Source organism: Acetobacterium sp., assembly GCF_030652775.1.
Lineage (GTDB): Bacteria > Bacillota > Clostridia > Eubacteriales > Eubacteriaceae > Acetobacterium.
Genome location: NZ_JAUSPS010000037.1, coordinates 1 through 57671 on the forward strand (window position 1 = coordinate 1; position 57671 = coordinate 57671).

Here is a 57671-nt window from a genome sequence, read left to right on the forward strand (position 1 = left end):
GGCGAGCGCAAAATATTTATCAACAGTATCCCCAGTCAGAGACTGAATGAAGAAGACCATTTGATCGTTGAAACACGATACGCACAGCATTTTAAACGGGTGGTCATTGAGGTGACCGAGGAAGAGAGTCGGAATGCCGAGAATCTTGCTAAAAAAATCAACTTTATCCGCAATAATGGGATCCAGATTGCCTTGGATGATTTTGGCAGCGGTTACTCCAACGAGATTCGCATTTTATCGCTGTTGCCGGATATTATCAAGATTGATATGGAAATGATTCAGGGCATCCACAACAACGTGGACAAACAAAATCTGGTCAGCAATCTGGTTCATTTCTGTCATAACAAGGGTGTCAAGGTGGTGGCTGAAGGAATTGAAGTACAAATGGATCTGGCCACCGTGATTGAGATGGGCGTTGACTATGCCCAGGGCTTTTATCTGGGGCGGCCGGCGTTTGAGTTTTCAATAATCGATCCACAGTTGCGAAAAGAAATTCGGGATTTGCAAAAATGATTCAACCTGGTGTTGCTGGTTGGTGAATCAGGGAAACGATCAAAAAGGATGATTAGAAAGGAGTCAAAAAATGAACACTGCAGTTATTTATTATTCACTGGAAGGAAATATGGATTTAGTCGCCCGTAAAATTGGCGAAAATGAAGCCGTTGATCTATTCAGGCTGATTCCCCAAAAGGAATACCCGACGGGAAAAATCAGCAAATATTTCTGGGGCGGGAAGAGTGTGACCTTTGGCGAACGGCCTAAACTGACAAACCCGACCATCGACCTGGATCACTACGAGGTTCTGGTCATTGGCACACCTATTTGGGCCGGAACCTGGACACCACCGCTTAATACCTTTTTTCACGATTACACCATCACTGGGAAAAAGATTATTCTGACCGCAACCCACCTGGGCGGTGGAGCCGACAAATGTTTTGAAAAAATGAAAACTAGTCTCAATGGAAATACGATTATCGGCACGTTTCAGTTTAAGGAACCGCTCCAGCAGATGGATGAACATATCGATGAAAAAATAGAAAAAATCCGAACCCTTATTGAAGCATAAAGAAAAACTTCCTTATCCAAAGTATTGCGGATAAGGAAGTTTTCTTTGCGAAAAGAGCAAGAATGAAAATCAGGCTTCTCTAATTTTACTGTGCAGGGGCGCTTTGGTAACCGCCAGCCATAATCCGCCGGAAAGCAGTCCGAGAATGATGTTGAGCCCACCAATGACAGGAATCAGATGATCCATATTGAAGGAAATAATAATCATCCCAAAGCTTCCCATGATGGTGGCAAAAGAGCCCATCAGCGAAGAGGCCGAACCGGCATCCTCGGCTTGCTGATCCAGCATCAGGTAGGCACTGGGCGGCCGCGAACAGCTCTGGGCAAGGGTAGCTGGGAATAAGGTCAGGGCAAAGATAAAGGGATTGCTCTGGCCCAAAAGAACAATGGCCAGACCGCTTAAAATGGTGATGCCAAAACAAAGATTTATAATCGAAAAGCGCTTAAAATGGTTGGACAATTTGATATAAATCAAGGGGCCTAGCAGCATCGCCAGGGCGTTAAAGGCAAAAAAGTAACTGTAAATCTGGCTGCTTGTCCCAAAATCATTCTGATAAATATAGGATGATGAGGAAATAAAGGCCAGGCCGGAGATGCTAGAAAGGGAAAAGATAAGCAGCAGGGAAGTAAAACCCGGATTTTTAAGGACGACTCCAAGCCGCCCCAAAGTATGGAGAATGTTTCCGGAACCCCGGTGTTCTAAGGTTTCCTGGAAAACGATGGAACCCGTCAGGATGATCACCCCCAATAGGCCCTGGATGATAAAAACGCCCCGCCAGGAGGTGAAGGTCAGAAGCAGTGCCCCAATTACCGGCGCAACCGCTGGAACGATAATGACCATAGATTGAACCAGCGCCAGGGTTTTTTCTCGCTTTCTTTCCAGATAGACATCTTTAACAATGGCGGTAGCCACCGCACTGGCAGAACCGCCGCCGATGGCTTGCAGGATCCGGAAGAAGATCAGCTGATAAATACTGCCTGAAGCGGCGCAAAGCAGGCTGGCGGCGGCATAGCAGGTGATGCCAATCAGCAAAATCGGCCGGCGGCCATACTTATCACTGAGCGGTCCCCAAATCAGAATACCAGCACTGAAAAAGATGAAAAATAAGATCAGGGTCAGATTCGTCAGATATTCAGGGACATTGAAATAAGTGGTCATAGTAGGTAGCGCCGGCAGATAAAGATCGGTAGACAGCGGGGCAAAAGCACTTAAAAAAACTAAAAAAATGAGCAATCCGCGATCGCCCAGGTATTTTTGTTTAGCGGTGCTATTGTTTGAAGCAGTCTTTATAGGATTCATTTTTTCTCGCATTCTTATAAATTTTAAGTTGGGTATTACATATTAACCCTATTTAATATTATAATGTATCTGGATTATATTTCAAGTAATTATACCAAATGAGTCAAGATAAAAATCGGATTGGATAATGAAGCCTAAATATCAAAGTAAGGAGAACTAGAAATGAATATTAAAATGAAGTATGTTTTATCAACAATACTTGTTACAGTGATTGCAATTGTGGTTTATATTATCTTGCATGAAGTGGGACATTGTCTTGTGGCGATGGCATGTGGAGCAAGAATTACCAAGTTCAGCATTATAAGTGCCAGTATGGCTTATGAAGGTGGTGTTTTTAACCGCTTTCAGTTTGCCTTGTTTAACGCTGTAGGGGCACTATTCCCAATTATCGTTAGTTTTTTTCTATTGTGTTTTTATCGACGAAACCAGCAAGGGATGGTCTATCATCAATTCTATTTCATGTTCTCGTTGATCAGTATTGCTTCTCTGTTTGCGTGGATTCTGGTGCCAATATGCAGTTTTTTTACTGAAGTTCCCCAAGGGGATGATGTTACCAAATTTATGCTGGAAACAGGGCTTTCACCGCTGATTGTTATCTTCGGGGCACTAATGATTATTGTGCCGATGATTTTTCTCATGGGGAAAAAAGGTGTGCTTGGGGTGCTCATTAATATCGGCAAAGAAGTAGCATGAATCACGCAGTAGCTGTAATTAAGAATGTTGCGTGTGAGGATTAGTAAACTGGCGGTAAGCATTTATGATGTCACGACAGATCAAAAATTACTATCATTGATAAACTGTCAACATTGACATGGTCCTGCAATTAATCTATAGTATCAAGTATATGTCTATAATTCATTGACTGTAACAGGAGAAGAAAATGGAAGACCCATGCCATAAAATAAAAAAAAGAAATGCGCGAGTAGTATTCGCATTAGTGACACTATTTGTATTGACAGTTTTATTTTTAGCCAATGCAAACAGCAAAGAAGATCTAAAAATTGTCGGGGAAAATGCAATAACCCTTTCGGAAAATTGGACCATTCGCGTTGGTGCATTCGAGGAACAAGGGACAAGTTTACCGGTTGATCTCAACATAGAACCGGGAACTGAATATGAGGCAACGACAGTTCTCCCAAATATTGATAGTAAAATGAATTATTTGTTACTGCGAGCATCGATGCAGGATATGGTCGTTTACTTAGATGGACAGGAAATCCATCGAGTCGAAAAACCAGAAACCCTGGGAATTGCAAGTCCTCTCGCGAGCACTTGGGTAATGTTCAAACTACCACGGGATTTTCAGGAAAAAACCTTGAAAATTATATTAAAAAGCGATGTCACGGCCTTTTCCGGTCATGTTAATAAGGTGATGCTAGGAGAAAGTTCGAGTCTTGTTAATTATGTTTTTGAACAGGGTTTTGGTGGTTTTATTGTTTTTCTTGTCTTGTTCGTGATGGGATTGCTTTTGATTCTGTTTGCGATTTTTGCCAAAAGCTTCCCAGATAATCGCTTCTTATATCTGGGATTGCTGGTACTATCTACCAGTATCTGGATTTTATCTGAGGCCAGACTCCTTCAATTTTTCATAGGAAATCGATATATAATTGGCGGGATCAGTTATTTGATGGTACCGCTGATGGGGAGCTTTTTTTCCTTGTATGTCAAAGAAACAATTTTTCTTGAACAATGGAATAAACGGTTGATGCAGATGATGGCGGGGCTGTATCTGTTTTTGCTAATTGCCACAATGATTCTTCAGGTGCTGGGAATAAGTGAGTTTATTGAGACAATGAACATTATGATGATGGTGATCTTTCTTAATATCATTATATTATCGGCGCTGATGTTTGAGGAACTGGTAAAAAAGAGTAATCAGGATGCAAAACAGTTCTTTAAGTATGTGAGTGTACTATCGGTCAGTGTAATCATGGAAGGAATTGTATTTTACACTAATCAGTTTGATTATACATCGTTTTTTATACGAATCGGCAGCCTCATCTTTTTTAGCTTGCTGCTGGCAGATTCCTATCTTTATTTTAAACGGAGTCTTCAAAGCCAGAAGGAACGGGATCTCTATGAAGCGCTTGCCTACCAGGATGTTTTAACTGGAGGGAATAACCGGGCAGCATTTGAACGCGATTTTGAGATGCTCAGAAATAAAGAAGTGCAATTCAGACTTGTGTTATTGGATTTAAATGAACTGAAATATATCAATGATAATTACGGACATGGCTCAGGTGATGAGGCCATTAAGACGCTTTATGTCATGATGCATGATGCGTTTATGCCGGAAGGGATGTGTTACCGAATTGGTGGCGATGAATTTGCCATCTTGATGGGAAATACCGAGGAAACAGCCATTAAAATCAGGATTCTCCAGATGATAAAATATCTTAAATGTGCCGAAAACCAGGTAGAATATCCCCTTGAGGTGGCAATCGGAACAGACGTATACGATGCGAAGACATGGCCAAATCTAACCAAGTTTTATCATCATGTCGATCAACAAATGTATGCAGATAAGCTCGAAATAAAACAAATACGTAAAACAAAGCTTACCATAGCGGTAAAATAAAACCAGTTGAAGCGGTCTGTTGCTATTCCTGTGTTAGCCTGAAGGCCAAGATCAAGAGATCTTGACCCATTCAGGCTTGTTTTGTTTCGAGGCGACAATCATTCATATAATGGAGGATTTTTGCCACGCCAAAGGTCAGGCCGGTGATGATCAGATAGATGCCAACTAAACCGGAATTTAATTGATCATAGAGCTGGCCAAAGAGAATTTGGCCAATTGGCATAAATGCTGTGGATAAAGCAGTGGTCAGAGCCATCGTTTTGCCCATTAGGTTTTGGGGGATCTGGAGCTGAATAAAGGTCAACGATTGGATATTAACATTGGCAACAAAAAACATCAGAATAAATCCGGAAAAGGTAAACCAGCCATATGCGATCAGATGGGTTTGGTCACTGCCCAATACCCAGGGAGTCAGACATAAACCCATCCCCAGAATACCAACGGCCATGAAGATAAAGAGCCGATGCAGCTTTTCAAAAGGATTATACTTGGCAACGGTTGTCGAGAAGATGGCCCCGACAATCATACCAATTCCCAATATGCCTTCAGAGATGCCGTAGAGCTGGTCGGATACGCCCAGAATAATCTTTTCGACATAGGGAACACCCACCGTATAGAGTGGCGTCATAAAAAGATTGAGGCCGGCGGCAATAAACAGGATATATAAAACAAAGGGTTTATCTCGAGATAGAAATTTAAGCGTGGCTTCAATATCTTTGGCATAAGTCACAATTGGCGAGGCGGTCATTTCGGCTTTTTCAAAAGGGATGGTTAAGAATAATTCCATCACACCGGATGCTAAAAAGCTGATCAAATTGATAATCAGAATGACCTTAAGCCCGAAGACCCCATATAAAAAACCGGCGGAGATAGGCCCCAGTAACATCGTCAAGGCACTGATCTGACTGATCATACTATTTCCGGCAGTATAATGGTCAGGGGTAATGACGCTGGGGATGCTGGCCCGGACAGTTGGTTCATAAACACTGTTAATAATAGATAAAGTAAAGATTAAGATCCCAATCCATAGAATTTGCTGATCATTGCCATAAATAAAAGCAGCGAACAAAGAAAGGATAATGGTGCAGCAAAAGTCTAGGACAACCATCATTCGTTTTTTGCTCATCCGGTCGGCAAGTGCGCCGCCAATCGGGGCCAGAAAAATGGCCGGAAGAATGGATAGTGAAATAATCAGCGAAAACACCACGGCAGAGCCGGTGAGATCAAGGATGTAAAGTGAAAAGGCGAAGCGCTGCATTGAATTGCCAAACATGCTGATGAATTGTCCAATGCCAATAATAACGAAATTTTTATTCAATAGTTTTTCTGCTTTCATATCAACCTCCAAAAATGAAACATAGTTCACTTTTATAACAAGTATAGATGTTCGCAAAACAATTGTCAACAGAAAAATGAACTAAAGTTCAAATTAAACATGATCTTGCAAAATAACCGATTTCATACTATCCTTAAGAAAGAACGGAACATGTTTATAGAATAGATGGGGTTAGAATAATGGCGAAAGAAAAGAAAATTCAAGAACGAACGATTGTGAATCGCAAAAAAATACTTGACTCCGCAAGACAATTGTTTAATGAGAAGGGCTATTACCATACGAATACCAAAGAAATTGCCAAAGAGGCTGATGTTGCAACCGGCAGTTTTTATAATTATTTCCCGGATAAACTGAGCATTTTTCAGGAGATTATGATCATGCACCTGGAAAGAAATTATGGAGATTTATGTGAATTGACAAAAAAGCTCAATCAACATCCACATCGTGCCAAAGCTATAATTATAAACTATGTCCATAATGGTATGGATCATGCCTATGATAATCGGGTTATGTTTCAGGACTTTGACAGTATTCTTTTAGCGAATCCTCAGTTAGGTGAAATTATCGGAACGTTTTATGACAAAATAATGACCGAAATATATAACTTCTGCAAAGATAGTCCCCATGTAATAAAGCGAACCGCCAACCCCCTGGTAATGTCGCGGATGGCTTATTTTGTAATTCAGGGAACGTCGGAACTCATGTCAAAACAACTGGATGATGGGGATAAAAAAGAATATGAGGAGCAATTGGCACAAATTGTTTATTGGTATCTGTTTGGCAATTAAAAGGGAAAGCGTAGTGTAGCTGAAATAATGAATGCTAGAAAGGTAAAAGGTGTACTTGAATTAATTCGGCCGGAGCTACCATTCACTGCTGGGATAGGTGTGGTTATTGGAACGATCATTGAAGCTGATCGTTTACCCAAAACCTTTCAAAAATAATTCTTGACAGATAGTAAGGTTTATTCTATCATTAAATCATCGACCGACGGTCGATGAGACGGGAGGTGCTCAATGAAAACAGTCAAAGAAGGCGAAGTCCGCAAACAGGAAATCCTGATGGTGGCCCGGGAACTCTTTGTCACCAAGGGCTATGAACAGACCTCGGTGAATGATATTTTAAAAATTGTGGACATTGCCAAAGGTACCTTTTACTATTATTTTGCTTCCAAGGAAGAGGTGCTGGCCGCCATCATTCTGGATATTGTCGAGGAAGGCGCCAAACGGGCTGAGCGAATACTTAAAGACAAATCCGTACCACTGGTCAATCGGATCATGATGGCGATTATGGCCCAGTCACCGGAGTTTGAAGGATCAGAGGAGATCAGAGACGAAATGCACAAGGTCGACAATGCCAAGCTGGAACAGCTATACACCAAAGCCATGCTCAAGCGGATGACCCCACTGTTGGAAACTGCGGTGGCCGAAGGCGTAGCCGCCGATCTTTTTCATCTGGATTATCCCCGGGAAACGATTGAGTCGATTTTACTACTGGGCCATATGTTGTTTGACTGCAATATTATGGACTGGGAAATGGCCGACTATCCGGCAAAGATAAAGGGCTTTCTGGCCAATATGGAAAGAATGCTGGGAACCGGCGCAGGAGAGCTTGAAGACTTTTTACAAATGTTTGCCTAATTAAAACTTGGCGGCATTTGTAAAAATTTTTTACTCGTTTACCGACCGATGGTCGATAAGTGGTGATTGAGGAATGACGCACGAATGAAGAAAAAAATAAAGAAAATAGGAGGAACCCCAATGAAACAACAAAAGACAATTAAAGGAACAACAAAGCAGAACACTGCGATGAAAAAATTTATGATCCTTGTTGCCGGATCATTCATCTCTAGCATCGGTAGTGGCTTGACTGATTTTGGACTGGCGATCTATATTTTAAACCTGACCGGATCGGTGGGAGCCACCGGAATTTTTGCCATTTGCGCTTTTCTGCCAACGATACTACTGGCACCGGCGGGCGGGGTGTTGGCTGATCGCTATGACCGACGGCTGATGATGATTCTGGGTGAGTTGTTTTCCGGACTGGCACTGTTGATCAGCCTGGCCGCCATAATGAGCCCTAACCCATCACTGGTAGTGATCTGCATTGGTGTCGGAATCAGCTCGGTGTTCTCGGCCCTGACAGAACCGGCTTTCAAGGCCACCATCACCGACCTCTTGTCAGCAGAAGACTTTGCCCGGGCTGGCGGTATGGTTCAGCTGGCAGGCAGTGCCAAGCTGCTGATTTCCCCAGTCATTGCCGGTCTGATGTTGCAAGTGACAACGGTTGGCACCCTGATTATGCTGGATATGGCGACTTTTTTCACTACAGTTCTGATCATCGCATATGTCAGAAAAGGTTTGATTGGTAAAAAAAACGCAGTGACCGGTACGAGGTTTCGCAGTGAAATCAGCGAAGGTATCATCGCCATCCGGGGCAAAAGGGGGATCATGACAATGATTATCATCATGACAATTGCCACCTTCTGTCTGGGGTTTGTGCAGATGTTAAGCAAGCCCCTGGTTCTGGCCATTGCCGGTGAACGGGAGCTGGGAATTCTGACTACAGTTATTGCCATGGGAATGATGGTCGGAAGCATCGGTATCAGCATGATCAAGCAACCAAAATCCTATGTTGGTATGCTATCGACTGGTCTGTTTGGCTGTGGGGTTTTTATGGCTCTGATTGGGGTCAGTGAAAATCTGGTTCTGATCGCCGGTTTTGGATTTATGATGTTTGTCTTTATGCCAGCCATCCAGATTGGGGCCGAGGTGCTGATTCGCACCAATCTGGACAATCGCGTTCAGGGCCGGGCCTTTGGTCTGATTAGTCTGATTACCCAGATGGGTTATATACTGGCCTTTATCGCGGCCGGCATTTTAGCAGATATGATCTTTGAACCCTTGATGCAGGGTAATACTGAGCTGGCCATCAGCATCGGTGCAGTAATCGGTGATGGGGTTGGCCGAGGCAATGCCCTGTTGATCGTCATTGCCGGAATTGGCTTGGCCTTGGTCGGGCTGGTGGCAGCCCGCTTAAAAAGTGTCAGAACCCTGGAAGCGAAGGAGGCAGCAGAAGAAACTGTTACTGAATCTTTTGAGCGGAACATGATTGATTTTAATGTTGATTTCACGAACAAAATCGATTATTCTTGAGAAATGGAGGTGATACGCTGTGACGGAAAAAATCAGACTCAGACGATTTCAAACAGAAGACGTACCCATATTCAAGGAGTGGCTTAAAAAAGACCATGTCAAAAAATGGTACACTGAACCAGAAGACTGGATCGCAGAAGTGACGTTGAGAGACAGTACCTTTTCATGGATCACCCACTTCATTGTCGAGTGGGAAGAAAAGCCAATTGGGTTTGGCCAGTTTTATAAATGTCTCGATGCGAAAGAAGAATGCTACGCCAATATCCCTCAGACCGGCACCTACAGCATTGACTATCTCATTGGCGAAACGGACTTTTTAGGCAAAGGGTATGGTAAAAAGACAGTTCAATTGCTGACTGAAATGATTTTCAGGTTTTCAGACTCAAAACGGATTGTTGTTCAGCCGGAACCTGAGAACCGGGGATCCTGCAATGCCTTGTTAGCCAATGGCTATGTTTTTGATGAAGATAATGAGGTTTATCAACAAGAAAAAAATACCTGAATTGCAGATATTTATATACACCCTATTGACTTACCAGTCAATAGGGTGTATTCTTAGCTCATACATTGACTAGCGAGTCAAAGGAGGGTTTTATGTCAATTGATTCTTTTGAAAAAATATCGGACGAAAAACAAGCGGTCATCATCCAGAGTGGAATTACTGAATTCTCGAAAAAATCCTATATGGATGGCAGCACCGATGAGATTACTAAAAACTGTGGGATCTCTAAAGGGCTCCTGTTTCACTATTTTGGCAATAAGAAAAATTTCTATCTTTATTGTCTGGAAGTTGCTTTAAAACGACTGCTTACAGATGTTCCCATGCCGGACCAAACCGATTTTTATGGAATTATCTTTTTTTATGCTGATGAAAAATTTAAATTATGCGAAAAATATCCCAGCGAAATGCGCCTGGTCAATATGGCCGCCCGGGAAATGAGTGCTAAGGTGCTTAATGAAAAGAATGAGCTGATCGTGCGGTATATGATCAGCACCCGAGAAAAATCGCAGCAGATTATGGAAAAAGCCATCACGGCCCTTGAACTGAAAGACATCAACGTAGAAATACTAAAAGACGCGATAATGATATATTTGAGGGCGATCCTAAACAAATATTTGGAACGGTATAAAGAAACCCCGGAATTATTTTTCGAGCGCTCCCCAGAGATTAAAGCAGAAATAAAAGAGTACCTTGATTTCATGTTAAATGGGGTTGTCAAGGAAGGAGCATCATCATGAAACCAATCAGCTTAATGAAGGCGATCTGGCTTTGCTATCGCAATAAAAAAATGAGCGATTCAGAAAAAACCGGAATTAGAGCGGAACGGCTTAACCGTCTGGTGGCATATGCCAAGCAGAATAGCCCTTACTATTGCGAGCACTATCATAACATTGGCGAGAATTTTAATCTGAGTGACTTGCCACCAACGAATAAGGTCGATCTGATGGCGCATTTTGATGAGTGGGTAACCGCAAAAGATATCACCTTGAATGAAATAGAAACTTTTATGATGGATTTGGACAATATCGGTCGAAAAATCAAGGGGAAATATCTGGTGTTTACCACCAGCGGCTCCACGGGCAACCCCTTAGTAGCACTATGCGACCAATCCACCAATAATGTTATGGCTGCAATCAACATGATGCGAAGCTTTGCCAGAAAAGCAGATTTTATGTCCTTTCTGAAAGGGGGCGGAAAAACCATGGGAGTTTTTGCTACCGGCGGTTTTTATTTGGGAAATAGTTCGGTTCGGGCGCGCTTATTATCGATGCCCTGGAAAAAAAGACAGTTTGGCGTGACCAGTGCCCTCTATCCAATTGCCCGGATCGTTGATGACCTGAATGACTTTAAACCGACGATGCTGGGGGGCTATCCGACCATCCTTGAACTGCTGATTGATGAACAGAAAAGTGGGCGGCTGCAGATCGCTCCGGTAATCATTATGACTGGTGGCGAATACCTGAGCGATCAGCTTAGAGATTCTTTAGAAACGGCCTTTGGATGCCCGGTTCAAACCACTTATTCCTGTACGGAAGGCGGCACCATTGCCTGTGAATGTCCGGAAAAGCATTTTCATATCAATGATGATTGGCTCATTGTTGAGCCGGTTGATCACCAGAATCAGCCGGTACCGGATGGGGTGCAGTCGGATAAGATCCTGATTACCAACCTTTATAATTATACCCAGCCTTTCATTCGCTACGAGGTCACTGACCGGGTGGTGATGCATCATGAACCTTGCCCCTGCAACAATCCGTCACCCTGGCTGACCCTTGAGGGACGTACCGATGATATCCTGACCTTTTATGAAGATGGAAAGATCATCAAAATTCCGCCTCTGGCGATTTACGCAACGCTCAAAGAAATCCATGGGATCATCCGGTTTCAGCTGATTGCCCATGGAGAGAATCAGCTTGAATTGAGAATCACACCCGGGAGTGGAGACGAGCCACAGAGCTTATTTGAAGCAGCGCAGAAGAAACTATCGGCTTTTCTGGCCAGCCATGGAGTGACTACTGCCCATATCTCTTTTTCTGATTTGACACCGATGCAGCACCCACAAAGCGGAAAGTTTAAGCATATCATCAATAAACCTGAGTAATTGTAAGGTAGCCCCCTAGCAGGATTGGCTGATAGCGATAACTGGATCAAAATAAGTTTTCGCCAAACATAACTTGACAGGCTAGCGTTCATTAGCTATAATAAGGCTAATGAACGCTAGCTTTTAGTTTTTTTGCGAAAAATTTAAGGAGAATCAATGACAAAACGCAATACCCGGGAAATAATATTAGAGGAAGCCTTGAATCTGTTTTCGGTCAAAGGCTATCGGAGTGTGACGGTTAAAGAAATCGCCGAGGCGGTGGGCATTAAGGATAGTTCACTTTATAAGCATTTTGACAGTAAGCAGGCCATTTATGATACCTTGCTTGAGTGGATGAATCAGAAATTTGAAGAAACCGTGACCTTTTATCGGTTGCCCCAGGGTGAAATGGAAAGTGTTGCCCGGGAATATGGCCGCAATGATCTGGCCTGGCTTAAAAAAGCCTGTGAGGCAGTTTTCCTTTTTTTTCTAAAAGATCCGCAGGCATCAAAGTTCCGTCGGATGTTGACCATTGAACAGTATAAAAATGATGATGCAGCCAAGACCTTGTACAACTGGTTTTTTAACGACGCCATTTTGTTTCAGACCGACTTATTTAGTGAAATGATCCGGCAGGGAACGTTCAGAGCAGGCCCTCCCCAGATCATTGCGTTGCAGTTTTATGCACCATTCTATACCCTTTTATGCCAATATGACCAGCTGCCGGAAAAAGCAGATGAAGCACTGGCTCTTCTGATGGCGCATATCGAACAGTTTGCGTCAATTTATCAAATAAGAAATGAGGAAAATTGATGAATTTAAATAAAATGATGGATCAGGGAATTGCCCAAATTATGACAACAGCGGGACGATTTTATCTAAATAACGCCAAAGGCCGGGCTTTTTTAATGAGCGTTCTGCCGGAGCTGGCCAAAAGCACCGCCCGCAGAAAGAAGCAGGAAAAAGAAGGCCTGCACGTGCCGCCATTTCTGATTGCCAGTATCGCCTCACAATGCAATCTCCATTGCGCCGGATGTTATGCCCGGGCTGGTGGGGGCTGCGGCACAACCAGTGGCAAAACGGATATGGATGCCGGCCAATGGGGGAATGTTTTTGACCAGGCAGCAAGACTTGGTGTCGCCTTTATTCTGCTGGCCGGAGGTGAGCCCTTTTTACGCCGGGATATCCTGGAGCTGGCCGGGGAATACCCAAATGTGATCTTTCCGATTTTTACCAATGGCACGATGCTGGATCAGGAGACCATTGAGTTACTTGACAACCATCGCAATCTGATCCCCATTTTGAGTATTGAAGGCAATGCAGAAGAAACTGATGCCCGCCGCGGGGCGGGTACCCATGAGCAGATTGAAGCGGCCATGGCCGCCTTGAAAAAGCGCAAAATCCTATTCGGGGCAGCCATTACAGTCACCAGGGAAAACATGGCACTGGTGACCAGAAATGACTTTCTTGAAGCCCTGGAGGATAAAGGTTGTGGTGTGAACCTGTATGTGGAATATATCCCGGCTGAACCAGGAACCGACTATCTGGTCCTTACGCAAAGCGAAATCAAGCAACTTCAGGCGATTTGTCTTGAGCTTCGAAAATCATTTCGGCGCATGGTGATCTTGTCATTCCCCGGCGACGAGGAGGAAATGGGCGGATGTCTGGCTTCCGGGCGGGGATTTTTTCATATTAATCCCTATGGCGATGCCGAGCCCTGTCCCTTTTCACCCCATGCAAAACAGAACCTGACCAGTGATTCGGTGGAAGCCGTGCTCCGCTCCCAATATTTTGCCGATCTCCGGGAAATTGCCGCTAATGTCGGAAACCATGGCGGATGTACCTTGTTTGAGGTGAGCGATCAGGTCGAAAAATTGTTGGCGTAAGTTTAGATAATGACTATTTCTGTGAGGAGACCAATAAGGTATATCTAAAAGAAAAGGCGGGAAGTTGATTAGTCTACCGGCCCAAATATGGGAACTGGCACGTTAACAAATCTTTAACATCATAACCGTATAATAGTCCCGTACACTCATATTTAGGAGAAAGAAAAATGATTAATATATTAGTTGTTGAAGATGATATCAAACTTAATTATATCGTCTGTTCATTTTTAAATGATAACGGATACCATGCCATCAGTTGCAAAAACGGAACCGAGGCCTTTGATCGAATTCAGGAAGAACCGGTGAATCTGATTATTTCGGACATCATGATGCCGGAAATGGATGGGTTTGAATTTGCCGCTGAAATCAGAAAGCAGGATAAAGGCATTCCGATTCTGTTTATGACCGCCCGGGATGATATCACTGCCAAACAGAAGGGCTACAGCCTGGGCATTGACGATTATATGGTAAAACCCATCGAGATGGACGAATTGGTTTTGCGGGTGTCAGCCTTATTGCGTCGTGCTAACATCCGCAATGAGCGAAGGTTAGAGGCGGGTTCGCTCGTCTTAAACGAAGAGGAAACCACCGCCTATTTAAACGAAACGGAGCTGCCATTAACGGTAAAAGAATTTAACATTCTGTTTAAGCTGTTATCTTATCCCAAACGCACCTTTACCCGGGCTCAGCTGATGGATGAGTTTTGGGGATATGATACCGAAAGCACACCCCGCACCGTGGATGTTTCGATCACCAAACTACGGGACAAACTTTCGGAATGTGACGATGTGGAAATTGTGACCGTTCGGGGATTGGGCTACAAGGCGGTGATTAAAGGATGAAGTTTCGCTATGAAAATCTGGATGACAAGCGGATCAATGCCAAGCGCCCCTTCTGGAAAGAATTTTTAATTGTCTTTGGGGTGGTATTAATTTGCAGTGCCGGGGAAGTGCTGATTTTTAATCAGCAGATGCTTGATAAGGCTAATCCATGGATCATGGCCCTGGTGGGGATGTCCTATGCGCTGTTTATGGGACTGATTGTCAGTCTTGGGACCCGATTTATTATGTATACCGGATTTCAGAGACCGTTGACGGAAATCGGTCAAGCAGCCCGAAAAGTGGCCGCTGGTGATTTCACCGTCCACGTTCATTCCCAACGAAAGGATCATAAAAAGGATGAACTTGAAGTTCTGATCGACGATTTTAACAAGATGGTCGAGGAACTGGCTACCATTGAAACCTTAAAAAGCGATTTCATCGCTAATGTATCTCACGAGATGAAAACACCGCTGGCGATTATCCAAAGCTATGCCTCAGCACTCAGAAAAGAGGCATTGCCCCAGGAAGAAAAACAGGAATATATTGATACCATTGTCGAGGCCTCAAAAAAACTATCTACCTTAGTAACCAATATTCTAAAATTGAACAAGCTGGAAAATCAGGAAATTATCCAGACCGAAAGCTACGCCCTGGATGAACAGCTGCGCTGTTGTATGCTGGCACTGGAAGATAAATTTGACGAAAAAAACATCGAATTTGACGCCGACCTGGACGAAGTGACCATTACCAGCGATGAAAGTCTGCTGGAAATTGTCTGGAATAATCTGTTGACCAATGCCATCAAGTTTACCCCAAAAGATGGATTAGTAAAAATTCAGTTGCGAAAAGAAGACAAGCAGGCAATTGTCAAGGTCAGAGATAATGGCTGTGGTATGAGAGAAGAAACCTGCCGCCGGATTTTCGACCGCTTCTATCAGGGCGATACCTCCCATTCAGAAGAAGGAAACGGACTGGGACTTGCCCTGGTCAAACGAGTGGTGGATCTGGTGGATGGAACCATAACGGCCGAAAGTGAGCCGGGTAAGGGCACTACATTTACGATAATTTTGAAATTATAGAGAATCAATACACTTATATAAAATTCTGCAATCAACTTTACAAAAGTCCAAACGTTGGGTATAATAATCGTGTATATACACTGAAAAAGGTGATCACATGAAAATAGAAGAACAAAATAAAAAATCGTCAGTTTGCAATTGTCTCAATTTACGGCGGGCCTCACTGGCGATAACCGAAATCTACGACCATTACCTGGCCCCCTGTCACCTCAGTGTCAGTCAATTTTCAATTTTAAAGCACATTTTTGCCATGGAACCGGTGAATGTCAGCGAGTTGGCCGCAGAAATCCGGTTGGATCGGACCACCTTGGTTCGCAATTTAAAGCCCCTTGAACAGCAGGGGTTGATCCATGATATTGCCCAGTCGGGAACGCGGAACCGGCAACTCTGTTTGACGGCTGAGGGCCGAGAAAAAATTGAACAGGCCCATGCTTATTGGCAGCAGGCTCAGGAACAGATTGAAGCGCAGTTGGGACAGGAAGATACGGAAACCCTCCAAGCGCTGTTATTAAAAATTGAGGTCTTAGCGCCTTAATTTTTAAGCGTTATCGTGTAGCTACACTAAAAGAAAGAGAGAAAAGCATAATATGAAAGAGATGATTAGAACAAAAGGTTTGATATGTCAGAGAAAATTTGTGTGGCAATTGCAGTCAAAAGGTGAGCAGCGATGAATAAACAAACGGAAATTGAAAAGGAATTGACCCAACTACCCATTCTGGAATATGTATTCTTTAAACCCGAAGAGATTATTTTTTCCAAAGAGGTTCGGGATCTCTGTCAAGGCAATAGCTGCGGCATGTATCATAGCACCTGGGCCTGTCCCCCGGCAGTGGGCAGTGTCGAAAGCTGCATAGAAAAATGTCAGGCTTATGATAAGGCAATGCTTTTTACCACCGCCACCGAGGTAGCCAGCAGCTTTGATATGAAAGGATGGATGCGCGCCCGGGTCGAGCACGAGGCTCTAACCGATCAGGTGGCAGCTGTTTTCCGGCGCTACGATAAAAATGCTTTGATCCTATCTACCGAAGGATGCACGGTCTGTAAAAAATGCAGCTACCCTGATGCGCCCTGCCGATTTCCGGATCGTATGTATCCGGCCACTGAAGGGTACGGCATTATGGTGATGCAGATGGCACCGGCTTTAAACGTTAAATATAATAATGGCGTCAATACCGTCACCTACTTCAGTATGGTGCTATTTAATGAGAATGTGATACACAATGACCAGCTCATATGATGTCATTTACGAGGCGCTGCTACCAAAACTGGCTAAGTGTGACCTGGCTGAAAGTGCAGCCCGTTTTGGCCTGAATATTAATCCAAATGGAGATATTATCATCAATTTTTTAAAACGTGGTTATCGCATTACCAATGCCGGGGTGATGCCACTTGATGGGAAACCGGTCAATACCAATAATCGCTCCATTCTGATCCATTATGTGTTGTCCCAGGGCACCGGCGATCCGGTTTATTCGTTCAAACCCCTTTTTCGCATGACGACAGTCTTTTCAAGCGGCGACACCGGAAAAGCCAGCATGATGGATGCACCGCTGATTAAAGCTTTTGGAGATGACGTCAATAAATTGGATGGAACGATTATAAAATTAGGCGGAAAATCGGAGCTTTCAAAAGAACCTTACAGCCAATGCTGGCTATTGGAAGTGCTGCCCAAAATACCGGTTAAGATTATCTATCGGGAAGCTGATGAGGATTTTCCCGTTGAGATTCAAACTCAATTTGATGTAACGGCGCTGGAATTTTTGGAATTTGAATGTCTAGCTTTTTTATGTAGCTGCCTTGTCAGAGCATTGACTAAAACTGCTGAATATGGAACTGTGGACGGATGGGAATAACAACTCGCCGTCCAGTTTTTAATTTTACACCGAATTTTCGGTGTTTTTTGTGCAAAAAATTATAGAAATAGTCACTTTAACACGAACTTAACAAAATATTAACGTTGAGGAATAGTTGAAGCGTAATATAAGGCTATCAAAAGAAATTAATAAGAAATTAATAAAAAAGCAAGGCGAAAAGCCTTTGAGTAAGCAAAATATTCATAAGATACGAAGGAGAACATGATGAAAGTACAAGGAAAAAACATTGTCGTAACTGGTGGTGGAAATGGTGTTGGCAGAGAGCTGGTGTTACAGCTGTTGAATAAAGGCGCCATGGTCGTAGCAGTCGATATTAATCCGGAGGCATTGGAAGAAACGGTAACAATTGCCGGGAAAAATCCAAAACTATTTACCGAAGTGGTCGACATTTCAAATAAAGAAGCGGTCTTTGCCTTTGCCAGGAAGGCTATCGAAAAGTATGGAAAGATCGATGGTATCATCAACAATGCCGGGATCATCCAACCCTTTATTCATTTGAATGAACTGGAAATGGATCGCATTGAACGAGTGATGAATATTAATTTCTACGGCACCCTCTATATGGTCAAAGCATTTTTACCGCATCTGTTGAAACGTCCGGAAGCCCATATTGTCAATGTTTCCAGTATGGGAGGCTTTTTACCGGTACCGGGGCAAAGTGTATACGGCGCGTCCAAAGCAGCAGTCAAACTGCTGACCGAAGGATTATCATCAGAATTAAAAGATACTAATGTCAATGTATCGGTCGTTATTCCCGGTGGGATTGCGACTGATATCAAGAAGAATTCCAATATTTCCCACCAGACAGCTAGCGATCGTAATAAAGCGAACAAAGTATTAACGCCTGAAAAAGCAGCGGAATTGATTATCAAGACCATGGAGAAGAAAAAACTGCGATCCTATATTGGCAAAGACTGTAACCTGATGAATATATTCTATAAAATCAGCTCAGGTTTGGCGATGGGGATGATTAATCGGGTGATGGCGGCAAATGCTCATTAAGATCATCAAGCTCTGAATTGGGTTGATTTATGAGTAGACAGCCCTAACGCTTTTGAAAAGATTGCCGATATTTATAGCAGTAGAGTTCATTAAAATAATGGTGTTTATTCAATTTTGATGATAAACTGAAGTGGTTAAAATACGAAGGATTTACAGGAGAAAAAAGATGGATCAGAACAAAAGTCTTTTTAAAAAGAAACTTGCAATCAGCATTTCAATAGTGGTATCCCTTTTTCTCCTGACGGTTTTTTTGCTGATCATTGGCATGTTTATGAATAACATGAAACAACAGGAAATGTTAAAAACAACCGATAAATTCATAAATTTTAAAAGTCAGGTGGAACGCCTGATTTTCACAAATAAAACCCTGGTTCAAGGTTTTGAAGCTTATATCCTGGTCAACCCGGGGCTGGATGAAGAAGAGGCCTATATTTTTCTGGATAATCTCTTATCGAAAAATGAAAACCAGATCAGAAACATTGGGGTATGTCAGGATACGACGATCATTTGGAATTATCCCAAGGAAGGAAATACGGCGGCCATTGGCGTCGACCTGGCCAAGGTTGACAGCCAGAAAGAGCTGGTCCTAAAGGTTAAAAATGAACTTGTCCCGATCTTACAGGGGCCAGTCGAGCTGGTTCAGGGCGGGACTGGTTTTATTATCCGGCTTCCCATCGTTAGAAAGGACACCGGTTATTGGGGACAGATCAGTATCGTGCTGAAAGGCGATAAAATCATGGAGGCCATTAGTGGTTATGCCGAAGATGCCGGATTAAATGTCGCTATCTTCAATGATCAAAACAAAACGGTACCATTTTTTGGTTCGATGAGTGCGGTTGGCAAATCACCATTAACCTTTGCCATCGATCCGGACTTTGTTGATTGGAAGGTAGTAGTATCGCCTAAAGAAGGGTGCGAAAATAATCAGTTCATTTTTTGGTGTGCCACTTTTTTAGCCGTTTTAATTGCCGCCGGAGCCGGTCTGTTAACCTTCAGAGCCCTAAAAACAAATTATCAATTGCGGATTATGTCCAGTCACGATTCCCTTACTGGTCTTTATAATCGCCATTATTTAAATGAATACCAGACCATGGTTTTGGCCTCGGCCAAAAGAAATAATCGACAGGTCGGGTTTATAAGTATGGACTTGAATCATTTCAAGAATATCAATGACACCTATGGGCACAACGTTGGCGATCTGGTCCTCGCTGAAACGGCTCGGGTTTTAATCGAAAGCACTAGAATCGGAGAGGCAGTATTTAGATTGGGCGGCGATGAGTTTCTGATAATCATGCCGGATATAGAAGACCGAACCGCATTGCAACAAGCCCGGGAAAGGCTTGCAAACAGTTTTAAAACTGAATTTCACCTGGCCGATTATCCCGCTAAAATTGCGGTGAGTATTGGTACGGCCATATTTCCCGAGGATGGCAATAATATTGATGCCTTGCTTCAGATTGCCGATGAAGAAATGTATGCGGATAAAAAGGAACAGAAAATGAACCAAGCAGAAAATCAAACGGAGCAACCATCGGGATGACTTGTCAACAGGGACGTATTATGATAATATGAATAGCTCGTACCCCGGTAAAAACCAATAAAAATCAATTATGAATGGAGAATAATAAAATGGAACAATTGCCTAATTGCCCTAAATGCAATTCAGAATATACCTATGAAGATGGAGAACTGCTGATCTGTCCAGAATGTGCCCATGAGTGGACCGTCGACGCAACAAACGAAAACGGCGGCGATGAAAAGATCGTCAAAGATTCAAATGGAAATGTTTTAGCAAGTGGAGATACGGTCATCTTAATTAAGGACCTGAAAGTAAAAGGTAGTTCCCAGGATTTGAAAAAGGGAACCAAGGTAAAAAACATCCGTCTGGTTGATGGCGATCATAATATCGACTGTAAAATTGACGGCTTTGGAGCGATGTCCTTAAAATCGGAGTTTGTTAAAAAGGCATAATGGTCTGAAATCAACAGTAGTTAAACCCGGATAGTTTTCTGAAAATATAAAATCAAAACAAAACTAAATATTAAATAACGATAAGCCCCCTGAATTTCGCGAGTAGAAAATCAGGGGGCTGGTTTTTTAAAAACGACAATTTTCAAAAAATCTCAAAAATTGATTGACTTGGAGTTAACTCCATATGTTAAAGTGGATAGAAGCTAGTAAAGGATAAATAAAACCATAGCGAAAGAAAATCTCAAGTGAACCGAGGTGAATTTCCATGACCATTACCGAAGTAAGTAAAAAATATGATATCTCTCAGGATACCCTGCGGTATTATGAGCGGATCGGATTAATTCCGGCAGTTAATCGGACCAAAGGCGGAATGCGGGACTATACCGAAGAATCTTGCGGCTGGATTGAGCTGGCGAAATGCATGCGTTCGGCTGGAATTCCCATTGAAGCCCTGATTGAATACTGCGCGCTGGCCCAGCAGGGGGACGCGACCATCACGACCAGAAAAGAATTGCTGGTTGAAGAACGGACTAAGCTGCTGGAAAAAATGGAAGATATGAAAAAGACCCTGGATAAGCTCAACTACAAGATTGACATCTACGAAAAAGCTGAAGTGTCCGGGGTTTTATCCTGGAAGAAATAGCATCAGCGTTTAACTGAAGCACACGAGTGCATTCAAAATCTCCGTACCTTAAGCGTATGGAGATTTTTTTAAAAATAAATTAATAAAAAATATTGACTTGGAGTAAAGTCTAGATGGTAGTATAGTAATAGTAGATAAATTATCCATTATAAATTAATTTGACTAAACAGTCGGTCACAGATTGTTTAAATCTAAAATTAGGGAGACTAAAAGATGTTGTATCGAAAATTCGGAAAAACAAATGAAGAGGTTTCGGTTCTGGGGTTTGGTTGCATGCGCTTGCCGGTTATCGATGGGGTTCAAAACCATATCGATGATGGAAAAGCCATTGAGATGTTAAGATACGCCATCGATCATGGCGTGAACTATATCGATACCGCCTATCCTTATCATGGCACCGGTTTTGACAAAGGTGGAGAGAGCGAACTTTTTGTGGCCCGGGCTTTAAAAAATGGCTACCGCGAACGGGTTAAAATCGCGACTAAGCTGCCGTCATGGCTGATTCAGTCACGGGCGGATATGGAACGATTATTGGACGAACAGTTGAAACGACTGGAAACCGATACAATCGATTTTTACCTGCTGCATGGACTCAACCGAGGCTTCTGGCAAAATCTGAAAAATTTGGGAGCTTTTGAATTTCTGGATCAAGCCATCAAAGACGGTAAAATCAAACACGCTGGTTTCTCTTTTCATGATGACTTTGATTTATTTGTCGAAATTGTCGATGCATATGATTGGTCTTTTTGCCAAATCCAATACAACTATCTCGACGAAAACTATCAGGCCGGTAAAAAAGGCCTGGAATATGCGGCCGGCAAAGGAATGGGAATCACCATTATGGAACCAATCAGAGGCGGGTCTCTGGTCGATAAATTACCCACAGAGATTTTAGAGGCCTGGAACCAGGCCCCAATTAAAAGAACACCGGCTCAATGGGCACTGCGGTGGGTTATGAATCATCCTGAGGTTTCTGTGGTGCTCAGTGGTATGACAACGATGGATCAGGTGGTCGATAATATCAATACCGCCAATGAAGGTGCGGCCAATTCCTTAACCAACGAAGAACTGGCGTTAGTGGATTTTGCCAAGAAAACAATAACAGAAAAGATGAAGGTCAACTGTACAAATTGCCGGTATTGTATGCCCTGTCCATCCGGGGTCGATATTCCAGGACATTTTGCCCTTTATAATAATGCTTTTCTATTTGATGCACTACCAAGAGCCAAAGGTCTATACCAAACAATGTTTCCGCAAGATGCCAAAGCCTCGAATTGCGTTGAATGTGGGAAATGTGAAGAACATTGTCCCCAGAATATTGCCATTATTGAGGAATTGAAAAATGTCAGAGCGGCCTTAGAATAAAGTTGATGCTGTAAAATCTCCGTACCTTAAAGGTGCGGAGTTTTTTTTAAGAAAAGAATAAAGGGGATTGACTTGGAGTGAACTCCAGATGGTACAGTAAATAATATCGCTGATTAAATGATAAATGATGAGAGGATTGAAGAGATAAATGAATGTAGATGAATTTTTAGAACACTTAAATCAGAGAGAAGTGGTTAAAGGTGGCTCGGAAGTCCATTTGATGATGCACGACATCTCTCAGGAGGCGCTGAAACTGACAACAGAGCTCAATGGCAGCTATCATCCGCCAGAAGAAATCCGGGAGATTTTTTCCCGACTAACGGGTAAACCAGTAGATGAAACTTTTGGATTGTTTCCGCCATTTGCTACCGATTGTGGTAAAAATATTCACGTCGGAAAAAATGTTTTTATCAATTCGGGCTGCCGTTTTCAGGATCAGGGCGGCATCTTTATTGGGGATGGGGTTCTGATCGGCCACAATGTGGTGTTGGCAACCCTCAACCATGATATCAATCCGCAAAAACGCAGTGATATGTATCCAGCACCCATTCGAATTGGCAATAATGTCTGGATTGGTGCACAGGCCACGGTGCTTCCCGGGGTTACTATTGGTGATGGGGCCATTGTCGCGGCCGGAGCGGTGGTAACCAAAGATGTGCCAGCTAATGTGATTGTCGGCGGAGTCCCGGCCAAGATCATCAAAAAGATTGAAATAAATCAGAAATAAATTGCGAAATATCCTGAATAAAAAGAAGGAGGAAACAGGATGCGCAATATGAAAAAGGTGTATTTGATTTTTGTTTTACTGACCTTATGTTTGGGTTTGGTGGCTTGCGACTGTGGCCAAACCCAGAAAAGCGAGCCGGTGAATCAAGAAAATACAGCGATAGTTAATGATCCGGAAATACCTAAAGAAGTGGTAAATACACCGGTGATGAAAAATTTAAAGATAACAGTAGATGGCCAGGAATTTTTTGCGAATCTTTATGAAAATGAGACAACTTTGAAATTCGTCGAAAAACTGCCGTTAACCATTGACATGAGTGAACTCAATGGTAACGAAAAGCTCTATTATTTTGAGGAGCCTTTACCTGTAGCAGCTGAGCAGATTGGAGAAATCCGGGCGGGTGATCTCATGATGTATGGTGATGATTGTCTTGTTTTATTCTATGAAAATTTTTCAAGCTCTTATCGTTATACCCGAATCGGAGCAATTGAAAATGCTGACGGGTTAGCCGAAGCGGTTGGCAATGGAACGGTGAGAATTTCGTTCAGCTTATCTGGGGTTTAATCATCAGAAAAATAGAAAAGGAGTAAAACATTATGAAAAAACAAGAATTAGAGAAGGTATCCGATTTTGCACTAGGTGAGGAAAACCTGGGATTAGCGCCGTACTTTATCGGAAAAAGTTATTTAAGTCTTTTGAATGATCAGGAGGTGGACATTTACAATGTTACTTTTGAACCGGGTTGCCGTAATAACTGGCATATCCATCATGGGTGTGGGCAGATATTAATTTGTGTTGGTGGCCATGGTTGGTATCAGGAAGCCGGACAAGAAGTTCGAACGCTAGAAAAGTGGAGATATAGTGTACATCGCAGCGGAAGTCAAGCACTGGCATGGTGCGGTAAAGGATGAAGCCTTTGCCCATCTATCATTGACCGTTCCGACGGAAGGTGCCAGCCATGAATGGCTTGAACCGGTGACTGATGAAGCGTATAACAAACTAAAAATCCAGTAAAAACAGAACCATCAATTGTGGTGGCATTCCTGGCCTGAATCATTAAATGAAGTGGCCAAATAAGTAAAAATAGTGATTAAGAAAAATTGGAGGAAAAAATGATTTATCAGAATTTTCAGGATAAAAAACTATCGGCATTGGGTTTTGGGGGCATGCGTCTGCCAACGATTGGCGAAGGCTTTAGTGCCCCGGTCAATGAAGAAGAAACAGCAAAGATGGTGGATGTAGCTATTAAGAATGGTATCAATTATTTTGATACGGCTTACGCCTACCATGGCGGAGCATCCGAAACCGTGTTGGGCAAGGTTCTTAAAAATTATCCCCGGGACAGCTATTATCTGGCCAGCAAATTTCCGGGCTATGAAGTCAGAGAAAGCTGGGATGCGAAAGCCCAGTTTGAGGAGCAACTGGAAAAATGCGGCGTCGATTATTTTGACTTTTATCTAATCCATAACGTCTATGAGCGAAACATCGATGTCTATTTTGACGAACGCTGGGGAATTGTTGAGTACCTGATTGAGCAGAAGAAAAACGGGCGAATTAAACATCTGGGTTTTTCGACCCATGGACTGAAGCCAACCATTGAGCGTTTTATTAAGCGCTACGGCGAGCATATGGAATTTTGTCAGATTCAGTTGAACTATCTGGACTGGAAATTACAGAAAGCCAATGAAATCTATGAGATGCTGGTCGAAAAGAATCTGCCCATTTGGGTGATGGAACCGGTTCGGGGTGGGGCCCTGGCCAATTTTGATGATGAAAAAACGGCCAAGCTTCGCGAACTGCGACCAGACGAAAGTACAGCAGCCTGGGCCTTCCGCTTTCTGCAGGGATTACCCGGTGTGGTAGTGACCCTGTCAGGGATGTCGACGCAGGAACAGGTGGAGGAAAATATCAAAACTTATGAATCGATTAAACCGCTGACAGCGCAGGAACAATCAGTGGTTGCGGAAATTAGAGATAGTATGCTCGCGATGCTGCCCTGTACGGCTTGTAAATATTGCTGTTCCGAGTGTCCCAAAGAATTGGATATTACGACCCTGCTGCATCATTATAATGATCAAAAATTTCAGCCGGGCTTCATCGCACCGATGGCCATTGCTGGAATGGATGAGGAAAAGCGACCGGGTGCCTGCATTGAATGTGGTCAGTGCAAACAGGTCTGTCCGCAGAATATTGATATCCCCACAGCTTTGAAAGATTTCCAGAAGATGCTTGATGAAGGTTCGGCCTGGGGTTGATCTGATTCTTAAAATTGAGCCATTGCAAAAATCGCTGTTTCTGAAAACTTACTTATAGTATAATACCATCAAGAAATCGGTGTGTCCGAAACAGCGTATCACGGTTTGAAAAATAAACAAGATTCCAGAATCATTGATGATTAAGGTTTGGAGCCTTTTTTTATGGGTTTGATTTTGAAAGGAATAAAGAAATGAGTGTTGTATTAAAACAGGGTTTAACCTTCAGAATGGCGGAAGAAAAGGATGTCCGCCTCATTCTTTATTTTATAAAAGAACTGGCCAGCTATGAAAAAATGATTGATCAGGTCGTCGCAACAGAAGCCTTGCTGACAGAATGGCTGTTTGAAAAGAAAACAGCCGAGGTTATTTTTGCAGAGTTCGGAGGAAAGGAAATTGGTTTTGCACTATACTTCCATAATTTTTCAACGTTTCTGGGACAGGCCGGGCTTTATCTGGAAGACTTATATGTTTTACCAGAGTACCGAGGTAATGGTTACGGAAAAGCGATTTTGAAGCATCTTGCCCAAATTGCCGTTGCCCGGGGCTGTGGTCGTCTGGAATGGTGGTGTCTTGATTGGAATCAGCCAAGTATTGATTTTTACCTTTCGCTCGGGGCAAAAGCAATGGATAAATGGACGGTTTACCGGATTACCGGGGAGACGCTATTGGAAATGGCAAGTGAGACATCTAAATAACACAACAAATCCAGCCGAAAATACTATCAAAATAGTTACCATTACCATCTGACACTTCCAGATCTGCAATCAGAAAAAAACCATGGAGTGCGTTTAGCTCCATGGTTTTTGTTTCTTTTTAGACAAAGATCTTAGAAAAAAATTAGTCAGCAGAACTGAAAAATTAGGCTTTCTTTTTTTGCATTTCCAGTTTTTTTAGCTCAAATTTCTTTTTATAGTAACAAGCATAAACCTGGGCGTTCTGTTCCTGCTGTTCGCTGACAGTAAGTAAGCGGCACTTGTTGATTACCATCATCTGCCCTTTAAAAATGAGGTAGATATCTTCCACATCTTTCAGCATTTTGTTGGGGTCTGATAATTGATGGATTGTTTCTTCCGCTAAAATCGAACATTGCTTTTTTATTTCAGAATCTGATAACCGTACGGATAAATCGACCCTATTTTTATTCTTTTGAGGGAGATTCGTTGAAGTGCTTAAAGGTGATGCTGAAGGCGTAGGGGACTCTAAAGGAGCCGGGGATTCTGAGGGCGCTTCTGCAAGGGGGGCTTTTTTTTCCTTTTTTGTTAATTTTGTACGTCCATGATATTCGTCTCTTGTGATTCGCAAGATTGTTACCTCCATTAAGTTTAGGAATAGGTTTGTTAAAAAATTGATGTTTAAAATTCGATTTGATAATTCTTTTATTCTATCACTTTTTATGGGAAATGACTATTAATAAATTTAGTGAGACATTATCTGTTGCATAGGTAATTGCGAAACGCATCGGAAAAAATAGTGAGAATATCAGAAAAAGAAAAAAGGGAAAATTTAAAAAGTTGAAAGTTGATTTAAGCAATCAGGGGTTTGAGACTGCGAATATACTGGTGTTGATGAATCGAATCGGCAAGGATAACGGTTAAGAGCTGAGCAATCCCAGAAAGTAAAAGGTCGGCATGAAGCGTTTGTTCATTCTGAGTCCGTCGATTGGCAACGCAGAAGCTGTCTTTGAACTGATTAATAGACTGTTCAACACAGCCCCGAATTTTGTAAGTCTGTGCCCATTCATTTGTCCCACGAATGGCTCCAGGATAGGCACGCAGGTTCTTTTCCGGGTAAATATAAACCATCCGGCCACAGAGCGAGGTCGTACAGGGATGATCACAATGATGACGGCGATGATACTTCCCATCGGGACATTTTACCGATTTCATTTTTGGACAGACAAATTTAAAGGTGGGTATGCCACACCGAAGATGGGAGGTATTACCTTCCGGCTTCATCGGCAGGGACGGGTCGTTTGGACAACAGGGAATGCCATCCCTGTTGATGGTAAAGTCAGGGTGTTCAAGAGTTGAACGGCGATTCAAAGGAATATAGGCTCGGTTAAAATGCAGGTCGTTGAATAATCCCGAATAAATTGCGATGCTATCAAAGGCAGCATCACCCAGAAAAACATCTGGCTGAATCAGCGGATGTTTGTTGAAAAAATCCGTCAGAACCGGCAGCAGTGCTTTTGAATCGCTTAACGATTTATCTTCATCTGGTGAATCTGACTTTTTTTCAACGACAATGTCCGGATGGGCGTCCAGAAAATCCCGGTTGTAGAAAGTAATGTCACGAACAATCCCCAGCCCATTGGTAATCATGCCAAACTTATAAACATAACAGAAATGGCCATTGATGTAGAGCTGCTTGATTGCGGGATTGGCGGTAGCATGAGAAGGCATCATTTTATAGGCCGCTTTATGTGGATCATAGGAATCCGGCAGCTGATTGGCATTTTTAAAGGCTTTTAATTGAATCATGATGCGATTAAAGTATTTGGGATTATTCTCAGCGACGTAGGTCTCAATTCCGGATGTGTCAAAGATTGACATCGCCGCTTTTTGAGGGTCAATGGCCTGGCAGATCGGTTCAGTGACATCTACAAGATGATCAAAAAACGATTGTAAGTCCAGCAGAAACTCCTGTTTGAAGCGTGTAAATCGGGAAGCATCCGGTACGCGTTTAAACCCGCAGAAATTTCTTATTTCAGCGGAAAATTTCAGAAAGATAAGCAGAAGCGTATCCGATGGAATCGAGAAGATTTTCTGAAGCAGTAAAGCGCGAATCATTGAATGCAGTTCAAACTCCCGGGGACGACCTGTTGGTGAATGATAGTGTCGATAAAAAGAACCGGGAATCAGGATATCCAGATTAAGATTTTCCTCGAGAAGCGAAAGAAACCGATGTTGATCGGTCTCGAAAATATTTTGACAATCGGTGTAAATGTCAGCCAAAGAAAGCTGTTTTTGTGGTAAAATATCCATATATAACTCCTTTCAGGTTGATAGATTGTTGGTTTTGCAACTCAATTTTATCATAATCTGGTGAGGAGTTATATTTTTTTATGCAAGAATAAATCCTGCTTTTATGCGGGGTTTGGCGTTTTGCAAACGCCTATTATCTGTTGCAAAAAGAAAGGGAAAAGTTTACTGATTTTGATTTAAAGGATCAACAGCAATTTTTTTAATCCATTTTCGACTCTTTAATCGATATATACACCAGATTGCTTTGATAATCTGATCAATTTTCAGCAGCATATAGATCCAGAATGCTGGTAGATGCCAGACTAAACCAGCCAATGCGCCAAGCGGAACCGAGGCTACCCATAAGAAAATAATATCTGCCACCATTAAAAACCGGGTGTCCCCGCCGCCGCGAAGAACCCCCTTGGTTAGGATGCTGTTAGCTGATTGAAAGATAACAATAAAACCGATGGCAAACATCAGTTGAGCGGCAATTGCTTGGGTTTCCGGGGTCAGATTGTAGAGACTGATCATCGGTTTGCTGGTGATCCAGATAAGCATGGCACCACAGATGCCAACGGCAATGCCCAGATATAAAAAGGTGACCCCTTGTTGCTGGGCAGTTTCCTCATCACCCCGACCCAGGGTGTGGCCAGTTATGATGGCACTGGCGTTAGCAATCCCCTGGATAAATACCGTGCTGAGTTGCTGAAGAACCAGGGTGATGGCATTGGCCGAGACAAAACTGACACCCAGCCGTCCGATCACCATCGCTACAGCATTATTGCCAAGGGCGAGAAAAACATCACTGATCAGAACCGGAATAGCTATTTCAACGTATTCCTTCGAGATATCCCGACAGCCCATAAAAAGGTGCTTTAGCCGATAATTTATTTTTTTATCAACAAAAAATAAATAACCACAAATAAATGAGAACTCGACAATTCTGGCAATTAGGGTGGATAGGGCAGAACCCTCAATGCCCATCTGCGGGGCTCCGAAATTTCCGAAAATAAACAAATAGTTGAAGAAAATATTGATAATAAATGCAAAAATCGACGAAATTAAGGGAAGCCGCACCTGACCGACGCTTCGCAGCACAATGGTGGATGTCAGCGAAAAACCTAAAAGCAGGTAACAGGGAACTGCCCATTTAAAATAGCGCACGCCTTCCCTGATAATTTCCGGATCAGTTGTATAAATACGCATGATCGCTTCAGGGGCAAAAAAAGTCACCAGCGAAAAGAACAGTGCGAAACCAAGGCAGATACGTAACATAATGGTAATGGATTTTTTTAAGGCATGATGGTTTTTCATTCCCCAGAAACGGGAGGTAAGTACGGAAGCGCCCATGCCAATTCCCATACAGCAGATCTGAAAAACCATAATGAACTGATTGGCCAGAGCGGCACCAGACAAAGGCACCTCGCCCAGAGCGCCCACCATCATCGTATCGGTCATGTTCACGCCGATGGTGATCAGGCTTTGTAAGGTGATCGGTATGGCAATGGCGGCTACCATTTTATAAAAGGATTTATCTTTAATGATATGATTGATTGGCTTACCTCCAAAAACTTTACAGCTTTATTTCTTCGTTAGGTGCTAAGATCAGTCGCCCCTCGGACACAAAGCTTTCGGCCTGTTGCCGATCAAACAAAGCGCCCGGTTTCATATGAATGGGGATGGTATGGACGGCGCCGATGACTGCCGCACAGTCGGAGGCTTCTTTGGGATCCATATTATAGAAGCCATCAATCGGCAGCAAGGCATAGTCAAGTGATTCTTTAGATAAAATATCTTTCATATAGTCGGTGGTGGAAGTATCCCCGGAAGCGTAGATGTTAATGCCATCAAGCTCAATCACATAGCCCACACACTTGTTTTTATCATGGCCGGAATTATAGGCAGGAACGGCCTGGATGGCAATGTCATGAATTGACCGGGTTTCATAAACACCGTTGATCAGGATATTTCCCGGTCGGAGTACCACGCAGCTTTCTTTTTGATGTAGCAGGGATAAGTTGTTATGGTCGGGATGTTCGTGGGTTATCAGGACAATGTCGGCCGGCAGACCATAACCGTCCCCGGCAAATGGATCAATGTATATCACGATCCCCTGATCTGAAACAAGCCGATAACTACCGTGGCCTTGATATAATAATTTTCCCATGGAATGCTCCTTCAACAAATTTTGGTTAATCGATTTTTAAAATTCAAGGTCTCATATAAATGCTGATTTAGCACCATAAATTAATCTGTTAGTTTCAGTTTATCGCCATGAATTGTTTTTGTCAAAGGAATTTAAGAAGAAAGAGCCGGGACATGCGGAGTTGTTAAGGCGAGGGTGAGAAGAACTGACATTACTAAAGCTATGAAGGGAAAAGACTCAAAAAATAAAAGCAACGGTTCTCTAACGAGACCGTTGCTTTCATGAAAGGTTAGAATAGTTTAAGTGTTTGATGATGCTTTGCTTATTTATAATATACATGGGAATACTTAAATGTATCTTGAAATGATTCTTGATTAAGAATTTATTAAGAAATGCTAATATAGGTTTCAATCAATGATAACGGCGAACTGAACGAAACTGATAAAAAGGCTTACAGCATCGTAATATGAAAAAATGGCATTGACGATCAAGCGAAGGATATGACGACATGATATGCTATGGTTAAAAGGAGGTGCTTTCAATGCACGCGTGGGAACAAATACAAAAAACGGTTGATTATATTGAAGAACATCTTGGGGATGAATTGAATATTGAGGCTTTAGCTGAAATCGCAGCCCTGTCGTCATTCTATTATCAACGACTTTTTAGCCGACTGGTGAAAAAACCGGTGAATGAGTATATAAAGCTCAGAAGACTGGCCGGGGCAGCAGAAATGCTGATAAATAGCCAGAAGCGGATTTTGGATATTGCCCTGGATTTTGGTTTTTCAGCACACACCAGTTTTACCCGGGCTTTCAAGCAGGCGTTTGGAATAACGCCGGAAGAATATCGGGGCAATCGAGTGCGCTTGAATAATTTTATAAAACCTCAGTTGCTGCTTAATTATACTCTGATTGATGAAAATGTCCCGCTTATTGCGGATGGGATTGTCATCGAGATCAGCCGATTAAAGTTGGCAGAACCAGAATATTTTATTGGACTGAGCACAGAGGAACGGATCGAAGCAATGCCAGGTGGCGGAAATACCGGTGTTGATGGTCTCGGCATCCTATGGGACACGTTTCATAAGCAAAAATCTGAAATCGCCGGGATTACCACTGATGGTGATGAAATTGGGGTTGCCTTCAGTAGCACTAAAGCAGGGTGCTATAGCTATTTTGCCGGATCTGCAGCCGATGCTGAGAAGACCCCAGATAGTTATGTTTCCTGGAAAATATCTGCAGGTGAATATATTGTTTGTGCTTTTGAAGCAGAGGATTTTGAGCATCTTGTTATGGATGCAGTGTATAAGGCGCATAAATATTTATTTGAAACTTGGCTGCCCCGACATCAATTAAAAACGATGCCCTTTGCGGTGGAGCGCTACGCCAGTCATGATCCGGATACAACAAAGATGGAAGTCTGGGTGATGCCGATAGGAGAAACTGAAAAGTCGATTTAATATGTGATCGTGGAAATTGAGAATAACGAAAGCCTGAAGTAAAATCCCAGGCTTTTTTGCATGTGAAAATAAAACCGCTGATGTTCGAACAAAAAAATATTCACAACTAATTACATAAATCCTCGACAAACAAAGAAAATTATATGCTATAATAGCTTCGTATAACTTTGCTCGGTTTGAGCAATTTTGCTTGCGACTAATCATTATCGAATGATAATCAAAAAAAATAGATAGACCGTTTAGCTGTGCCTTTGGATTCGGGTATTATGGTTGAAAAAAGGAGGCAATGAGAGAGGACATCATGAATAATCAACATTTTGTTAATAAAGCTTTTCGGGTATTTGTCATCAACAGCATCCTTTCCTCAGCCGGGGTGGTGCTGGGAACCTTTGTGGATGCCATCATTCTGGGAAATGCCTTTGGGGCGATTGGTCTGTCGGTACTGGCAGTTTCGATGCCAGTATATGCGGTTTACAACCTGTTCGGTTATGCCTTTGGGGTCGGTGGATCCCTGAAAGTATCGGAGGCCATCGGCGCCGAGGATAAGGATGGGGTCAGGGTCAATTTTACCCAGGCGATGTTTTTTGCGGCGGCAGTCGGATTGATTATTGCAGTATTAGGAATGTTCTTTTTGCCAGAAATTATTGGTCTCACTGGGGGGGCAGGCATTGCCGCCGCCGGGGATTATATGTGGCCGATTGTAATCACCGCCCCGATATTCATTCTGGCGCCGGTGATGTCTTTGCTGATTCGCAGTGACGCCGATCCGTTTCTGTCCACCCTGGGCATCAGCGTTTCGGTGGCCGTAAATCTGGGGCTGGATCTGATCTTTATCTTCGGACTGAACATGGGGGTGTTCGGTGGGGCACTGGCCATGGTTATTGGACAGTTGGGTGCGATTGCCGTTTACGCCTTTCACTTTTTGAAAAAGCATAATCATCTCAAATTGTGTCGTGCTTCACTTAGTCCCAAGGCTGGCTATCAACTTTTTCAGGGGGGCTTCGGGATTGCATCAGCCTTTATTTATCAGGGAATCACCTTGGTCGTTATCAATAATTTACTGAGTGTGACAGTGGGGGTCGGAGGACTGGCCGTTTATAATATCCTTTTTAATGTCTCGCTGTTTGCCTATGCCATATTTGATGGGATTTCATTGGCGCTGGCGCCCCTGGTGGCAACTTTTGCCGGCGAGAAGGACACTGAAGGGGTTTATAATACCATGGCGCTGTCGTTAAAGACAGCGATTTTGCTCAGTGCCTTATGCGTCCTGGTTTTGCTTATCTTCGCCGAACCGATTGCATCGATGTTTGGAGTAGCCGATAATTTGCCACTGGTGGCTCACACCATCCGAATCTTTGCCTTAGGGGTGGTGCAAACCTGCTTTAACTGTGTCATGGCACATTTTTATCAGACCATTAAGCGGCCAACCCTGGCAGGAGTCATTTACTTTATGCGGGGCTTGTTGCTGCTAATCGCCTTTTCGGCCTGGTTTATTCCGGTTTTTGGGGTGTCAGGAACGGCATTAGCGATGGTCGCAGCGGAAACGGTAACCATGGTGATCCTGCTCTTTGCGGCGCTGGTTCTTAAGAAACAGGGCGGGTACCGAAATGTGCTATTGTTTAAGGAACCCATTATTGCCAAGGATAAAATATACGAAACGACTCTTTCTTCTGACATTAAAGAGCTGGAGAAATGCGTGGTTGAGATCGAAGCTTTTTGCGAAAGACTGGATATTGACAGCAAAAATGCTTATTTTATTAATCTGACCATTGAAGAATTGGCGGCCAATATCATTAATTTCGGCTTCAATGATGGGAAACCCCATTATATTCATATAAAAATTGCGCTATTTGACGAGGACATCTACATTCGGCTCAGGGATGACAGCACCAGCTATAATCCCTTTGAAGAATCAGAAAAACCCGATGAAGCGCTGGATTATCTGGGGGTATCGATTGTTCGGAAGAAAGCGAAATCCTTTGCTTATAATCGAACACTGGTATTCAATAATCTGCTTATTATTCTGTAAAATAAGGTGGTATCAATGAAAGAACCCAAAAGTATTCGTCGAATAAGTCTTAAAACCAAATTTGCATCAGCAAGTATGATTCTGGCCATTTTTCTTTGTGTGATTATCGTTCTGATCTCCTACTTCAGTTACCGAGATGAAATGTTTAAACGGTATGATGCGAATATTTCATCGCTTGTTCACACGGCTGCGGCCTTAGTGCCTGCGGATAAGGTGAACCAGTACTATGAAACCCAGCAAACAGATGCGGATTATGATCAGCTGATTGAACAATTTCAAATAATTCAGGAACAGAACCATCTTGAATATTTGTATGCCTATGTTCCCACCGCAGATGGGTTCAAAGTTTTTGGTCAGGGAACCAAGCCGGGTCAGGAAGGCCATTTTGTACTGGGTGATTTTTTAGGCACCAGCTATTATCCACAAGCCGATATTGATGCGGCAAATAATCTCTTTAATAATCCTGATGCGCCTAAGACCATTATCTCAAATGATAGTGATTTTGGCTACCTGATTAGTGCCTTTGAAGTGATGCGGGATGCCCAGGGAAATCCAATCCTGGTAGTCGGTGCGGATATGTCAATGAAGGATATTAATAAAACCCTCAATGCCTATATCATTTTAGTATCGTCTATCGCATTGCTGATATTTGTTTTGTTCATCACCATTTACCTGCTGTTCTTGAACAAGTCAATCATCGATCCCCTGCAGGTCATTGTCGATAATGCGACCGATTTTGTTAACATCAACATGGATGAAAATTTGGGTGAGATTGTCGCCTTGAATATCGATGTAAAAACCGGTGATGAAATTGAAATTCTGGCCGAAGCCTTCAACAAAATGACCAGCGACATCAGCCGCTATATTAAAGAGCTGACCAGCGTCACCTCTGAGCGTGAGCGGATTGAAACCGAGCTGCGGATTGCCACCCTGATTCAGGAAGGCATGCTGCCCCGGAACTTTGAATATCCGGACAGATATGAATTTACGCTTTATGCATCGATGCGGGCGGCCAAAGATGTGGGCGGAGATTTCTACGATTTCTTCTTTGTGGATGATGATCACTTTTGTATCACCATTGGTGATGTGTCAGGAAAAGGGGTTCCGGCGGCTTTATTTATGGCGATGACCAAAGCAACAGTTAAAGATCTGGTGCTCAGACGCTTGCCCGTCGATGAGGTCATGACCGAAGCCAACATTAACCTGTGTAACAACAATGAGCAGGGGATGTTTGTTACCTTGCTGATTGCAATTATTAATGTCAAAACAGGGGTGTTCCAGTGGTGTGATGCCGGACATGATCCGGCGATTATCTGGAAAAAAGATGGCACAGTTGAAATGCTAACCGGCAAGAAAGGATTTGTTTGCGCCGGCATGGAGACCGCCAAATATAAGATGAATGAATCGCAAATCGAAAAAGGGGATATCATCTATCTTTATACCGATGGGATTCCCGAGGCTAATAATACCAAAAATGAATTTTATGGACTGGAACGCCTGAAAACATTGGTTGCTTCAAAAGACGAGCATGATATTAAATCACTGTGCGCTGACATCTTAGCGGATGTGGATGAGTTTGCGGACACGGAACCGCAGTTTGATGATATCACCATGCTCGGATTTAAGTTTGAGGAGTAGCAGTATGGATATCATCATCAAAGCTGGGCAGGAATTGGTGGTCGAAGATTTTGACGCTACGCTAGATCTTGACCGCAAGATTTTTGGGAATGAAATTGTGACCAATCAGGGTATGGCGTTAAAACGGTTTTTGAAGTTTAAAGAGGGACTTATTGCTGCCTATACGGATCATACACTGATGGGCTTTATCAGTTTTTTTGGGGTCGCAGCTTCAGTTTATCAGCGGGCCGTATTCGAACAGGAATACATTGACGATAATCTTGATGAAAGTGAAGTTTTGCCTTTGGAAAAAGAAAGGGAAAACAATATCCTGATCTTGGATTTGGCAGTTGATGAATCCTTTCGGCATCAGGGCATCTCAAAGCGGTTACATGAAACGCTCTGGGATTATCTCAGGCATAAATATAACCAAGGCTATCTGATTGAACGGGTATTTTGTTTTGCAATCACTGCTGAAGGATGCCAAAGCATGAAATTTCTTGGTGCCAGAGCGATCTGGTCAAAAGATAATATTACCCTTTTTGAACTGGGAAAAGAAGTGTTTTTGGGGCGCTGATGGAATATGATATCGAAAGGTTCAGCGACTGCCTCATTTATCTTGAGAACAGTAATGTTAAAGATAACCATACTATTTTACCAGAGACTTGGAGTTCACCCGATCAAAACGATTGAAGTGATAGGGGTCTCAGTGGATTTGTTAACCAACAGTAAAGGAGATCAGATAAGATGAAGAGATTGATTGTTAATGCATCGACAGATAACCTGCCAGAGGTACTCGAATTTATCGATAGCGAATTGGAGACAGCGGGGGCCAGTATGAAAATGATATTTCAGATTGATCTGGCGGTGGAAGAAATTTACGTAAACATCGCCCACTATGCTTATGCCCCGGATGATGGCAACGTGATCATTCAATTTGATTCTTATGGTGAACCGCCGCTGGTAGAAATCCAGTTTATTGACCAGGGGAATCCCTTTAATCCTCTGGATAACCCCGATCCCGACATCACCTTGACGGCTGAAGAGCGTCAAATTGGCGGCTTGGGTGTGTTGATGGTCAAAAAAAGCATGGATGAGGTGGACTATCGCTTTGAAGAGAACGAGAACATATTGACAATTAAAAAATTGGTATCCTAGATGAACTAGATTTTCAAAACGTTGCTATAAGTAAAAGCCGGGAGCTGGAGTATGATTATGATGAGCGTGAAATACGATTGGATTTTTAAATAAGGATTTAACCAGTAAACAAAAGGGAGGAAATTAATGAAAAGAGTTCTAATAAGCACATGCATACTTATTACCCTATTTCTGACCGGGTGTAGCCAGACGGCAGCCACCCTGCCCCCAGTTGAAACGGCTAAAATAGGAACCATGATCGGGACGGTCAGTGAGATTATGGCGCCGAATAAGTATCCCGATGCAAAAATCAATCGTTATAATAATTATGTCGATGAGTCGGCGGCGCTGATGGCCGGAAAAATTGACTATGCCATTATGGATTATGCGTCGGCTAAAAACTATACCAAGAATAATGATAAGGTTGTTATTTTACCGGATCCCTTAACGGATGAGGTAACGGCCATGGCTCTGAATAAAGCGAATACCGAATTGAATCAGAAAATCAATGCGGTACTGAACCGCTTTTTGAGTGATGGCACCATGGACGAGATCATCGCCCATTGGTTTCCCGATACCGGAGCGGACTATCAAATCGTTGATGTTCCCCAAAACACCAGTGGACCAGTACTTAATGTCGCGGTAACATCATTGACCGAGCCCCGCTGTTTTGTTAAAGATGGTGAGCTGACCGGTATGAACGTGGAGCTGATGGATCGAATTGCCGCTGAGTTGGGAATGCAGACCGAGTATCAGGATATGGATTTTTCGGCTATGATTGACAGCCTGCAGTCCGGGAAAAGCGATGTAATTGCGGCCATGTATAACACCCCGGAGCGGTCTGAAAAGGTTGCTTTTACAGCGGGCTATTTCCCTAATCCACAGGTGTTTGTGGTCAGAAAAGACAGAGTAGCAGAGGTGGACAATGCCAAGTAAGAAACGAATTCTGGCACTGCTGTCAGGTCTTGCGGTGATGTTATTGATCTGCGGTTGTTCAGCCGCCGATGAAGCGAAAATAAACAGCACCAGCGACTTGAACCAGGCCGGCTATATCATCGGTGTCCCCGAAGGAACACCCCCGGAAGAAGTGGCCAAGGAGTTTATGCCCAATGCCGAGATCTCTTATTTTACCCAGTTTATTGATGGGGTGGCGGCCCTTAAAAGCGGCAAAGCCACAGCGGTAATTTATGACAGTTCCGGGGTTGACCGGATTTTGCTCAGTAATCCCGACCTGGTTAAGCTACCCGAAGAACTGGGCAATATTGAAATCGCCACCGTAGTGGGGTTGAATAATACGGCGCTTAATGACCAGGTCAATGCCTTTATCAAACAGATTCATCAGGATGGCACCGCCGACGAAATGGTGACCCGCTGGATTGATAATATTGGTGGGGTGATGCCGGATATTTCCAAGCCCCAGAACCCGGACAAGAAGTTGACAATCATTACCAATGGTATGACGGAACCGATGAATTATTACGAAAATGGCGAGCTTACCGGCTATGATATTGAGTTTATCAAGCGCTTCGCCAATTACGCCAATTTCGATTATGAAATCATCACCATGGATTATGCGGCGATGATCCCGGCCCTCCAAAGCGGCAAAGGCGATATCATCATCTCTGACTTCTTCAAAACCGATGAACGGGGTCAGGAAGTGCTTTACAGTGACGCCTATGTGGTACTGCATAACAGTGTATTGATCCGAAAAAGTATGTACGCAGGTAACACTGAAGCTGGCAGCGAGACCATCGTTACGAATGACGAGCTCAACGGGAAACGGGTGGGCTTTATCACCGGTATGGTGCATATCGATAATTTTCGTCCGCTTTATGATACTGAGGAATATGAATTCAACGATTTTTCAGCGATGATGGAAGCCCTGAAAGCGAATCGCATTGATGCGATGCTGACCAGTGCGTCTAAAGTAGCGGAGATCACGCAACAAAATCCTGACCTACTAGCCTTACCCCCTTATGCCGATAATTCGTCTTCCATTGGCGTCAGCAAAACCAATGCCGAGCTGGGAGACAAGCTCGATGCGGTGGTAAAAAGTATGATTGCCGATGGCTCATTGGATACCTTGACAGAGAAATGGATGGGCAGCAATGAGGCTGAAAAAGTTCTGACGCCGGTTACCTTGACGGGCGAAAATGGCACCCTCGTAGTCGGGGTTCTGGGTGACGATTATCCCTATTCCTACTATAAAGATAACGAGTTGGTAGGACTGGAAGTCGATCTGGCCAGAACCCTGGCGGCCAAACTGGGAATGAAATTAGATCTTAATGCCATGGATTTTTCGGCTATTCTCCCCAGCATTACTTCTGGCAAGATTGATCTGGCCTTCTACCTGGCCTATACGCCGGAACGGGCAGAGTCGATCCGATTCCTGACACCGTTGAAATCAGATAGTGCCGTGGCCATTGTAAAGAACAAAGCTTACACTGGCAGCACGCCAGCAGAGGGAGCATTTTTGGGTGGCTTTTTTGCCTCACTTCAAGACAGTTATAACAAAACCTTTATTGTCGAAGACCGCTATAAACTGGTTTTAGAAGGGCTTTGGACAACCATTGTCATTTCGATGCTGTCGCTATTCTTTGGCAGCTTCCTGGGCGCCGTAATCTGTGCCATGCGCAAGTCCCGCTTAAAGATCGTATCCGGGCTGGCGATTGTTTATATTCGATTGATTCAGGGGGTACCGATTGTGTTGACCCTGATGATCCTGTATTACATTTTGTTTGCCTCAGTGGATATCCATCCGATCCTCATCGCCGTGGTGGGTTTTTCGATTAATTTTGCCGCCTATTCGGCGGAGATCTTCCGTACTGCCATCGATGCCACTGACAAGGGACAGTTAGAGGCGGCCTATGCGCTGGGATTTACCAGGGTAACCAGCTTTTTCAAGGTCACCTTGCCCCAGGCACTGCGTCACATTTTGCCGATTTTTAAGGGCGAATTTATCAGCATGGTAAAGATGACCTCGGTGGTCGGCTATATTGCCATTCAGGATTTGACCAAGATGACGGATATTATTAGGAGCCGGACCTTTGATGCCTTTTTCCCGCTGTTTGTGACTGCTTTTATTTACTTTGTGATCACCTACCTGTTTATTATCGTGTTGGGAAAAATCGAAGTTCAGGTCGATCCCAAGCGCCGGAAACGGCTGATCAAAGGGATTGTTGATCCTGAAGTGAGCGTAACGGAGGTGGTAAAATGATCACGATCAATGGTCTCTCCAAAAGCTTTGGAGCATTACCGGTGCTGGAAAATATCAGCACCGAGATAAAAGAAGGCGAAGTGATTTCGATCATCGGGCCATCGGGCTGCGGGAAGTCAACCTTTCTGCGCTGCATCAATTTGCTCGAAACCCCAACAAGTGGCGAGATCGTCATTGATGGCCAGAATATCTTGGCTAAAAATGCCAATGTCTCCGGTCTGCGACAGAAAATGGGGATGGTATTTCAGTCTTTCAACCTCTTTTCCCATCTGATGATCATTGAAAACCTGATGCTGGGACCAGTCAATTTACTGAAGATGCCCCGGCAACAGGCTTATGATGAAGGGCTTGCCTATCTGGAAATGGTCGGGCTTCGATCAAAAGCCCTGGCCTTTCCCGACGAATTATCCGGTGGCCAGAAACAGCGGGCGGCGATCGCCCGAACCCTGGCGATGAAGCCAGAGATTGTATTGTTTGACGAACCCACTTCGGCTCTGGATCCCACCATGGTCAGTGAGGTACTGGGGGTTATCCGCAAGCTGGCATCAAGCGGGATGACGATGATGATTGTGACCCATGAGATGAAGTTTGCCCGCGATGTCTCCAGTCGGGTGTTCTATATGGATGAAAAGGGGATCTATGAAGACGGATCGCCGGCAGAAATTTTTGATCATCCCCAGAAGGCTAAGACTCGAGCGTTCATCCGCAAAATTTCAGCCTTTGAATACACTGCGGCCGGCAGCGGCTTTGACCTCTATGAACTCAATGCCAAAATCGAAACCTTCCTCAAAAAGCAGATGTTCACCGATCGCCAGATTATGAATGTCCAACTGGTCTGTGAGGAGTTGATCCTCGCGATCCTGCTGCGGGAGTTTCCCAAGGCCAACGTAGCACTTTTGGTTGAATATTCAGATTTAAGCGGTGAGATCACCATCGAGGCCAGTTTTGACGGCGACACCTATGAACTGGAAAAAGCAGAAGAAAATGAACTGTCCCTAGCGATCATTCATACTTATGCCAAATCCTTAACCGTTACCAATGAAGCGGGCCGAAATACGGTGAAGATAATTATTTAAGCGAACCATTGATAAACGCGCTGGTCAGTAACGCTTATACCAAACGCCTCTGGGTCAACTTGTTGATTCAGGGGCGTTTGCGGTTTAGAATGATAATAGATAAAATAGATTACCGAAAAGAAATCGTATTCATTTGATCCGGCGATTATGATATACTGATTAAAAAGTAAAGCCGACTTAAAAGGTAAAGCCGACATTTACCCAAATCGATTGTAAACAGGGGGATAATAAAATGGCTAACGTGTTTTCTTCCAAGGCTTTAGAGGCCAATCTTAATCAGACCCGGGAAACCAATACCGAAATCCCGGAGATCCAACAATGGTTCGGCGAATTATCAAAAGAGTATTGGGGGATCCATAAACGTACCCAGGAGTTTTTAATTGAACTCAATCATAAGTATCGCAACAATCGCTATGTCATTGAGTCGCTACAGACCATTTGTCTTGGCGATATCTGGCTCTACCATGATCTGGAAGAGTCCGAAAAGGCCTTCACTGTACTGGTAGAGATGATCCGGTCAGTGCTGCGTTCCAAATTGAAAGACAGCCAGCGGGCGCTGCTCAGCCAGGTATTGATCCGGTTTATCGATCGTCTAGCTAATCTAGACGACTATCCCAAAGTAATAATATTTTTGTGCATCGATGTTCTCAAAGAGGACATGGCGGAGCACCAACTTCTTTATGTCAAAAACTCCGGCGTTTTCAAAATATATTTAAATAAGGTGGCAGCGGATCCTGAATTTACCAAAACGCTGGAAGCGATCACCGCAGACCTGCTGGATCAGTGCATTGATTACTGGGATCAGACCTCCGAGGCTGATGCATGGTTTGCTTCCCGACAAAAACTTTTTCCCCATATGAAAACTGAAGATATCCAGGCCATCGGCCATGCCTATTTTGAAGATCTCAGAGCCGAGCGCCAACAAGCCACCGATTGGAGTACACTGCAGAAGCAGCCCTTTTTCAATGACATCGCCAATTATTTTCGCAGCTTCTCAGAAAAATTCCCCACCCATTTGGAAACCATCTACTATTTATATTATCTGTTGCATTTGCCCGGAATGGCAACCCTCAACGACCATCTGATCTACGATATCAACCGGAATCTGCGCAATATCTTTGATGAACTGGATTCCCAGGATATCACGGAATTTCTCAACACCATTATGGCAGAGTTTCAGGAACTTAATGTGGAGCATGGGGGCACCGTGCTGGATTGCATACTTACCCTCGGCAAAGAAATCATTGCCACCGGGGATGCCGCCAATATTGACTATTTCACCAAAGCGTTGATCAATCTGGGCTTTAACTATCCGGGGAAATTAAGTCTCAATGTCGACTGGCAGATTCTGATCGATTCCAACCACGTTAAAAATATCCGGGTATGGCTGGAACTAATTGAAGAAAATCCCCGAGCCATGCGCGAACTGTTAGCCGCTCTGATTGTCAACCTCAAGCTGGGCGGAATCTTTATTTCCGACACTGATCTCTTTCAGCGGGATATCACCAAACTGCTTAACGGTGAGATCACGCCGGTTTACCGGGAAATTAAACAGCTGGCGCGAATCTTTCCGGTCTATTTTCGGGAAATCGGGGCGGAAGGTGAGCTTCGGGATGTGACAACCGCTATCGATGAGGCCTCCCGGCGCAAGGATCGGCTGATCCATTTCATGCGCAAACAGATACATATCGAAAGCAACAATACCCATATCGAGCTGGCCCGAAAAATCATCACTTACTGGTATGATGGCAACAAAGATCCGCTAAAAGAGATGATCCCTCAGGAAATCTATGAAGGTCTCGATCAGGATAGTAAATGGTTTACCCGGCCCCACGAAACGATGATCCGACTTTGCGAAGCATTACAAACACTCCCGGCCGGGTTGCTCCGTCTGGACATTGATGTGATCCGGGAGGTGTTGCACAGTTTTGGGCCTGATCAAGCGCTGGATATCAAACGGATCATTTATATTTTCAGGGCTTATTTTCTGCTATTGGAAAAGTACTCGTTTGAATTTGACGATGTCCTGGCGATGCTCAGAGGTTACAGTCCCAGCCTGACCGGGGATTTGAGCGAACTGAAACGAAGTCTGAAAAATGACGATAAGGAAGCAGCAATTCGCCAGATTTATCAGCACATGAACCATCTTAAAGCCATTATTCTGGATCCTCAACCCAGTGAAGCCACCGAAAACATTTATTACAAGCGGCACATTGCGGCAGATATTCCCTCCATGTACGGCGAATATGTGGAACCCAAGTTTGATGCCCTGGGTTTGATGTACCGACTGGAACGGACCGTGGCCAAGCTGATGACCCAGGTCACCCAGCCCTTTAATGCGGAGTACATTACGGCCAAAACCTTCAGGCAGATTTATCATATCTTGCTGCTTTTTAAGGATGGACTGGAGCTGGACGGCATTTACAATCAGGGGCTCAACTCTCATCTGGATATGCTTAAATTTGGGCTGGCTTCGCCCAGCTTTTCGATCCACCAGTACATCAACATTTTTCAGTTTATGGCCAACGATATCAAACAGATTATCAGCGAATACTTTTTTGATCTTTTCGAGGTCCCGATGAAGGTCATTATTCCGCAGGTTCTCGCTTCAAAGCAGGTCGAAATGGCCGGGGACAGTCGCAAATTCTATCATATGGAATCTGAAAAATTCCTGAGGGACAACCTGTCCACTGCCTTTCTAGTTCAAGATCTGGATAACTTTATCACCGATACCATCAGTGGGCTGCGCAGCATGATGAAAAATTATTCCAGCAGCTTTATTGAAAGCATGATGACCTATGACCCGGATATTACTTTCAGCCTGCTGACTGAAAACACCGCTGAAATCGATAACCCGGTATTTTTGGGGGCTAAGGCTTATTTTCTGAAGAAACTGATCACCTACGGATTTCATGTACCACCAGGATTTGTGATCACCACTGAAGTATTCAGACATAAGGAAACCATCGAAGGCCACCCGGATATGATGCGGGACATGGATTTGCTGATTGAAAAGCATATTGCATTCATTGAAGCAATTACCGGTCAGTATTACGGAAAAGCAGACAATCCGCTATTTTTCTCGATCCGCTCGGGCTCGTCGATTTCTCTGCCGGGCGCGATGAAAACATTTTTAAACGTTGGGATGAATGACGAAATCGCCGAAGCTTACAGTAAGCGGGAGGGTTACGGTTGGACCGCCTGGGATTGTTACCGGCGCTTTCTCCAGAGTTGGGGGATGGCTTACGGCATTGATCGGGATGTTTTTGACCGGGTGATGCTGGAATATAAACAACAATGGGATGTGGATCTGAAAATAAACTTTAGCCCCGATCAGATGAAAACCATCGCCTGCAGCTACAAAATGGTCTTAAATGACTACGGCATCGAAATCGAAATGGATCCCTTTCAACAACTGAAGCAGGCCATTCGCTCTGTTTTGGACTCATGGTTCTCCGAAAGTGCGGTTTACTATCGCGACCATCTGCAGATTGCCGAGGACTGGGGCACCGCCGTGGTGGTCCAGAAAATGGTGCTGGGGAACCGTTCAGCCCGCTCCGGCACCGGGGTTATTTTTACCAGCAGCCCCTTTAATGGGTGCGCCGGGATTAATCTCTATGGTGATTTTGCCCTCTGCAGTCAGGGCGAAGATGTAGTTTCCGGACTGGTCAATACCCTGCCGATTAGTGAGTCACAAAGAAAACGGGATTATCGCGATAGCAGTTTGTCGCTGGAATCCGGCTTTCCCAAAATCTATCAGGCTTTGATCCGTTATGCGGCACGACTGATCGAAGAATATGGTTTTGTCCACCAGGAAATTGAATTTACCTTTGAATCCGACAATCCGGAAGATTTATATATTCTTCAGACCCGGAATCAGAACCTGAAAAAACAGACCTCTTTTGCCAGCTTTCTGCCGGCACCCCATGAAATGGAACTGGTCGGTCATGGCATCGGCATGAGCAGCGCTGTGCTCTCAGGACTGTTGGCCTTTGATATGGCGGATATGGAGGGTTTAAAACGAAACTGTCCCGAGGCTAAAATTATTTTGGTCCGGCCGGATACCGTGCCGGATGATATTCCCCTGATCTTTGTCTGCGATGGCCTGATTACGGCCAAGGGCGGGGTCACCTCCCACGCCGCAGTGGCAGCCGCCAGCGTCGGCAAGGTTTGTATCGTTAAATGTAAGGGTCTGGTAGTGAATGATTCAACCAAAGAATGCACCATCAATGGCCATCGTTTTAAATCCGGCGATCCCATCTCCATCGACGGTGGGCTGGGGAATATTTATAAAGGGAATTATGAGATTGGTGAGATCTAGGGATGGGAGTTAGTTTAAGAATAGATTACGGTATAACGAAAACGAATACGATTTAGTGCGATAGTTATCGTTATATCGAAAACGATCAATAGAAATAATTGCGAGTTCTTTTAACGGCAGCGGGTTTGATCGTGACAGCAGAAACTGCCGAAACTCTACGGAGCGTTGATTGAATAATTTCCATCGATCCGTTACTATAGTTCATATGGAGGTAAGATAATTGGATTGTAATAAGGTAGGCGTATTACTGAAGGCGTTACGAAAAGAAAAGGCGATGACTCAAAAACAGGTTGCCGATCAGATGCACATCAGTGATAAAACCATCTCCAAATGGGAGCGCGGCCTGGGTTGCCCAGATGTATCTCTACTGGGAGAGCTGTCGGAACTATTTGAGGTGAATATTGAAAAAATACTTTTAGGAGATCTGGAACTGAATGATATGGAAACTGGAAATTTGAAACGAATAAAATTTTATGTTTGTCCCAACTGCGGCAATGTGATCAGCACGACTGGGGATGCGGAGCTTTCCTGCTGTGGTCGCAAACTGGCCCCACTGGTGGCAAAACCAGCAGATGAAAAACACATGGCAACTATCCAGGATGATGATGGCGAATATTATATCACCTTTGATCACGAAATGACTAAGGCTCATTCTATTGCCTTTGTGGCCTATGTGTCGACTGATCGGTCCTTGTTTATCCGGCTGTATCCCGAGCAAACCGCAGCAGTGCGTCTGCCTAAAATGAGCGGCGGCAAGCTGGGCAAAAAGTTTGGCAGCAAACTGTACTATTATTGCAGCAAAGATGGTCTTTGGGTACTGTAAGAAAAATAAGTACTAAGATAAAGAAATTCAGAGATAAGGAAGAGCTAAAAAATGAACACGCAATTACATTCCATAGACTTTGATAGCTGGGAGCGGAGACAATACTTTTATTATTTTACCGAAATGCTGCCCACCGGCTTTAACCTGAATGTGGAGATCGACATTACCGAGACCTATCAAAAGACTAAAGCAGCAGGTAAAAAGTTTTTTCCGGCCTATCTCTATCTGGCCGCAAAACTGATAACCGAGCAGCCGGAATTTCGAGTCGCAAGAACAGAGGATAAATTGGGTTATTACGAGGTCTTGCACCCATCTTATGCCTGTTTTCACGAGGACGATAAAACCATGTCACATCTGTGGACAGAGTATGCCCCGGATTTTGAAAGCTTTTATCAGAACTACCTGAATGATCAGGAACACTATTCCGAAAACCACGGGATTCTGGCAAAACCGGAGCTGCCACCGCCCAATAGTTTTATGGTTGGGATGCTGCCGTGGACACAGTTTACCAGTTACTCACCGATACCTTATAGCAAAGCGGATTATTATTTTCCGATCTTGCAGGCGGGCAGGTTTTTTGAAAAAAACGGCCGAAAAATGATGCCCTTTTCGATCACCGTTCACCACGCCGTTGCTGATGGCTATCATGTGGGCTTATTTTTAGAAAAATTTCAGGAGAGTATGAATCATCCCGACCAATGGATCAGGTTATGACGAAAGTCATAACCTGATCTTTTTATTATGAAACACATGAAAGTTTTCACAAGATAATGTGAAATCACCTAAAAATCATATGATTAAAAAAGAGTGATTTTCGTCTGAGTTACGACTGCCTTTTAAGAAGCTAATTTATGCTTCATAAAAGGAGGTAATCCATTGGGTACACATGTTTTATGTTTAGAACATATAAGAAAGGATTTTGGAAAAACAAAAGTTCTCAGTAATGTTAATTTTACAATTGAAAAAGGTGCCGTATACGGCTTGGTTGGTCAAAACGGCGCAGGGAAAACAACGCTACTACGTTTGATCACTGGGTTGATGAAACCGACGGATGGGCGCATTTCACTTCACACAGAAACGTCATATCTTGGTTACATGCCACAAAGCTGTCGATTTGATGATGGGCAAACTGTTGCAGCTACTGTTTCGTTTTTTTCGGCACTTAGAAAAACAGAAGCCGGCGAAGGACTTCGGCTCTGTGAAAAGATTGGCTTGGATACGGCCAAAAAGGTAAAGCATCTTTCACCGGGGCAACAAAAGAAATTACAAATGGTGATTGCTATGATTGGGGATCCCGACTTATATATTTTAGATGAGCCAACGGCAGGACTAGATCCAAGTGCCACCTATGAAATGGGTAAGCTCATAAAAGAAATTCATGACTGCGGCAAGAGCATCGTTATTTCTTCACATATTCTGCAGGATATGGACACGGTTTGTACCAATATCACCATTATGGAAAACGGAAAGCTGATCTATAATCAGGAACTGGAAAGTTGTTATATTATAAAGACCAGTCCCATTGAAGATGAGGTGTTTCAAAGTTTGACAGCTCAGTATGTGTTGAATGCGAGTGAAGATCGCATGACAGTCCATGTAAAAACAGATAAAAAAGGGGTAGCAGAATTGATTAAAATACTCACCTTCCATTCCGTTGATGTATTTGAAGTATCGCTCTCCAAAGTCAAAAATGTCATACGTGAACAGCTGCATCTGGGAGAAGAGGAGGTATCGTGATGAATCATACAATTTTTTTATTGACTCGCCGTGATATCAAACGCACATTGAGTTTGAGGACGTTTGTTATTTGGATAGTACTGGCAGCCATCACCGTATTTTTCTTTTTTACCACCAATGGATACCATGAGCTGGTGGAGACCAATCACGTTGAATTTATGGCAGTGTTCCTGGCGCAAATCATTTTTGGAGCGTGGGCAGTAATGTCGGTATACTTTGATTTAATCTCGGCGGACCGGGAGCATAATGTTTTAGACTGTATCTTGTGTTCAGGCGTCACAAAAGGTCAGGTTTTTAGTGCAAAACTGATCACGATGGTAGTCAATTCTTTATTATTGTCATTTGTATATCTTGCCCCAATTACCGTGGTTATTGGTCTGTTAAGTGACATGGGCGTTGCGTTAACAGTGGCTAAATATTTCCTCCCGTTATGGGGATACATTATGGTATTTGCATCAATGGGCATTATGATATCGGTATTGGCACGTTCTTCTAAGGCGGCGATGATCTGGAGTATGGCGAGTGGATTAGTTCTGATGCCACGTTTTTTTGAAATGATTGCGAGTGGAATAGGGAATGCACTAAATCTTTCGGAAGAAGTCATTGATAAGATCAGTTTAATTTCTCCTGGGATTATGATGGAGACACTTTCAAAACCCCAAAATACCGAAAGTTGGATGATCGCCATTACTGGATTCACCAGTGCAGTTATTATGATGATGACAATCGCCTATTTTACCTTTAAAAGTCAAGATGAGTATAATTACGGAGAATAAAAAAAGCCTAATCGGTTCCGGCGCTTATTATGTGGATAGAGTAAGACCTATCTTAATTTGTGCTCCGATGATTTCGCCCCCAATCGCACATGGCAACAACCAGGGGGATCAGACTTTCACCTTTTTCGGTAAGGGAGTATTCCACCTTGGGGGGCACCTGAGGGTATTCTTTTCGCAAAATGATGGTTTCATTTTCCAGTTCTTTTAGTTGGGAACTTAGCATTTTATGGGTGATCCCATCGATGTTCTTTTTTAAAATACCATACCGGACGGTTCCCATGCAGGAAAGCAGATAAATAATTTTCAATTTCCATTTTCCACTGACAATCGACAAAGTATATTCAAAGGGTTCTCTATTGGTAACAAAACAGATTTCTTTTGGCATCGTCAACACTTTCCTTTTCGTTAGTATGTTACATAAAAGTGCATACTATTTTTATTTACTAAACTCATTATAATAAAAGAGAGAGAAGAACTCAATCTAATAAGTATATTTGAGTAAAAGAAAGAAGAGGAACGTAATAATGATTATTGATGGACATTCCCATGTGACCTTACCGGTTGAAATGCATATAAAAGATATGGATGCAGCCGGAATTGATAAAACAATTCTGTTTTCAACATCATTTCATCCGGAAATGGCTGAAAATGCCCAGGAAGTAAAAGTGGCCATGGCGTATCTGGGAGATTTGCTGGCGGGGAAAAAGGGCTCCATGACTGAGGTAAGAGAACAATCAATTGCTGAATTGATGGCAGTGATTAATCAGTATCCCACCCGCTATATGGGGTTTGGAGCGGTGCCGCCAGGATTGGATTATGACACCACAATGGCGTATGTGGAAAGAAATATCAAAAGAAACCAGTTAAGGGGGATGGGCGAATTCACCCCCGGCGCGGGTCAGGTTCAGCTTCTGGAAAATATCTTTAAAGCATCAAGTGAGTTTGGGAATCTGCCCATCTGGATTCATGCTTTTTTCCCATTGGCATTACAGGACATCAGAGAGATTTCAGAGTATGCCAGGCAATACCCACGCAGCCCCATTATTCTAGGGCATTTAGGTGGGTGCAACTGGCTGGAAACCATGGATTTGGTCAAGGAACTACCGAATTTATACCTGGACACATCGGCCTACTACTCCACCTTTGTTCTGGGGATTGTTATCAATGAGTTGCCGGAAAAGTGCATCTTTGGGGTGGATCGACCCTTTGGAGATCTGGCATTATCACAAGAAGCGATCTTAAAGGTAGCGAAAACACCCGCGATTGCAGCGGCTGTTTTGGGTGGAAATATAATGAGGTTGCTTGATATAAAATAACCATCAACGTTACTTCGATTCGTGTTGCACCCTGTCGACTATTGAAATCGGAGCGGGTAAAAAACGAGGTTATGACGAAAGTCATAGCCTTTTATTTCTTTTTGCACTGTGTTAAAAACAATCAAAATGATATCTTAAGGATAGACAATCCGTGATAGCGGATTTATGAGTAGAGTAGATTAAAAAGTGTGATAAAGAAAGGACGTTAATAATGGAAACTGCAATTGTAAAACTGGAAGGCTTGACAAAAAAATATGATGGCAAAGTTGTCGTCGATCATGTTTCACTGGAAATCCGTCAGGGGGAGATTTTTGGACTTTTGGGGCCTAACGGCGCCGGTAAAAGTACCACCATGAACATGATCTGTTCGCTAGTGAAGCCAACCGCCGGTAAGATCAGGCTGTTTGGCAAAGATGTCCAAACCGATATGAAGGAGGCCAAAGCCAGACTTGGTTACATTCCCCAGGAGCTGGCCATTCATGGTAATTTGAAAGCTTGGGAAAATGTCGAGCTGTTTACCTCGCTTTACGGAATAAAGGGCAAGGAACTGAAAAAAGCAATCGATGATTCTTTGGAGTTTGTTGGATTAAAGGATAAACGCAATGTCTTTTGTAAAAATTTTTCCGGCGGCATGAAACGCCGGTTGAACATTGCCTGTGCCATCGGGCATCATCCTGAGCTGTTGATTTTTGATGAACCCACGGTGGGGATTGATCCCCAATCCCGAAACTTTATTCTGGAAAAAATAAAAGTTGCCAATGAGCAGGGTGCCACCATTATTTATACCAGCCATTATATGGAAGAAATTGAAGCGATCTGTTCCCGGATTGCGATCATGGATAATGGCAAGATTATTGCCATGGGAACAAAAAAAGAACTGACCGAACTGGTCACGGCGGAAATTGACTCGACAATGAGCCTGGAAGAAGTTTTTTTGACCTTAACTGGCAAGAAACTCCGCGATTATGCCGAGGGAGAACTGTAAGATGCCACTGATATTGATCAAAAACAACATGAAACTGATGTTTCGGAGTAAGGCTTTTCTGTTGATGATGGTCGTTATGCCGATCATTGTTATCGCCCTGTTGTCCAGTGCTTTTAAGGACATGATGGCGTCGGCCCGGGAAATCGATCCGTTTACGGTGGGCTACCGAATCACGGCGGACAGCCCTTATCAGACGTATTTATCGGAACTGAAAAAAGCAAGTGCCGAGAACGATGTAACCCTCATCGAATATCCGGAAGGTGAGATTGAAAAGCTGATTAAAAATGGAACCGTCACTGCCTTTGTAGACATCCAGGATGATGATTATATCCTGTATCAGTCAAGCGAAAAAAAGGCCGAAGCATTGATCACAGAGAGCATTTTTGACAGTTTCTTTTATCAAGTGGACGCCAACACCGCCCTGGTAAAAGCCCAGATGGAGCAGGGAATTATTGATCTAAAATTGCTGGAACCGGATCGTAAAACAGCAACCCGGGAGGTATTGGAAGTGGAACCAATGCCCACATCCACCGATTATTATGGCATTATCTATATTGTCTTCTGGAGCTTTTGCGGGATGATGCCATTGGCGGCGGTTATCTCCAGTGAGCGTAAAAATGCCATTCCCCAGCGAATGCGGGTGTCACAGATGACCAAGACGCAGTTTTATCTGGCAAAATTTGTACCCTGTTTTCTGGTAACCTTTATTGAAATGGGTTTAGCCTGGACAATCTCAGCCCTACTCTTTAACGTCCATTGGGGGCAGCTTCCGGCTTCAGTCGGAATCATTTTGCTTGCCACCATGGTAGCGGCTGCGATCGGCGTTTTTCTTTATCAGCTCTTTAGTAAAGTGGTTGTCAGCGTGGTCGTGGGTTTTGCATTGACCTGGGTATTGGGATTTTTCGGCGGTTCCTTTGATCCGTACTTCTATGAAGATTTCCCGCTCATGCTGATGAAAGCATCACCGATTTATTATGTTAATCGGACACTGGTGGAGTTTTCCACCAAAGGATACAGTGATTACGCCGGAACCTGTCTGATTTATCTAATTGGCCTGATTTTGGTGTTTGGGATACTAGGCAGCATGCTGATGAACCGGAAAGTGGAGGAATAAAATGAACGGCTTCTTTACGATGGCAAAAACAAACCTGAAGTTACTGTTTCGGAACAAGGGTTATCTGTGTCTGGTGATACTACTACCGATTCTATCAGCCGGTCTATTATCTTTGCAATTAGACGAAACCGTGACAATGAAGGATGACACCTCTTATGTTGTTCAAAATATTGAAGACCGGGATGACAATATTACCAGTATTGAAAACACCAAGCTCTTGGTCAAAATCTATGACAACAGCAACACTGAATTATCCGACGATCTGGCTCAGGAACTGGCGGGTTCAGGAATTTTTCGAATCTTTCGTTATAACCAGGAAGTAGTTGATTTGGCCACTGCCAGAGCAGCCAGTATCGACAGTGCCGGGAAGAGCAATATTGGCGCAGTGGTCTATATTCCTGAGAATTTTGAGACCGACATCTTATCCGGTGGCAGCGGGAATTTGTCGATCATGGAGATTACCGAGGATGGACGAAATGACTTGCTGGCCAGCCAGGTCAATACTTACATCAGCTTTATGATGCAAGCCGCCGACAGCACGAATTATGATAAAACAGCACTGGCTGCGATGCTTAGTGAACTGAAAGAAAGTCGGCTCAACAAAAAAATTGAGGCGGTGGAGGTCGGCAATAGCCTGACATTAACCAGTCAGCAGAACCACCAAAGCACCCGCATCGGTTATTCAATTGCGGCGCTGACAATGGGTTTTCTGTTCTGCGGAATCTTTATTTCTGACATCATCATTAAGGAAAAAAACAACAAGGTCTATAACCGGATATTTTTGTCAAAAGCCAGTATTCTCAATTATGTCGTAGCCAAAATGGCCATGATCTTGCTGACCGTTGCGATACAGACTGGTATTTTGGCCTTGGTAACACCGATCATGGTGAGTACTGATTTTGGGATCACTTATCCCAGCTATTTGTTCCTGGTTTTCGGCCTGGGCTTATGCATCAGTACCCTTTCGGTTGTTATTGGCACGCTGGTGAGCAATACCATGAATGCGACCTACACCGTCTTTGCCATCTGGATTGTCTCCAACATTATGGCCGGCCTGTACTTTCCGATTACCAGTGCTGCCCAGTGGTGGATAAAAGCGTCGCTGTTGATTCCCCAGCGATGGGTGATCGTCGCTTCAGAAATGTTGATGACTGGCGAAACCGGGGTTTATGCAATGTACGGGCTAATTGTCGGCTGTTACCTGCTGATCCTGATGGCTGGCACCTCCATTGGTGTGATGGTGGGGAAAAAGGATTATTAAACAATTGCATTGAAGTGAAAATCGAAAATGTGATAGAATGTTCATAAAATAAACGGGGATGGGAAGTCAGACAGATGGTTGAAAAGATGAAGGAAAACTACTTTTCTATTATGAAATTTTGTTGTCTGACGGTCATGCTGGCATATGTGATTGTTGACAGCGAAAAATCGCTCCAGGAAATCAGCCTGGAGTGTTTTTTGCTGGGATTATTTCTGGCGGTATCGACACTTTATGAGTTGCTGGACAAAGAAAAAATCGGCTGCTTGGTTGTTGAAATAATCCTGGCGATATTGATTTTTGTTTTATTTGGGGAAAGCAGCGTCGGATTTTATTTAATTCCGGTGGTGGTACTGGATATGGTGGTTTATTTTAAATTGCCCCTCGTCGTTGGTTTGATGGCCTTTGCCGGTGTCTTTTTGAGTCCTCCGGATTTTGCCATTTATATGATTTTTTGTATCTTTGTCAGTGCTATTTATTTTCAGAATCATGTGATGATTAAGCGGTATCAAGATAAGCTTGAAAACTATGAGCAGGAAGAGTTTAAGTTAAAGGATTCCATTTCGGACAAAGACCTGCAGTTTAAAAAGAAACTGGAACAGAACAGCCTGCACTATAAAAATCAAATGCTTACAGAACGAGCCCAAATCTACCAGGCGCTCCACGATAAACTGGGGCATAGCATTAACGGTTCCGTTTATCAACTGGAAGCCAGTAAGGTACTGATTCAAAATAAACCGGAAGAAAGCAGCCGGATCATTCAGGCCGTTATCGATACCTTAAGAGAAAGCATGGATGAAATCCGTTTTATCTTACGCAAGGAAAAACCGGAGCGAAAAAAGGCGGCGCTGCTGCAGCTTCATGGATTATGTCAAGAATGTCGGGAAAAATACGGCATTCAAGCGACGATGCTGCTGGAAGGTAAAGATAAAGAGATCCCCGATCACATTTGGGAAGTGATCCTGGATAATGCCATTGAAGCGGTTTCCAATGCCCTTAAATATGCCGAATGCTCCAGACTGGCCATCGAATTGGTAGTGATGAACAAAATCGTCCGCTGTAGCATTTATAATAACGGCACAAGTTGTGAAACCATCGTGGTCGGAATGGGGATTCAGGGAATGAAAGACCGCACCCGGAAAGTAAATGGACTAATTGATATTGATGGTCAAAACGGATTTCGGATCAATATGATTTTTCCGTTAGTATCGTATGAGGAAAGGGGACTGATATGAATAAAATAAAGGTAATCATTGTTGATGACTCTGATTTTGTGCGGGATGGAATGGGCATCATCTTGGGGGTCGATGACGAGTTTCACGTTGTCGGCTGTGCTAAAAATGGCAGAGAAGCTCTGGAATTTGCGATGAAGGAAAAACCGGATGTTTTTTTGATGGATATCCAGATGCCGGAGATGGACGGCATTGCTGCGACCAAAGAGATTGTTGCCCAAGGTCTGGGAAAGGTGCTGATCCTGACCACCTTTGATGACCGCGAGCTGGTCGAAAAGGCCATGAAAAATGGCGCCGACGGATACCTGATCAAAAATCATACCCCGGAACAATTAAAACAGAGCATCAAATCCGTCTATCATGGGGTTCATTTTCTCGACAGTCAGGTGCTTGATAAATTTACCGAACCGGAAACCAAATGCAGCACTGGTTTTGACGGCAGTTTGTTTACGGCCAGAGAACTGGGGATTATCGAAGCGGTAGCCGATGGCTTATCGAATAAGGAAATTGCCGAAAAACTCTTTTTGAGTGAAGGAACCGTTAAAAATTATATCAGTGTGATCCTGGACAAGGGCAATCTGTCTCATCGAACCCAAATGGCCATTTATTATTTGACCGGCAGACGATAAGCAAGAACGGGGAAATAAAAAAACGCCATTCAAGTTTTCACTCAAATGACGTTATCAACAAGTCTGATTGCGGAGCTGCGGTCAGATTTTTTTTAATGCCGGCTCCAGTTGCTGCCACTTGTTGCCCAAAACCGGTGGAGTATAGTGGATCATCTGATTGACCAGGTCCCCGGGATCGGATGATAGCAGCACCAGTTTGGTATTGGACGGGTTCATAAAACCTTCGTTGACAATGTTTTGCATCATCGCCATGAAGGAATCAAAAAAGTTGGAAATATTGAGAACCCCAATCGGTTTTTTGTGAATGCCCAACTGCGCCCAGCTGAGGGTTTCAAATAATTCTTCAAAGGTCCCCACGCCGCCGGGAATGGCAATGAAACCATCGGATAAGTCAGCCATGGTCTGTTTGCGTTCATGCATGTTTTTTACTTCAATAAATCGGGTCAAACGATCATTAATCACTTCGTTGGGGAAAAGTCCGCCGGGCATAACGCCGGTAACGCGGCCATTGTTGTCCAGCATGTGGTTGGCGATTTCGCCCATCAGACCAAATTTTGATCCGCCATAGACTAATTCAATATTGTTATTAACGAGCACCAGACCTAATGCTTTTGTCATTTCTTGATATTCTGGACGAACACCCAGATTGGAACCGGAATATACGCATATTCTTTTCATCGTTGCTTCCTCCCAGGATCTTATAAAAAATTTAATGGATGCATCCGAAGAGATGCACCCAAAATCATAAGTTCTATTAAGATCCTTTATTATATCAAGTAGCGCTGTTTTTGACAAGCAATAACGGCCATTTTAGTGCTTTATTTAAGAATTTTCAAGAGCCTTTTCAGTTAAAGGAGAAGTGGGAAAACCGTAAAATAGGTATTTTCAGGTGGCCGAAGAATTGTCAGAACGTGATGCGCCAATTATGAAGAATTATTAAAGATTTGTTAAGTTCATTGATAAAATACACGTCGAATGCTATACTTTTTTCATGAAGAAAAAAGGAGCGTGTTGATGAAACTGGATTACCGCCTCACGGTTTTGGTCGGGCTTGGGTTTATGACCATTAGTGCATTTTGGAGCCTGTATGATTTTGTGATTCCAATGATTATGTTAAAAGCTTTCGCATTTGGGGACACAATGGCTGGGGTGGTTATGTCTTTTGACAATGTGTTGGCCTTATTTATGTTGCCTTTGTTTGGGATGCTTTCTGACAATACCAACACCAGAATGGGGCGGCGAATGCCCTATATTCTTGGCGGTACGGCTTTGGCAGTGGTTTCGATGCTTTTAATACCCTATGCAGTGATGGCTAATAAGCTGGTTTTATTTATTGTCGCTCTGGCGTTGGCCTTGCTGTCGATGTCTTTTTACCGTTCACCAGCGGTGGCGCTGATGCCGGATGTGACCCCCAAACCACTGCGATCCAAGGGGAATGCGGTCATTAATCTGATGGGGGCAGTTGGCGGGATTATGGTTTTGGGAATGGTGGCTTTTCTGGCTCCAGATAAAGACAATATTAACTACTGGCCGCTTTTTCTTGGCACGGCTGCAATGATGGTGGTGGGTGTCATTATTCTCAAACTCACAGTCAACGAGCCGGATGCGGTGATAAAAATGCGTCATAACAGTGCGGCCCTGGGCATTGACGTTGAAGAAGCGGAACATGATGAGACCCTGGTAACCCATGAAAAGCTGCCCAAAGAGTATAAAAAGAGTCTGATCTTTATTCTCTTATCGGTAGCCTTATGGTTTATGGGATATAATGCCGTCACCTCGGCTTTTTCAAAATACGCCATGGTTTCTCTGAACATGAAAGAATCCCAATCCGCTCTGATTTTAATGGTTGCCAGTATTGCTGCCATTATTTCCTTTATTCCCGTGGGGATTATTTCCTCGAAGGTGGGACGCAAAAAAATCATCTTGATGGGCGTGGTGGTGCTGGCAACTGTTTTTGCCACCGCTACTTTTTATACGGCCTTTAACCCGATCCTGTTTGTATCCTTTGCACTAGCTGGAATCGCCTGGGCCGCCATTAATGTCAATTCCCTGCCGATGGTTCTGGAAATGTCCAAGGGAGCCAATGTTGGCCGCTATACCGGTTATTATTATACCGCATCGATGGCCGCCCAGGTTATTACGCCGATTGCTTCCGGGGCGTTGTTAGAGCATCTCGGCTATTATACCCTGA

52 protein-coding genes and 3 pseudogenes (1 of these 55 running past the window's edge) are annotated in these 57671 nt (G+C 43.6%); 47 read left to right on the forward strand and 8 right to left on the reverse strand.

The genetic code is table 11. The features are described from left to right. A partial coding sequence (locus Q7J41_RS05905) for an EAL domain-containing protein (RefSeq protein ID WP_304886168.1) occupies positions 1–513 on the forward strand: 513 nt, incomplete at its 5' end. Between the two features lie 70 nt (positions 514–583). After that, a complete protein-coding gene (locus tag Q7J41_RS05910; RefSeq protein ID WP_304886170.1) occupies positions 584–1066 on the forward strand; it encodes a flavodoxin in 483 nt (160 codons plus the stop codon). A gap of 69 nt (positions 1067–1135) precedes the next feature. Here Q7J41_RS05910 and Q7J41_RS05915 read toward each other — a convergent pair whose 3' ends face one another. Next, positions 1136–2365 (reverse strand): multidrug effflux MFS transporter, encoded by a 1230-nt coding sequence (locus Q7J41_RS05915; RefSeq protein WP_304886172.1) that lies wholly within the window; start codon positions 2363–2365, stop codon positions 1136–1138. Positions 2366–2527: 162 nt separating this feature from the next. Here Q7J41_RS05915 and Q7J41_RS05920 point away from each other — a divergent pair, with 162 nt between their 5' ends. Together Q7J41_RS05920 and Q7J41_RS05925 are read left to right on the forward strand one after the other, a co-directional pair. Continuing rightward, complete coding sequence (locus tag Q7J41_RS05920; protein WP_304886173.1) at positions 2528–3058, forward strand: hypothetical protein; 531 nt, start codon at positions 2528–2530, stop codon at positions 3056–3058. A gap of 187 nt (positions 3059–3245) precedes the next feature. Next, positions 3246–4943, forward strand: coding sequence for a diguanylate cyclase domain-containing protein (locus Q7J41_RS05925; RefSeq protein ID WP_304886175.1), 1698 nt, complete (start codon positions 3246–3248; stop codon positions 4941–4943). Positions 4944–5013: 70 nt separating this feature from the next. On the opposite strand, the gene Q7J41_RS05930 is transcribed toward Q7J41_RS05925, so the two are convergent. Next, positions 5014–6279: an MFS transporter gene (locus tag Q7J41_RS05930; protein WP_304886177.1), complete on the reverse strand. Its 1266-nt coding sequence runs from the start codon at positions 6277–6279 to the stop codon at positions 5014–5016. Positions 6280–6458: 179 nt separating this feature from the next. Here Q7J41_RS05930 and Q7J41_RS05935 point away from each other — a divergent pair, with 179 nt between their 5' ends. From Q7J41_RS05935 to Q7J41_RS06045, 23 genes and pseudogenes are all read left to right on the forward strand, one after another. Further along, entirely contained in the window at positions 6459–7067 is a 609-nt protein-coding gene (locus tag Q7J41_RS05935) for a TetR/AcrR family transcriptional regulator (RefSeq protein WP_304886179.1), read from the forward strand. A 228-nt stretch (positions 7068–7295) separates the two neighbouring features. Next, positions 7296–7919, forward strand: coding sequence for a TetR/AcrR family transcriptional regulator (locus tag Q7J41_RS05940; RefSeq protein ID WP_304886181.1), 624 nt, complete (start codon positions 7296–7298; stop codon positions 7917–7919). Positions 7920–8039: 120 nt separating this feature from the next. Further along, positions 8040–9434: an MFS transporter gene (locus Q7J41_RS05945; protein WP_304886183.1), complete on the forward strand. Its 1395-nt coding sequence runs from the start codon at positions 8040–8042 to the stop codon at positions 9432–9434. Between the two features lie 19 nt (positions 9435–9453). Further along, a complete protein-coding gene (locus Q7J41_RS05950; RefSeq protein ID WP_304886185.1) occupies positions 9454–9936 on the forward strand; it encodes a GNAT family N-acetyltransferase in 483 nt (160 codons plus the stop codon). 92 nt (positions 9937–10028) lie between these two features. Further along, positions 10029–10673 carry a TetR/AcrR family transcriptional regulator gene (locus tag Q7J41_RS05955; RefSeq protein WP_304886187.1) on the forward strand — a complete coding sequence of 215 codons (645 nt, stop codon included), beginning with the start codon at positions 10029–10031 and terminating at the stop codon, positions 10671–10673. Beyond that, the gene (locus Q7J41_RS05960; RefSeq protein ID WP_304886188.1) at positions 10670–12037 is read left to right on the forward strand and encodes a phenylacetate--CoA ligase family protein; all 1368 of its coding nucleotides are present in this window, start codon (positions 10670–10672) and stop codon (positions 12035–12037) included. The genes Q7J41_RS05955 and Q7J41_RS05960 overlap by 4 nt, the downstream gene beginning before the upstream one ends. A 156-nt stretch (positions 12038–12193) precedes the next feature. Next, the gene (locus Q7J41_RS05965) at positions 12194–12829 is read left to right on the forward strand and encodes a TetR/AcrR family transcriptional regulator (RefSeq protein ID WP_304886189.1); all 636 of its coding nucleotides are present in this window, start codon (positions 12194–12196) and stop codon (positions 12827–12829) included. Then, on the forward strand, positions 12829–13902 hold the full coding sequence (locus tag Q7J41_RS05970) for a radical SAM/SPASM domain-containing protein (RefSeq protein WP_304886190.1): 1074 nt from the start codon (positions 12829–12831) through the stop codon (positions 13900–13902). The genes Q7J41_RS05965 and Q7J41_RS05970 overlap by 1 nt, the downstream gene beginning before the upstream one ends. A gap of 167 nt (positions 13903–14069) precedes the next feature. Next, positions 14070–14744: a response regulator transcription factor gene (locus Q7J41_RS05975; RefSeq protein WP_304886192.1), complete on the forward strand. Its 675-nt coding sequence runs from the start codon at positions 14070–14072 to the stop codon at positions 14742–14744. After that, positions 14741–15802 (forward strand): HAMP domain-containing sensor histidine kinase, encoded by a 1062-nt coding sequence (locus Q7J41_RS05980; protein WP_304886194.1) that lies wholly within the window; start codon positions 14741–14743, stop codon positions 15800–15802. Before Q7J41_RS05975 ends, Q7J41_RS05980 begins: the two co-directional genes overlap by 4 nt. Before the next feature lie 97 nt (positions 15803–15899). Continuing rightward, entirely contained in the window at positions 15900–16337 is a 438-nt protein-coding gene (locus Q7J41_RS05985; protein WP_304886196.1) for a MarR family winged helix-turn-helix transcriptional regulator, read from the forward strand. A 132-nt stretch (positions 16338–16469) separates the two neighbouring features. Further along, entirely contained in the window at positions 16470–17039 is a 570-nt protein-coding gene (locus Q7J41_RS05990; protein ID WP_304886197.1) for a DUF2284 domain-containing protein, read from the forward strand. Beyond that, positions 17023–17655, forward strand: coding sequence for a DUF3786 domain-containing protein (locus tag Q7J41_RS05995; protein WP_304886199.1), 633 nt, complete (start codon positions 17023–17025; stop codon positions 17653–17655). The genes Q7J41_RS05990 and Q7J41_RS05995 overlap by 17 nt, the downstream gene beginning before the upstream one ends. A 222-nt stretch (positions 17656–17877) precedes the next feature. Next, positions 17878–18678, forward strand: a complete 801-nt coding sequence (locus Q7J41_RS06000; protein ID WP_304886201.1) for an SDR family oxidoreductase — start codon at positions 17878–17880, stop codon at positions 18676–18678. 166 nt (positions 18679–18844) lie between these two features. Next, positions 18845–20218: a diguanylate cyclase domain-containing protein gene (locus tag Q7J41_RS06005; RefSeq protein ID WP_304886203.1), complete on the forward strand. Its 1374-nt coding sequence runs from the start codon at positions 18845–18847 to the stop codon at positions 20216–20218. A gap of 89 nt (positions 20219–20307) precedes the next feature. Beyond that, on the forward strand, positions 20308–20649 hold the full coding sequence (locus tag Q7J41_RS06010; RefSeq protein ID WP_026393724.1) for a zinc ribbon domain-containing protein YjdM: 342 nt from the start codon (positions 20308–20310) through the stop codon (positions 20647–20649). A 265-nt stretch (positions 20650–20914) separates the two neighbouring features. After that, complete coding sequence (locus Q7J41_RS06015; protein WP_304886207.1) at positions 20915–21292, forward strand: MerR family transcriptional regulator; 378 nt, start codon at positions 20915–20917, stop codon at positions 21290–21292. Between the two features lie 213 nt (positions 21293–21505). Beyond that, complete coding sequence (locus Q7J41_RS06020) at positions 21506–22657, forward strand: aldo/keto reductase (RefSeq protein WP_304886209.1); 1152 nt, start codon at positions 21506–21508, stop codon at positions 22655–22657. A 148-nt stretch (positions 22658–22805) separates the two neighbouring features. Next, entirely contained in the window at positions 22806–23384 is a 579-nt protein-coding gene (locus Q7J41_RS06025; protein ID WP_304886211.1) for a sugar O-acetyltransferase, read from the forward strand. A gap of 39 nt (positions 23385–23423) precedes the next feature. After that, positions 23424–23948, forward strand: coding sequence for a cyclophilin-like fold protein (locus Q7J41_RS06030; RefSeq protein ID WP_304886213.1), 525 nt, complete (start codon positions 23424–23426; stop codon positions 23946–23948). 32 nt (positions 23949–23980) lie between these two features. Then, positions 23981–24398, forward strand: a pseudogene (locus tag Q7J41_RS06035) (cupin domain-containing protein). 98 nt (positions 24399–24496) lie between these two features. After that, entirely contained in the window at positions 24497–25639 is a 1143-nt protein-coding gene (locus Q7J41_RS06040; RefSeq protein ID WP_304886215.1) for an aldo/keto reductase, read from the forward strand. Positions 25640–25830: 191 nt separating this feature from the next. Beyond that, positions 25831–26334 carry a GNAT family N-acetyltransferase gene (locus Q7J41_RS06045; RefSeq protein ID WP_304886217.1) on the forward strand — a complete coding sequence of 168 codons (504 nt, stop codon included), beginning with the start codon at positions 25831–25833 and terminating at the stop codon, positions 26332–26334. A 163-nt stretch (positions 26335–26497) separates the two neighbouring features. Here Q7J41_RS06045 and Q7J41_RS06050 read toward each other — a convergent pair whose 3' ends face one another. The 4 genes and pseudogenes from Q7J41_RS06050 to Q7J41_RS06065 all read right to left on the reverse strand — a co-directional run bounded on the left by Q7J41_RS06050 (position 26498) and on the right by Q7J41_RS06065 (position 30772). After that, on the reverse strand, positions 26498–26956 hold the full coding sequence (locus Q7J41_RS06050) for a hypothetical protein (protein ID WP_304886218.1): 459 nt from the start codon (positions 26954–26956) through the stop codon (positions 26498–26500). A 274-nt stretch (positions 26957–27230) separates the two neighbouring features. After that, a pseudogene (locus Q7J41_RS06055) lies at positions 27231–28617 on the reverse strand (transposase). 168 nt (positions 28618–28785) lie between these two features. After that, positions 28786–30123: an MATE family efflux transporter gene (locus Q7J41_RS06060; RefSeq protein WP_304886220.1), complete on the reverse strand. Its 1338-nt coding sequence runs from the start codon at positions 30121–30123 to the stop codon at positions 28786–28788. Positions 30124–30178: 55 nt separating this feature from the next. After that, a complete protein-coding gene (locus Q7J41_RS06065) occupies positions 30179–30772 on the reverse strand; it encodes an MBL fold metallo-hydrolase (RefSeq protein WP_304886221.1) in 594 nt (197 codons plus the stop codon). A gap of 520 nt (positions 30773–31292) precedes the next feature. Here Q7J41_RS06065 and Q7J41_RS06070 point away from each other — a divergent pair. The 13 genes and pseudogenes from Q7J41_RS06070 (at position 31293) to Q7J41_RS06130 (ending at position 48946) form a co-directional block, all read left to right on the forward strand. Continuing rightward, a complete protein-coding gene (locus Q7J41_RS06070; protein WP_304886223.1) occupies positions 31293–32213 on the forward strand; it encodes an AraC family transcriptional regulator in 921 nt (306 codons plus the stop codon). 301 nt (positions 32214–32514) lie between these two features. Then, positions 32515–34242, forward strand: coding sequence for an MATE family efflux transporter (locus tag Q7J41_RS06075; RefSeq protein WP_304886225.1), 1728 nt, complete (start codon positions 32515–32517; stop codon positions 34240–34242). 15 nt (positions 34243–34257) lie between these two features. After that, complete coding sequence (locus Q7J41_RS06080) at positions 34258–35880, forward strand: PP2C family protein-serine/threonine phosphatase (protein WP_304886227.1); 1623 nt, start codon at positions 34258–34260, stop codon at positions 35878–35880. 4 nt (positions 35881–35884) lie between these two features. Continuing rightward, the gene (locus Q7J41_RS06085; RefSeq protein ID WP_304886229.1) at positions 35885–36436 is read left to right on the forward strand and encodes a GNAT family N-acetyltransferase; all 552 of its coding nucleotides are present in this window, start codon (positions 35885–35887) and stop codon (positions 36434–36436) included. A gap of 170 nt (positions 36437–36606) precedes the next feature. Next, entirely contained in the window at positions 36607–37017 is a 411-nt protein-coding gene (locus Q7J41_RS06090; protein WP_304886231.1) for an ATP-binding protein, read from the forward strand. A 126-nt stretch (positions 37018–37143) separates the two neighbouring features. After that, positions 37144–37932, forward strand: a complete 789-nt coding sequence (locus tag Q7J41_RS06095; RefSeq protein WP_304886233.1) for a transporter substrate-binding domain-containing protein — start codon at positions 37144–37146, stop codon at positions 37930–37932. Continuing rightward, a complete protein-coding gene (locus Q7J41_RS06100) occupies positions 37922–40213 on the forward strand; it encodes an ABC transporter permease subunit (protein WP_304886235.1) in 2292 nt (763 codons plus the stop codon). The genes Q7J41_RS06095 and Q7J41_RS06100 overlap by 11 nt, the downstream gene beginning before the upstream one ends. Next, positions 40210–40926: pseudogene (locus Q7J41_RS06105) on the forward strand (amino acid ABC transporter ATP-binding protein); the annotation flags it as partial. The gene Q7J41_RS06100 and the pseudogene Q7J41_RS06105, both read left to right, overlap by 4 nt. A gap of 595 nt (positions 40927–41521) precedes the next feature. Further along, complete coding sequence (locus Q7J41_RS06110) at positions 41522–45610, forward strand: PEP/pyruvate-binding domain-containing protein (RefSeq protein ID WP_304886239.1); 4089 nt, start codon at positions 41522–41524, stop codon at positions 45608–45610. Positions 45611–45830: 220 nt separating this feature from the next. Beyond that, on the forward strand, positions 45831–46433 hold the full coding sequence (locus Q7J41_RS06115) for a helix-turn-helix domain-containing protein (RefSeq protein WP_304886242.1): 603 nt from the start codon (positions 45831–45833) through the stop codon (positions 46431–46433). Between the two features lie 51 nt (positions 46434–46484). After that, on the forward strand, positions 46485–47147 hold the full coding sequence (locus tag Q7J41_RS06120) for a chloramphenicol acetyltransferase (protein WP_304886244.1): 663 nt from the start codon (positions 46485–46487) through the stop codon (positions 47145–47147). A 162-nt stretch (positions 47148–47309) separates the two neighbouring features. Next, positions 47310–48170 (forward strand): ABC transporter ATP-binding protein, encoded by an 861-nt coding sequence (locus tag Q7J41_RS06125; RefSeq protein WP_304886247.1) that lies wholly within the window; start codon positions 47310–47312, stop codon positions 48168–48170. Next, positions 48170–48946 (forward strand): ABC transporter permease, encoded by a 777-nt coding sequence (locus Q7J41_RS06130; RefSeq protein ID WP_304886249.1) that lies wholly within the window; start codon positions 48170–48172, stop codon positions 48944–48946. Before Q7J41_RS06125 ends, Q7J41_RS06130 begins: the two co-directional genes overlap by 1 nt. Before the next feature lie 52 nt (positions 48947–48998). Here Q7J41_RS06130 and Q7J41_RS06135 read toward each other — a convergent pair whose 3' ends face one another. Further along, a complete protein-coding gene (locus Q7J41_RS06135) occupies positions 48999–49331 on the reverse strand; it encodes a helix-turn-helix domain-containing protein (protein ID WP_304886250.1) in 333 nt (110 codons plus the stop codon). A 139-nt stretch (positions 49332–49470) separates the two neighbouring features. On the opposite strand from Q7J41_RS06135, the gene Q7J41_RS06140 reads away from it, so the two are divergent. From Q7J41_RS06140 to Q7J41_RS06165, 6 genes are all read left to right on the forward strand, one after another. Beyond that, entirely contained in the window at positions 49471–50262 is a 792-nt protein-coding gene (locus tag Q7J41_RS06140) for an amidohydrolase family protein (RefSeq protein WP_304886252.1), read from the forward strand. A gap of 211 nt (positions 50263–50473) precedes the next feature. Then, on the forward strand, positions 50474–51247 hold the full coding sequence (locus Q7J41_RS06145; protein ID WP_304886254.1) for an ABC transporter ATP-binding protein: 774 nt from the start codon (positions 50474–50476) through the stop codon (positions 51245–51247). A gap of 1 nt (position 51248) precedes the next feature. After that, positions 51249–52361 carry an ABC transporter permease gene (locus Q7J41_RS06150; RefSeq protein WP_304886256.1) on the forward strand — a complete coding sequence of 371 codons (1113 nt, stop codon included), beginning with the start codon at positions 51249–51251 and terminating at the stop codon, positions 52359–52361. A gap of 1 nt (position 52362) precedes the next feature. Further along, on the forward strand, positions 52363–53622 hold the full coding sequence (locus tag Q7J41_RS06155; RefSeq protein ID WP_304886258.1) for an ABC transporter permease: 1260 nt from the start codon (positions 52363–52365) through the stop codon (positions 53620–53622). A gap of 74 nt (positions 53623–53696) precedes the next feature. After that, positions 53697–54854: a sensor histidine kinase gene (locus Q7J41_RS06160; RefSeq protein WP_304886260.1), complete on the forward strand. Its 1158-nt coding sequence runs from the start codon at positions 53697–53699 to the stop codon at positions 54852–54854. Then, entirely contained in the window at positions 54851–55480 is a 630-nt protein-coding gene (locus Q7J41_RS06165) for a response regulator transcription factor (protein WP_304886262.1), read from the forward strand. Before Q7J41_RS06160 ends, Q7J41_RS06165 begins: the two co-directional genes overlap by 4 nt. An 81-nt stretch (positions 55481–55561) precedes the next feature. On the opposite strand, the gene Q7J41_RS06170 is transcribed toward Q7J41_RS06165, so the two are convergent. Then, complete coding sequence (locus tag Q7J41_RS06170) at positions 55562–56158, reverse strand: TIGR00730 family Rossman fold protein (protein WP_304886265.1); 597 nt, start codon at positions 56156–56158, stop codon at positions 55562–55564. Between the two features lie 336 nt (positions 56159–56494). Here Q7J41_RS06170 and Q7J41_RS06175 point away from each other — a divergent pair, with 336 nt between their 5' ends. Continuing rightward, positions 56495–57671: the 5' portion of an MFS transporter gene (locus tag Q7J41_RS06175; protein ID WP_304886268.1), read on the forward strand. Its footprint extends 119 nt past the window's final position; the window shows 1177 of its 1296 coding nt (coding positions 1–1177); it begins with the start codon at positions 56495–56497; the stop codon falls past the right edge of the window.

Bases quoted from the DNA above. Each gene is read 5' to 3' on its own strand.
- Q7J41_RS06090 (WP_304886231.1), top strand. From the start codon at position 36,607: ATGAAGAGATTGATTGTTAATGCATCGACAGATAACCTGCCAGAGGTA.
- Q7J41_RS06120 (WP_304886244.1), top strand. From the start codon at position 46,485: ATGAACACGCAATTACATTCCATAGACTTTGATAGCTGGGAGCGGAGA.
- Q7J41_RS06025 (WP_304886211.1), top strand. From the start codon at position 22,806: ATGAATGTAGATGAATTTTTAGAACACTTAAATCAGAGAGAAGTGGTT.
- Q7J41_RS06000 (WP_304886201.1), top strand. From the start codon at position 17,878: ATGATGAAAGTACAAGGAAAAAACATTGTCGTAACTGGTGGTGGAAAT.
- Q7J41_RS06015 (WP_304886207.1), top strand. From the start codon at position 20,915: ATGACCATTACCGAAGTAAGTAAAAAATATGATATCTCTCAGGATACC.
- Q7J41_RS06005 (WP_304886203.1), top strand. From the start codon at position 18,845: ATGGATCAGAACAAAAGTCTTTTTAAAAAGAAACTTGCAATCAGCATT.
- Q7J41_RS06155 (WP_304886258.1), top strand. From the start codon at position 52,363: ATGAACGGCTTCTTTACGATGGCAAAAACAAACCTGAAGTTACTGTTT.
- Q7J41_RS06165 (WP_304886262.1), top strand. From the start codon at position 54,851: ATGAATAAAATAAAGGTAATCATTGTTGATGACTCTGATTTTGTGCGG.
- Q7J41_RS06080 (WP_304886227.1), top strand. From the start codon at position 34,258: ATGAAAGAACCCAAAAGTATTCGTCGAATAAGTCTTAAAACCAAATTT.
- Q7J41_RS05980 (WP_304886194.1), top strand. From the start codon at position 14,741: ATGAAGTTTCGCTATGAAAATCTGGATGACAAGCGGATCAATGCCAAG.
- Q7J41_RS05910 (WP_304886170.1), top strand. From the start codon at position 584: ATGAACACTGCAGTTATTTATTATTCACTGGAAGGAAATATGGATTTA.
- Q7J41_RS05975 (WP_304886192.1), top strand. From the start codon at position 14,070: ATGATTAATATATTAGTTGTTGAAGATGATATCAAACTTAATTATATC.
- Q7J41_RS05935 (WP_304886179.1), top strand. From the start codon at position 6,459: ATGGCGAAAGAAAAGAAAATTCAAGAACGAACGATTGTGAATCGCAAA.
- Q7J41_RS06075 (WP_304886225.1), top strand. From the start codon at position 32,515: ATGAATAATCAACATTTTGTTAATAAAGCTTTTCGGGTATTTGTCATC.
- Q7J41_RS06160 (WP_304886260.1), top strand. From the start codon at position 53,697: ATGGTTGAAAAGATGAAGGAAAACTACTTTTCTATTATGAAATTTTGT.
- Q7J41_RS06100 (WP_304886235.1), top strand. From the start codon at position 37,922: ATGCCAAGTAAGAAACGAATTCTGGCACTGCTGTCAGGTCTTGCGGTG.
- Q7J41_RS05970 (WP_304886190.1), top strand. From the start codon at position 12,829: ATGAATTTAAATAAAATGATGGATCAGGGAATTGCCCAAATTATGACA.
- Q7J41_RS06150 (WP_304886256.1), top strand. From the start codon at position 51,249: ATGCCACTGATATTGATCAAAAACAACATGAAACTGATGTTTCGGAGT.
- Q7J41_RS05920 (WP_304886173.1), top strand. From the start codon at position 2,528: ATGAATATTAAAATGAAGTATGTTTTATCAACAATACTTGTTACAGTG.
- Q7J41_RS06145 (WP_304886254.1), top strand. From the start codon at position 50,474: ATGGAAACTGCAATTGTAAAACTGGAAGGCTTGACAAAAAAATATGAT.
- Q7J41_RS05960 (WP_304886188.1), top strand. From the start codon at position 10,670: ATGAAACCAATCAGCTTAATGAAGGCGATCTGGCTTTGCTATCGCAAT.
- Q7J41_RS06070 (WP_304886223.1), top strand. From the start codon at position 31,293: ATGCACGCGTGGGAACAAATACAAAAAACGGTTGATTATATTGAAGAA.
- Q7J41_RS06170 (WP_304886265.1), bottom strand. From the start codon at position 56,158: ATGAAAAGAATATGCGTATATTCCGGTTCCAATCTGGGTGTTCGTCCA.
- Q7J41_RS06065 (WP_304886221.1), bottom strand. From the start codon at position 30,772: ATGGGAAAATTATTATATCAAGGCCACGGTAGTTATCGGCTTGTTTCA.
- Q7J41_RS06060 (WP_304886220.1), bottom strand. From the start codon at position 30,123: ATGGTAGCCGCCATTGCCATACCGATCACCTTACAAAGCCTGATCACC.
- Q7J41_RS05965 (WP_304886189.1), top strand. From the start codon at position 12,194: ATGACAAAACGCAATACCCGGGAAATAATATTAGAGGAAGCCTTGAAT.
- Q7J41_RS06045 (WP_304886217.1), top strand. From the start codon at position 25,831: ATGAGTGTTGTATTAAAACAGGGTTTAACCTTCAGAATGGCGGAAGAA.
- Q7J41_RS06140 (WP_304886252.1), top strand. From the start codon at position 49,471: ATGATTATTGATGGACATTCCCATGTGACCTTACCGGTTGAAATGCAT.
- Q7J41_RS06110 (WP_304886239.1), top strand. From the start codon at position 41,522: ATGGCTAACGTGTTTTCTTCCAAGGCTTTAGAGGCCAATCTTAATCAG.
- Q7J41_RS05995 (WP_304886199.1), top strand. From the start codon at position 17,023: ATGACCAGCTCATATGATGTCATTTACGAGGCGCTGCTACCAAAACTG.
- Q7J41_RS06130 (WP_304886249.1), top strand. From the start codon at position 48,170: ATGAATCATACAATTTTTTTATTGACTCGCCGTGATATCAAACGCACA.
- Q7J41_RS06040 (WP_304886215.1), top strand. From the start codon at position 24,497: ATGATTTATCAGAATTTTCAGGATAAAAAACTATCGGCATTGGGTTTT.
- Q7J41_RS05925 (WP_304886175.1), top strand. From the start codon at position 3,246: ATGGAAGACCCATGCCATAAAATAAAAAAAAGAAATGCGCGAGTAGTA.
- Q7J41_RS05945 (WP_304886183.1), top strand. From the start codon at position 8,040: ATGAAACAACAAAAGACAATTAAAGGAACAACAAAGCAGAACACTGCG.
- Q7J41_RS06095 (WP_304886233.1), top strand. From the start codon at position 37,144: ATGAAAAGAGTTCTAATAAGCACATGCATACTTATTACCCTATTTCTG.
- Q7J41_RS06020 (WP_304886209.1), top strand. From the start codon at position 21,506: ATGTTGTATCGAAAATTCGGAAAAACAAATGAAGAGGTTTCGGTTCTG.
- Q7J41_RS05940 (WP_304886181.1), top strand. From the start codon at position 7,296: ATGAAAACAGTCAAAGAAGGCGAAGTCCGCAAACAGGAAATCCTGATG.
- Q7J41_RS06085 (WP_304886229.1), top strand. From the start codon at position 35,885: ATGGATATCATCATCAAAGCTGGGCAGGAATTGGTGGTCGAAGATTTT.
- Q7J41_RS05985 (WP_304886196.1), top strand. From the start codon at position 15,900: ATGAAAATAGAAGAACAAAATAAAAAATCGTCAGTTTGCAATTGTCTC.
- Q7J41_RS06050 (WP_304886218.1), bottom strand. From the start codon at position 26,956: ATGGAGGTAACAATCTTGCGAATCACAAGAGACGAATATCATGGACGT.
- Q7J41_RS05955 (WP_304886187.1), top strand. From the start codon at position 10,029: ATGTCAATTGATTCTTTTGAAAAAATATCGGACGAAAAACAAGCGGTC.
- Q7J41_RS05915 (WP_304886172.1), bottom strand. From the start codon at position 2,365: ATGAATCCTATAAAGACTGCTTCAAACAATAGCACCGCTAAACAAAAA.
- Q7J41_RS06135 (WP_304886250.1), bottom strand. From the start codon at position 49,331: ATGCCAAAAGAAATCTGTTTTGTTACCAATAGAGAACCCTTTGAATAT.
- Q7J41_RS06030 (WP_304886213.1), top strand. From the start codon at position 23,424: ATGCGCAATATGAAAAAGGTGTATTTGATTTTTGTTTTACTGACCTTA.
- Q7J41_RS05930 (WP_304886177.1), bottom strand. From the start codon at position 6,279: ATGAAAGCAGAAAAACTATTGAATAAAAATTTCGTTATTATTGGCATT.
- Q7J41_RS05990 (WP_304886197.1), top strand. From the start codon at position 16,470: ATGAATAAACAAACGGAAATTGAAAAGGAATTGACCCAACTACCCATT.
- Q7J41_RS06010 (WP_026393724.1), top strand. From the start codon at position 20,308: ATGGAACAATTGCCTAATTGCCCTAAATGCAATTCAGAATATACCTAT.